Annotated in this window: 54 protein-coding genes and 2 pseudogenes (1 of these 56 only partly in view); 43 read left to right on the forward strand and 13 right to left on the reverse strand. The window is 38.5% G+C overall.

Going from position 1 to position 57,671, the window contains the following annotated elements; genetic code table 11:
• The first annotated feature begins 424 nt into the window (after window positions 1–424).
• Window positions 425–964: a DUF1697 domain-containing protein gene (locus IW492_RS04330; protein ID WP_202065727.1), complete on the forward strand. Its 540-nt coding sequence runs from the start codon at window positions 425–427 to the stop codon at window positions 962–964.
• A 1,002-nt stretch (window positions 965–1,966) separates the two neighbouring features.
• On the opposite strand, the gene IW492_RS04335 is transcribed toward IW492_RS04330, so the two are convergent.
• Together IW492_RS04335 and IW492_RS04340 are read right to left on the reverse strand one after the other, a co-directional pair.
• A complete protein-coding gene (locus IW492_RS04335) occupies window positions 1,967–2,758 on the reverse strand; it encodes a YdcF family protein (protein ID WP_202065729.1) in 792 nt (263 codons plus the stop codon).
• Window positions 2,759–3,316: 558 nt separating this feature from the next.
• Window positions 3,317–3,613: a hypothetical protein gene (locus tag IW492_RS04340; RefSeq protein ID WP_202065731.1), complete on the reverse strand. Its 297-nt coding sequence runs from the start codon at window positions 3,611–3,613 to the stop codon at window positions 3,317–3,319.
• A gap of 128 nt (window positions 3,614–3,741) precedes the next feature.
• On the opposite strand from IW492_RS04340, the gene IW492_RS04345 reads away from it, so the two are divergent.
• The 4 genes from IW492_RS04345 (at window position 3,742) to IW492_RS04360 (ending at window position 9,035) form a co-directional block, all read left to right on the forward strand.
• Entirely contained in the window at window positions 3,742–4,182 is a 441-nt protein-coding gene (locus IW492_RS04345) for a universal stress protein (protein WP_202065734.1), read from the forward strand.
• Between the two features lie 519 nt (window positions 4,183–4,701).
• Entirely contained in the window at window positions 4,702–5,544 is an 843-nt protein-coding gene (gene licT / locus IW492_RS04350) for a BglG family transcription antiterminator LicT (RefSeq protein ID WP_202066198.1), read from the forward strand.
• Between the two features lie 134 nt (window positions 5,545–5,678).
• Window positions 5,679–7,565 (forward strand): beta-glucoside-specific PTS transporter subunit IIABC, encoded by a 1,887-nt coding sequence (locus IW492_RS04355; protein ID WP_202065736.1) that lies wholly within the window; start codon window positions 5,679–5,681, stop codon window positions 7,563–7,565.
• A 21-nt stretch (window positions 7,566–7,586) separates the two neighbouring features.
• Entirely contained in the window at window positions 7,587–9,035 is a 1,449-nt protein-coding gene (locus IW492_RS04360; protein ID WP_202065737.1) for a glycoside hydrolase family 1 protein, read from the forward strand.
• Window positions 9,036–9,195: 160 nt separating this feature from the next.
• On the opposite strand, the gene IW492_RS04365 is transcribed toward IW492_RS04360, so the two are convergent.
• Window positions 9,196–9,513: a hypothetical protein gene (locus IW492_RS04365; protein WP_236671782.1), complete on the reverse strand. Its 318-nt coding sequence runs from the start codon at window positions 9,511–9,513 to the stop codon at window positions 9,196–9,198.
• Window positions 9,514–9,956: 443 nt separating this feature from the next.
• Here IW492_RS04365 and IW492_RS04370 point away from each other — a divergent pair, with 443 nt between their 5' ends.
• The 7 genes from IW492_RS04370 (at window position 9,957) to fucO (ending at window position 17,626) form a co-directional block, all read left to right on the forward strand.
• Window positions 9,957–10,430: a PTS sugar transporter subunit IIA gene (locus IW492_RS04370; RefSeq protein ID WP_202065741.1), complete on the forward strand. Its 474-nt coding sequence runs from the start codon at window positions 9,957–9,959 to the stop codon at window positions 10,428–10,430.
• Window positions 10,431–10,442: 12 nt separating this feature from the next.
• The gene (gene rhaD / locus IW492_RS04375; RefSeq protein WP_202065743.1) at window positions 10,443–11,282 is read left to right on the forward strand and encodes a rhamnulose-1-phosphate aldolase; all 840 of its coding nucleotides are present in this window, start codon (window positions 10,443–10,445) and stop codon (window positions 11,280–11,282) included.
• Window positions 11,283–11,369: 87 nt separating this feature from the next.
• Window positions 11,370–11,663, forward strand: a complete 294-nt coding sequence (locus IW492_RS04380) for a PTS sugar transporter subunit IIB (RefSeq protein WP_202065745.1) — start codon at window positions 11,370–11,372, stop codon at window positions 11,661–11,663.
• Window positions 11,664–11,678: 15 nt separating this feature from the next.
• Window positions 11,679–13,100 (forward strand): PTS galactitol transporter subunit IIC, encoded by a 1,422-nt coding sequence (locus tag IW492_RS04385; protein ID WP_202065747.1) that lies wholly within the window; start codon window positions 11,679–11,681, stop codon window positions 13,098–13,100.
• Entirely contained in the window at window positions 13,100–14,146 is a 1,047-nt protein-coding gene (locus IW492_RS04390; RefSeq protein WP_202065749.1) for a 2-hydroxyacid dehydrogenase, read from the forward strand. Before IW492_RS04385 ends, IW492_RS04390 begins: the two co-directional genes overlap by 1 nt.
• Before the next feature lie 207 nt (window positions 14,147–14,353).
• Complete coding sequence (locus tag IW492_RS04395) at window positions 14,354–16,462, forward strand: BglG family transcription antiterminator (protein WP_202065751.1); 2,109 nt, start codon at window positions 14,354–14,356, stop codon at window positions 16,460–16,462.
• Window positions 16,463–16,474: 12 nt separating this feature from the next.
• The gene (gene fucO / locus IW492_RS04400; protein WP_202065753.1) at window positions 16,475–17,626 is read left to right on the forward strand and encodes a lactaldehyde reductase; all 1,152 of its coding nucleotides are present in this window, start codon (window positions 16,475–16,477) and stop codon (window positions 17,624–17,626) included.
• Between the two features lie 1,344 nt (window positions 17,627–18,970).
• Here the strand turns inward: fucO and IW492_RS04405 are convergent.
• Both IW492_RS04405 and IW492_RS04410 read right to left on the reverse strand, forming a co-directional pair.
• The gene (locus IW492_RS04405) at window positions 18,971–19,678 is read right to left on the reverse strand and encodes a histidine phosphatase family protein (protein WP_202065760.1); all 708 of its coding nucleotides are present in this window, start codon (window positions 19,676–19,678) and stop codon (window positions 18,971–18,973) included.
• Window positions 19,679–19,699: 21 nt separating this feature from the next.
• Window positions 19,700–20,329 (reverse strand): MBL fold metallo-hydrolase, encoded by a 630-nt coding sequence (locus IW492_RS04410; RefSeq protein ID WP_202065762.1) that lies wholly within the window; start codon window positions 20,327–20,329, stop codon window positions 19,700–19,702.
• 386 nt (window positions 20,330–20,715) lie between these two features.
• On the opposite strand from IW492_RS04410, the gene guaC reads away from it, so the two are divergent.
• The 3 genes from guaC (at window position 20,716) to IW492_RS04425 (ending at window position 23,319) form a co-directional block, all read left to right on the forward strand.
• Window positions 20,716–21,693 carry a GMP reductase gene (gene guaC / locus IW492_RS04415; protein WP_202065764.1) on the forward strand — a complete coding sequence of 326 codons (978 nt, stop codon included), beginning with the start codon at window positions 20,716–20,718 and terminating at the stop codon, window positions 21,691–21,693.
• A 310-nt stretch (window positions 21,694–22,003) separates the two neighbouring features.
• Window positions 22,004–22,333 (forward strand): PadR family transcriptional regulator, encoded by a 330-nt coding sequence (locus IW492_RS04420; RefSeq protein ID WP_202065766.1) that lies wholly within the window; start codon window positions 22,004–22,006, stop codon window positions 22,331–22,333.
• On the forward strand, window positions 22,333–23,319 hold the full coding sequence (locus IW492_RS04425) for a permease prefix domain 1-containing protein (protein WP_202065767.1): 987 nt from the start codon (window positions 22,333–22,335) through the stop codon (window positions 23,317–23,319). Before IW492_RS04420 ends, IW492_RS04425 begins: the two co-directional genes overlap by 1 nt.
• 58 nt (window positions 23,320–23,377) lie before the next feature.
• Here the strand turns inward: IW492_RS04425 and IW492_RS04430 are convergent, their stop codons facing one another.
• Window positions 23,378–23,914 (reverse strand): ECF transporter S component, encoded by a 537-nt coding sequence (locus tag IW492_RS04430; protein ID WP_202065776.1) that lies wholly within the window; start codon window positions 23,912–23,914, stop codon window positions 23,378–23,380.
• Window positions 23,915–23,927: 13 nt separating this feature from the next.
• On the reverse strand, window positions 23,928–24,749 hold the full coding sequence (gene thiD, locus IW492_RS04435) for a bifunctional hydroxymethylpyrimidine kinase/phosphomethylpyrimidine kinase (protein WP_202065778.1): 822 nt from the start codon (window positions 24,747–24,749) through the stop codon (window positions 23,928–23,930).
• A gap of 119 nt (window positions 24,750–24,868) precedes the next feature.
• On the opposite strand from thiD, the gene IW492_RS04440 reads away from it, so the two are divergent.
• The 5 genes from IW492_RS04440 to IW492_RS04460 all read left to right on the forward strand — a co-directional run bounded on the left by IW492_RS04440 (window position 24,869) and on the right by IW492_RS04460 (window position 30,799).
• Window positions 24,869–26,314, forward strand: coding sequence for an aminotransferase-like domain-containing protein (locus tag IW492_RS04440; protein ID WP_202065780.1), 1,446 nt, complete (start codon window positions 24,869–24,871; stop codon window positions 26,312–26,314).
• A gap of 199 nt (window positions 26,315–26,513) precedes the next feature.
• On the forward strand, window positions 26,514–27,239 hold the full coding sequence (locus IW492_RS04445) for a nitroreductase family protein (protein WP_202065787.1): 726 nt from the start codon (window positions 26,514–26,516) through the stop codon (window positions 27,237–27,239).
• Window positions 27,240–27,527: 288 nt separating this feature from the next.
• The gene (locus IW492_RS04450) at window positions 27,528–29,252 is read left to right on the forward strand and encodes a phospho-sugar mutase (protein ID WP_202065789.1); all 1,725 of its coding nucleotides are present in this window, start codon (window positions 27,528–27,530) and stop codon (window positions 29,250–29,252) included.
• A gap of 146 nt (window positions 29,253–29,398) precedes the next feature.
• On the forward strand, window positions 29,399–30,178 hold the full coding sequence (gene proC / locus IW492_RS04455; RefSeq protein WP_202065791.1) for a pyrroline-5-carboxylate reductase: 780 nt from the start codon (window positions 29,399–29,401) through the stop codon (window positions 30,176–30,178).
• 333 nt (window positions 30,179–30,511) lie between these two features.
• Complete coding sequence (locus tag IW492_RS04460; protein WP_202065793.1) at window positions 30,512–30,799, forward strand: ArsR/SmtB family transcription factor; 288 nt, start codon at window positions 30,512–30,514, stop codon at window positions 30,797–30,799.
• A gap of 158 nt (window positions 30,800–30,957) precedes the next feature.
• Here IW492_RS04460 and IW492_RS04465 read toward each other — a convergent pair whose 3' ends face one another.
• Window positions 30,958–31,281, reverse strand: coding sequence for a helix-turn-helix domain-containing protein (locus IW492_RS04465; RefSeq protein WP_202065796.1), 324 nt, complete (start codon window positions 31,279–31,281; stop codon window positions 30,958–30,960).
• Window positions 31,282–31,424: 143 nt separating this feature from the next.
• Between IW492_RS04465 and IW492_RS04470 the strand changes: the two genes are divergently transcribed.
• The 6 genes and pseudogenes from IW492_RS04470 to thrB all read left to right on the forward strand — a co-directional run bounded on the left by IW492_RS04470 (window position 31,425) and on the right by thrB (window position 37,385).
• Window positions 31,425–31,679 carry a type II toxin-antitoxin system RelB/DinJ family antitoxin gene (locus tag IW492_RS04470; protein WP_202065798.1) on the forward strand — a complete coding sequence of 85 codons (255 nt, stop codon included), beginning with the start codon at window positions 31,425–31,427 and terminating at the stop codon, window positions 31,677–31,679.
• Window positions 31,669–31,881, forward strand: a complete 213-nt coding sequence (locus IW492_RS04475; protein WP_202065800.1) for a type II toxin-antitoxin system RelE/ParE family toxin — start codon at window positions 31,669–31,671, stop codon at window positions 31,879–31,881. Before IW492_RS04470 ends, IW492_RS04475 begins: the two co-directional genes overlap by 11 nt.
• Window positions 31,882–32,124: 243 nt before the next feature.
• Window positions 32,125–33,412, forward strand: a pseudogene (locus IW492_RS04480) (tyrosine-type recombinase/integrase).
• 760 nt (window positions 33,413–34,172) lie between these two features.
• On the forward strand, window positions 34,173–35,462 hold the full coding sequence (locus tag IW492_RS04485) for a homoserine dehydrogenase (RefSeq protein ID WP_202065802.1): 1,290 nt from the start codon (window positions 34,173–34,175) through the stop codon (window positions 35,460–35,462).
• A 4-nt stretch (window positions 35,463–35,466) separates the two neighbouring features.
• On the forward strand, window positions 35,467–36,525 hold the full coding sequence (gene thrC / locus IW492_RS04490) for a threonine synthase (protein ID WP_202065804.1): 1,059 nt from the start codon (window positions 35,467–35,469) through the stop codon (window positions 36,523–36,525).
• Entirely contained in the window at window positions 36,522–37,385 is an 864-nt protein-coding gene (gene thrB, locus IW492_RS04495; RefSeq protein WP_202065806.1) for a homoserine kinase, read from the forward strand. The genes thrC and thrB overlap by 4 nt, the downstream gene beginning before the upstream one ends.
• A 409-nt stretch (window positions 37,386–37,794) precedes the next feature.
• Here thrB and IW492_RS04500 read toward each other — a convergent pair whose 3' ends face one another.
• Window positions 37,795–38,640 carry a pyruvate, water dikinase regulatory protein gene (locus tag IW492_RS04500; RefSeq protein WP_202065808.1) on the reverse strand — a complete coding sequence of 282 codons (846 nt, stop codon included), beginning with the start codon at window positions 38,638–38,640 and terminating at the stop codon, window positions 37,795–37,797.
• 93 nt (window positions 38,641–38,733) lie between these two features.
• Here IW492_RS04500 and IW492_RS04505 point away from each other — a divergent pair, with 93 nt between their 5' ends.
• The 13 genes and pseudogenes from IW492_RS04505 (at window position 38,734) to IW492_RS04565 (ending at window position 52,221) form a co-directional block, all read left to right on the forward strand.
• A complete protein-coding gene (locus IW492_RS04505) occupies window positions 38,734–39,162 on the forward strand; it encodes a Fur family transcriptional regulator (protein WP_202065810.1) in 429 nt (142 codons plus the stop codon).
• Window positions 39,163–39,343: 181 nt separating this feature from the next.
• Window positions 39,344–39,520, forward strand: coding sequence for a 30S ribosomal protein S21 (rpsU, locus tag IW492_RS04510; RefSeq protein ID WP_002356740.1), 177 nt, complete (start codon window positions 39,344–39,346; stop codon window positions 39,518–39,520).
• Window positions 39,521–39,545: 25 nt separating this feature from the next.
• Window positions 39,546–39,996, forward strand: a pseudogene (locus IW492_RS04515) (GatB/YqeY domain-containing protein).
• A gap of 408 nt (window positions 39,997–40,404) precedes the next feature.
• Window positions 40,405–41,316, forward strand: a complete 912-nt coding sequence (locus IW492_RS04520; RefSeq protein WP_202066200.1) for a PhoH family protein — start codon at window positions 40,405–40,407, stop codon at window positions 41,314–41,316.
• 29 nt (window positions 41,317–41,345) lie between these two features.
• Window positions 41,346–43,544: an HD family phosphohydrolase gene (locus IW492_RS04525; RefSeq protein ID WP_202065812.1), complete on the forward strand. Its 2,199-nt coding sequence runs from the start codon at window positions 41,346–41,348 to the stop codon at window positions 43,542–43,544.
• Window positions 43,544–44,023 carry an rRNA maturation RNase YbeY gene (gene ybeY, locus IW492_RS04530; protein WP_202065814.1) on the forward strand — a complete coding sequence of 160 codons (480 nt, stop codon included), beginning with the start codon at window positions 43,544–43,546 and terminating at the stop codon, window positions 44,021–44,023. The genes IW492_RS04525 and ybeY overlap by 1 nt, the downstream gene beginning before the upstream one ends.
• The gene (locus IW492_RS04535; protein WP_202066202.1) at window positions 44,007–44,408 is read left to right on the forward strand and encodes a diacylglycerol kinase family protein; all 402 of its coding nucleotides are present in this window, start codon (window positions 44,007–44,009) and stop codon (window positions 44,406–44,408) included. Before ybeY ends, IW492_RS04535 begins: the two co-directional genes overlap by 17 nt.
• 115 nt (window positions 44,409–44,523) lie before the next feature.
• The gene (gene era, locus IW492_RS04540; RefSeq protein ID WP_202065816.1) at window positions 44,524–45,426 is read left to right on the forward strand and encodes a GTPase Era; all 903 of its coding nucleotides are present in this window, start codon (window positions 44,524–44,526) and stop codon (window positions 45,424–45,426) included.
• A 192-nt stretch (window positions 45,427–45,618) separates the two neighbouring features.
• Complete coding sequence (recO, locus tag IW492_RS04545) at window positions 45,619–46,398, forward strand: DNA repair protein RecO (RefSeq protein ID WP_202065817.1); 780 nt, start codon at window positions 45,619–45,621, stop codon at window positions 46,396–46,398.
• A gap of 1,088 nt (window positions 46,399–47,486) precedes the next feature.
• Window positions 47,487–48,395, forward strand: coding sequence for a glycine--tRNA ligase subunit alpha (glyQ, locus tag IW492_RS04550; RefSeq protein ID WP_202065818.1), 909 nt, complete (start codon window positions 47,487–47,489; stop codon window positions 48,393–48,395).
• Between the two features lie 2 nt (window positions 48,396–48,397).
• Entirely contained in the window at window positions 48,398–50,482 is a 2,085-nt protein-coding gene (glyS, locus tag IW492_RS04555) for a glycine--tRNA ligase subunit beta (RefSeq protein ID WP_202065819.1), read from the forward strand.
• Between the two features lie 88 nt (window positions 50,483–50,570).
• Entirely contained in the window at window positions 50,571–50,753 is a 183-nt protein-coding gene (locus IW492_RS04560) for a hypothetical protein (RefSeq protein WP_202065820.1), read from the forward strand.
• A gap of 496 nt (window positions 50,754–51,249) precedes the next feature.
• Entirely contained in the window at window positions 51,250–52,221 is a 972-nt protein-coding gene (locus IW492_RS04565; RefSeq protein ID WP_202065821.1) for a serine hydrolase domain-containing protein, read from the forward strand.
• Between the two features lie 232 nt (window positions 52,222–52,453).
• On the opposite strand, the gene yidC is transcribed toward IW492_RS04565, so the two are convergent.
• Genes yidC through IW492_RS04580 form a run of 3 tightly spaced genes read right to left on the reverse strand, consistent with a single transcriptional unit; the run spans window position 52,454 to window position 53,880 of the window.
• The gene (yidC, locus tag IW492_RS04570; protein WP_202065822.1) at window positions 52,454–53,386 is read right to left on the reverse strand and encodes a membrane protein insertase YidC; all 933 of its coding nucleotides are present in this window, start codon (window positions 53,384–53,386) and stop codon (window positions 52,454–52,456) included.
• A complete protein-coding gene (locus IW492_RS04575; RefSeq protein ID WP_202065824.1) occupies window positions 53,383–53,547 on the reverse strand; it encodes a hypothetical protein in 165 nt (54 codons plus the stop codon). The genes yidC and IW492_RS04575 overlap by 4 nt, the downstream gene beginning before the upstream one ends.
• A gap of 57 nt (window positions 53,548–53,604) precedes the next feature.
• On the reverse strand, window positions 53,605–53,880 hold the full coding sequence (locus IW492_RS04580; RefSeq protein ID WP_202065826.1) for an acylphosphatase: 276 nt from the start codon (window positions 53,878–53,880) through the stop codon (window positions 53,605–53,607).
• A 110-nt stretch (window positions 53,881–53,990) separates the two neighbouring features.
• Here IW492_RS04580 and IW492_RS04585 point away from each other — a divergent pair, with 110 nt between their 5' ends.
• The 3 genes from IW492_RS04585 to IW492_RS04595 all read left to right on the forward strand — a co-directional run bounded on the left by IW492_RS04585 (window position 53,991) and on the right by IW492_RS04595 (window position 56,541).
• Window positions 53,991–54,770 (forward strand): TrmH family RNA methyltransferase, encoded by a 780-nt coding sequence (locus IW492_RS04585; protein ID WP_202065828.1) that lies wholly within the window; start codon window positions 53,991–53,993, stop codon window positions 54,768–54,770.
• Window positions 54,771–55,592: 822 nt separating this feature from the next.
• A complete protein-coding gene (locus IW492_RS04590) occupies window positions 55,593–56,009 on the forward strand; it encodes a DUF4430 domain-containing protein (protein ID WP_202065837.1) in 417 nt (138 codons plus the stop codon).
• A complete protein-coding gene (locus IW492_RS04595) occupies window positions 55,996–56,541 on the forward strand; it encodes an ECF transporter S component (RefSeq protein ID WP_202065851.1) in 546 nt (181 codons plus the stop codon). The genes IW492_RS04590 and IW492_RS04595 overlap by 14 nt, the downstream gene beginning before the upstream one ends.
• Window positions 56,542–56,744: 203 nt before the next feature.
• On the opposite strand, the gene IW492_RS18305 is transcribed toward IW492_RS04595, so the two are convergent.
• Entirely contained in the window at window positions 56,745–56,870 is a 126-nt protein-coding gene (locus IW492_RS18305) for a hypothetical protein (RefSeq protein WP_269160912.1), read from the reverse strand.
• Window positions 56,871–57,165: 295 nt separating this feature from the next.
• Between IW492_RS18305 and rpsB the strand changes: the two genes are divergently transcribed.
• Window positions 57,166–57,671, forward strand: the 5' portion of a protein-coding gene (gene rpsB / locus IW492_RS04600; RefSeq protein WP_202065854.1) for a 30S ribosomal protein S2. Its footprint extends 286 nt past the window's final position; 506 of the gene's 792 nt are visible here — the first part of the coding sequence; the start codon lies at window positions 57,166–57,168; the stop codon falls past the right edge of the window.

Genomic DNA, 57,671 nt, shown 5'->3' on the forward strand with positions numbered 1-57,671 from the left:
GGAGGAAATAGCAGAAGAACAGGATTTGGTAAGGATGTTTATGTTGCTGGAAGCGATTGAATATTTTCTGAGTTTTTAGCCTGTTTACTGGTATAATAAAACAGTGTAAAAAACATGTAGATACTAAAAAATCGTTAAACTAAATTGACTAAATTTTCATGCAGTTATACTAGAGCGTGTCTGAAAAGGTAGTGGAAGTTGAATGTTTCAGTGATTTCTGTTGAAATCAAGGAAGAAAACACAGCATATGTGGTTCATAAGCAAGTATTTATGACGAGGAGTTCGATAAAAATCATCAAACTATTCACCGCTGGAGTTTTCAGACACATAAGCTGCTAAAAGATTATTTCATAAGCAGATAGCACTATCGTTATTTTGCTAATTGGATTGCCAGACCAGAATAGATGAAGGGGATGTGTAGCTTTTGAAGAAATATATTGCACTTTTACGTGGGATAAATGTGGGAGGAAAAAATAGAATATCGATGCCTGTTTTAAGAACTGTATTTGAAGAGCTTGGTTTTTCAGATGTTGTTACCTATATTAACAGTGGAAATGTTGTTTTTTCCAGTGTTATTCAAGATGAAGTTGAGCTGATAAAAAAATGTGAAGAAGTAATTCTTGAAAGATTTAAGTTAACTATACCTGTTGCTGTTATATCAGCAGATGATCTGGCTGAAGCAATGGAAAATGCGCCGGAGTGGTGGAATACAGACAAAGAATCAGTGCATTATACTATTTTTGTTCTTTCGCCAATTCGTGTCGAAGAGATTTATGCAGGTGCAGGCGAAGTGAACCCAGAATTTGAGCAGGTGGGGCATCATGGCAATGTCATTTTCTGGTCGGCTCCCTTGAAAACTTATTCCAAAGCGAAGTGGTCAAAAATTGCCAGATCTTCTGTAAACAGTCATGTCACTATCAGAAATGCCAATACAGTGAATAAATTACTGTTGATGACACAATAAAAGTATTTAGTTAAAATAAGGATCAATTTAGAAAAATTACTGTTCCCCTTTATTTCATAAAGTACAACATATTCTTAAAATATGCAGAGTCCGGGCTGTTACTTTCCTGGACTTTTTTAATTAGAATGTAAAAACGATGAAAGGAATAGTAGAGTAGTAAATCTCCATTACTAATTAAAATAAGAAGGTTAGTAATTTTATTGCATTATATTTGTACTTATGGAAAATTAAATATAATAAAATGAACATATTGGTTTTATGAAAACTTTGGAATGTATTATAGGCTTTGGATTATTATAGCAGCACTTGTTCCTGTGACTGTTCATGCATATGGAGTTGACTACAGATCATTGGAAGATAAGATCCGTTTTACGGAGCTGGGGAGCTTCTGCCTATTCTCTTGTTCAAAAATATGACTGAATTGGAAACTATCTATTTAGACTTGAGAAATCGCAGCAGTCGGGATGAAGTAGATACTGATTTGAGGTCAATACATGATATTTCTGTATTAAATGGACTGGAAAATTTATCCTATATATTAAAGAAACCGCAGCGCAGAAACTCTCTATTCAAAAGAAGGATGAGTCAGTATCAACTAGTGAATACAAAGGAGAGTTTACTTATCGGGTAATGACGGTTATATCAATGGTCAGGAAAAGATAAGTTGATAATAATAATTTTTATGTGATGTGATATGTTCATATTAAGAAAAGGAACATAGCTTTAACAGCCTGAAAAACTGATAACGATTTATAAAGAACAAGGGTTCTTTATCGATTTTTAGATGGATTTGTCCGGCAAACTCAAATAAGAAAATGTGATAGCTTTATCCCAAAAATAAAGAAAACCTTCCGATGAGAATGAGTGGCAAACATAACACAGTTTATACGATAGATAAGAAACAGAAATTGTGAAAATTTGGACAGCTTCATTTCAAAATAACAGGTTTAAATAAGTGACTACGTTTCGATCTAAATAGAATGTTGTTATATTATTTTCCTTTTATTGAGAAGCAAATTTAGGATTTGCCTTTCGGATTAATTCTGGATAGTGTGTGCTTACTTCGTCGAACGCATGCATAACATTAACAGGAATATCAATATGAGTCAAAAAGTTTCGCCCCTTTGGACCATATCCATGCTCATCATCCCGTATCCTCGGAATTTCTCCCAATAATAAAGAAATATAGCGTTTGATTTCCCACATTCCTTTGATATCTTCCCGATATGCTAAACCATTATTTCTCAGAATGATTTCAGCATGGTAAGCCGGGTAGTTAATAACTGTCACATCTTTTGAAACATGTTTTTTTAAAGTTAAATCCATTCGCAGCTGCATGGCAACATCCTGTATAATCAGAATGCTTTTTGCAGGTATTTGTTCCCTGTGTATTAAATCCAACAGATAAGTCACATTATTTCCGCAATTGGTAGATTTTGTTTCAAGATAATCAGGAGCTAATCTGTATTCTGCAGATAAGATAGCAGAAAATAATTCAGCTTCAGATTCAATACCTGTTGAAATACCAGGAAAAGCATTCTCTGCTTTTGTGAATAAGGTTTCTGAAGTATGTCCATAGCCGCCAACAATAATATATTGTTGTGCAATCTGATTTTGAATAGCATCAGCCATAACCTCGACACCAGCCAGAATACTTCCGCCAAAAAGAACCATTACATCTACTTTTTTAATGCCGTAAGTATCGTTTAATGCTTCTTTCGTCAAATGCTCAATATCCTGTTTTCCACAAAATGTTCCTAAACAATTGATAGACTGATCGATCGAATGTGTCATTGGACTATCTCCGTTTTCAATAAAATTGTAAGAGGCTTCATGCAAAATTGTAACAAGGATTCAGCAAGGGAGTCAATGAGTAAATTATGAGTCTATGGAGAGAAAGCAATTACTATGAAGATATGCTAATGGATTCCCTTGTATTTCTGCATGCCCCTTCTTTGAGGGAGCTGAAAGTAAAGAAGATTCTCGGACAAGAGATAAAGTGCTGGGCGGAGAAGGGATCACTATTTGGGAAACTTGATGGAAGCTATGGGGATAAAGAGCTAAGTCGCTTGGAATCCTATATTTTGCAAATATACTAAAGGCTGCTATTATGCATTTATGGTTTCCTATTCTATAATTTCCTCAAAATTATTTAGGAGACTTAAGGCGGCTCTTTTATGAGTGGTCTTTTTTTAATATGGTGCTATTTCTTGGGTATTAGCTATTTCTGGAACTATTCTTTAACATATGGAAGAAAAATAGCCGGCAGGGAAGTTTAATACATTGAGCAAGTAATAAGGATTGTTGATTAAGAATAGAAACTAAGACACAACCCGGATTTATTGAATGGTATCAATTCAAGTATTTTTCCAAGCGTTCAATCATATCTTTTTGAGCAATGAATGAACGCAGGTAAGGGAGAGAAACCTCATTAGGAAGAATAAACCAAGAAGAATGATAGCCATTAGTGGTTGTTGGAAACCCTTTATCTTCTTCATTATCACCATCATATCTAATGGCGAATGCGTCTTTTCCGTTCCATTTTACTTTAGCAACAGAGTATCCTTTATTCGTTTGGGTCCCGTCTTCAATCAATGCAATAAGCTCTAGTTTTTCTTTTGGGCTGACTACTTTGTTCGGTGAAACCATGATAAACCCTCCATTCATTTTCTTATATCTATTATACTCAAAAAGAATAATTATTTCGAGAAGAAGCATGCTGCTTTATTCGCCCAATTGAATGATTCATAGTATACTAAAAGCAGGAGGGGATTATGATGGCTGACAAGTATACGAATATCTTGGTTGCAGTTGATGATTCTGAGCAAGCAAACAAAGCATTTAAAGAAGCCGTTGCAATTGCTAAACGAAATGACGCAGTTCTTTGTATTTTAAGTACATTTGCTATTCCTACTTATGATTCATTAGGTCTCTCTATACAAAGTATAATTGATATGGCAGAAAAAGAAACAGAGCAGCTTGTCCAGGAAAAAACAGAGCAGGCAAAGAATTCAGGCCTGAAGAATGTCATTTATCGAGTAATACAAGGGCATCCCAAACATATCATTGTAAAAATGATAAAAAGTGAGGGGTATGATTTAGTTGTTATGGGCTCTTCTGGAAAGGGAGCTGTTGAGCGAACGCTGCTTGGCTCCAACACGTCATTTGTAGTTAATCATGCTCCTTGTGATGTATTGGTCGTAAAGGATAAAAGCTAAGCGGATTGATTGAGTATTTTTAAAGAGTGTGGTATAAAATAGGTGTAAGGGATTTAAAACTCCCACCATAAGCTGGTCCAATGAATACAGAAATGTTGCAAGCGGAAGAAAACTTATGGGGTGCGTACGATGTAGGCTGCGTACAACTTGCAAAGCTATTGCGGAAGCGATAAAAGGAGCGTGGGGGATGAACAGATTCCTTACAAGGTACAAGGGGCTAACAATAGGTGAAGGCTGAATGAGTAGACATAGGAACCTCAGTTTCAGCAGTGCGAAAGCAAACACCATTGTTAGTCCTATTTATTTGGCTCTAGCTCAAAGAGTGCGGTTAACCATTAAATTTAGGTAAATTCAAAAAATATTCCTGCTTGTCATTTTAAGTAATCCGTGGTATTCTGATATCGATAAAGGATTGTTACTGTTAGGCAGGCAAAACCAGAATGAACTTATTTACTGTATGCAGTAAGATAGTGGGTGAATTCTAGGTTTTTTTATTTTTGGAAAAGGACTTTCATTATGATTATTATTGATAAAATTTTGAATAACAATGTAGTGATGGCGCTTAACAGTTCGGGAGAAGAAACAGTTTATATGGGCAGAGGCCTTGCTTTCAGCAAAAAAGTTGGAGATGAAATTTTTCCGGAATTTATTGAAAAAGAATTTATTCTGAAAGACACAGCACTTTCCAGTCAGCTTGAACAGCTGTTTTCCGATATTCCCTCTGAAGAGGTCGAAGTAGTAAAAAAGATTGTTGATTTGGCTGAAGAAGAACTGCAAATGGAACTATCTTCAAATATCTACCTGACTTTAACAGATCATATTCACTATGCAATCGCGAGGGCCAAAGAGGAGATTGTTCTTTCCAATCCTCTAAAATACGAGACCCGTAAATTTTATCCCAGAGAATTTAATATTGCCCGCCAGGGAATTAAGATGGTTAACGAGCAGTTTGATGTGTCGTTTTCAGATGACGAGGCGGGATTTATTGCTTTTCATATTGTCAATAGCGAACAGGGAAACAATACAATGGAAGTTACGATGACGGCAACAGAAATTGTTAGTAACGTTTTAACGATTATTCAACGGTATTTTGGTACCCTGTTTGATGAAGATGCTCTGAACTATCAGCGTATGGTTACGCACTTGCAGTTTTTCAGTCAGCGTTATTTAAAAGATGAACTGAATGGTGATGACGACGAATTTTTGTATGAGCTGATTCAGTCAAAGTATCCTAAAGCATTTCAAGCAGTGCAGCGGATCAATCAGTTTTTAGAAACCGAGTACAACAAGCCGATTGGAAAATCGGAACAAACCTATCTGACCATCCATATTCAGAGATTGGTTGGAGAAAAAAATGAATAATCCTCAATCATCGGATTGTTACTGGTAATGCAGGCTAAACCCGGATTGAAAAAATATGCTAGTACAGAATTTCTTGTGCTGCCGTTTTTTCAATTTGGGTTTTTCTTATTATAAAAAAAGAAAGAGGGATAGTAATGAGTAAAAATCAGGAAATTGCAGCTCGTATTCTGACACTGGTTGGCGGAGAGAAAAATGTAATTAGTGTAGTTCACTGTGCAACACGTTTGCGTTTTAAGCTGAAAAATGAGACTGATGCAAAAACAGACATATTAAAAAACGATCCGGAGGTTATTCAAGTTGTTCAAAGCGGTGGTCAGTATCAAGTGGTTATCGGCAGCCATGTAAGTGATGTGTACAAAGAATTAATGGCTCAAAGCAGCTTGGGAAATGAAGGAACAAAGAATTCTGATACCAAAGGCGATGGAAATATTTTTAACCATTTAATTGATGTTATTTCATCCATTTTCACACCATTCCTTGGTGCGATGGCTGGGGCAGGGGTATTGAAAGGGTTTCTGACCCTTGCAGCAACAATGGGCTGGATGGCTGCTGACTCAGGTGACTATCTGGTTCTATACGCAGTAGCAGATGGATTGTTCACTTATCTGCCGATCCTCTTGGCATTTACAGCTGCCAAGAAATTTAACACAAACCAGTTCCTAGCTGTCTGTCTAGCAATGGCACTTGTCCATCCAAGCATTAATGCTTTGGCTGGAACGGAATTAAGCTTTTTCGGTATTCCGGTTATTTTAGGTGCAAGTGGTTATACATCCTCAGTTATTCCTATTATTCTAGCAGTATTTGTTATGCAGTATGTAGAACACTTCTTTAAAAAAGTTATTCCTAATGCATTGCAGATTATCTGTGTTCCATTAGCAGTCTTTTTAGTAATGACACCATTAACTTTCATCGCTATTGGACCTATTGGAAGTATTGCAGGTGATCTGCTTGGCGGAGCGTACAATTCTATTTATAATTTAAGTCCGATTCTGGCTGGTGCTGTAATGGGTGGCTTCTGGCAAGTGTTTGTTATGTTCGGTATGCACTGGGGCTTCGTTCCGATTATGATGCTGAACCTGTCTGAAGCAGGCGGCGGTATGGATACACTAATGCCGATGCTTTTACCGGCAGTTATGGCGCAGGGTGGTGCAGCACTGGCTGTTTTCCTGAAATCTAAGAATGTAAAGCTGAAAGGATTGTCTCTTTCTTCTGCAGTGACATCTATTTTTGGTATTACTGAACCCGCTGTTTATGGTGTTACACTGCCATTGAAAAAACCTTTTATTGCAGCATGTATTGGTGGTGCAGCTGGCGGAGCCTTTGTTGCATTCAGCGGAACAAAGAACTATGCATTTGGATTGGTGAGTCTGTTCAGTTTACCGGGCTTCATTACTCCGGGAACCTCTGATACTTCAGGTATTGTTTCAGCAGTAATTGGTACTGGAATTGCAGTAGTCATAGCGTTTATTTTAACCTTGGTTTTAGGATTTAAAGATGAACCAAATGAAGGAAAAGTTTTATCAGATGGATCGGATAAAATAATTTCCAATGATATAGAAAAAGGACAAAAAATTATTTTGACAAGTCCTGTCAGTGGGGATATTATTCCGCTTTCTGAAGTGAAGGATAATGTGTTTTCTTCAGGAGCCATGGGTAAAGGTCTGGCCATTCGTCCGAATGATGGTGCAGTTTATGCACCTGTTGACGGAGAGATTACCACTATTTTCCCAACAGGTCATGCAATCGGTATTACTTCTAAAGACGGAATTGAAATTCTGATTCATATCGGTATGAATACTGTTGAGTTAAATGGAGAAGGCTTTGAAGCGTTTGTGAAAAATGGCGATAAAATTTCCAAAGGAGATCTTTTAGTGAAATTTGATGTTGCGTTAATTACAGATAAAGGATACTCTGTTGAGACTCCAGTAGTAATTACCAATAGCAATAACTTTTTAGATGTACTGGATTTATCTCAAGAGAATGTTTTACATGGGGAAGATTTTCTTGTAATAGTAAAATAATAATTTGGAGGATAAATGAATATGAAAAAATTTACAGGTTTTCCCGAAGGATTTTTGTGGGGCGGTGCAACAGCTGCCAATCAGCTGGAAGGCGGTTATCGTGAAGATGGTAAAGGACTTTCTGTTGCAGATGCAATGCCTGGCGGTAAAGCTCGTTTTGCAGTACTTGGAAGTGAAGACTTTGACTGGTCGATAGATGAGGATAAGTATGTTTACCCGAACCATCGTGGGATTGATCATTACTACCGTTATAAAGAAGATATCAAACTGTTTGCTGAAATGGGCTTCAAGTGTTACCGTTTTTCAATTGCATGGGCACGTATCTTTCCACAAGGCGATGAACGCGAGCCTAATGAAGCGGGTCTTGTTTTCTACGAATCAATGATTGACGAATGTTTGAAATATGGTATTGAACCTGTAATTACCATTTCTCATTATGAAATGCCGTTGAACTTGGCTGTTGCTTATGGCGGCTGGAAAAATCGTCAACTGATTGATTTCTTTGAACACTATGCGAAAACAGTTTTAACTCGTTTCCATAAAAAAGTAAAATACTGGATGACTTTTAATGAAATAAATTCAGCGTTTCATTTTCCGGTTCTCAGTCAGGGACTGGTGAAAAAGACTGGTGCAGGAGATAAACAGAATTTATTCCAGGCATGGCATAACCAGTTTGTTGCAAGCAGTAAGGCGGTTAAAATCGGACATGAGCTTGACCCTGAACTTCAAATCGGCTGTATGATTATTTACGCGACAACGTACAGCCTGGATGCAAATCCAATCAATCAGATGGCTACACTGGAACAGAATCAGGAATTTAATTTCTTCTGTACAGATGTACAGGTTCGCGGAGAATATCCTGCGTATACCGGCCGTATCTTTAAAAAATATGGAGTAGATGCTGAGAAAATGGATATTACAGAAGCAGATTTGGATTTGCTGAAAAAATATCCAGTTGACTATATTGGCTTCAGCTATTATATGTCAGCAGCGGTGACCATCACCGAAAAGAGTGAGGAAGTAGCTGGAAATCTGCTTGGCGGAGTGAAGAATCCATTTCTTGAAGCAAGTGACTGGGGCTGGCAAATTGATCCGGAAGGGTTGCGCATTGCCTTGAATGAATTGTATGATCGTTATCAAAAACCGTTGTTTATTGTTGAAAATGGACTGGGTGCTATTGATAAGGTTGATGAAAACTTCTATGTGGAAGACGACTATCGTATCGATTACCTGCGTCAGCACATTCAGGCGATGGAAAAAGCGATTGAAGATGGTGTTGATTTAATGGGTTATACACCTTGGGGCTGTATTGATCTGGTCAGTGCTTCCACTGGAGAAATGAGTAAACGCTACGGCTTTATCTATGTTGATCTGGATGATAATGGAGAAGGCACGATGAATCGCTGCAAGAAAAAATCCTTTAATTGGTATAAACAGGTCATTGAGACAAATGGGGAAAATTTAGATTAATAATACTTTAAGCAGCCGTCTCAGCGAGAGTTGAGGCGGTGTTTTTGTATGGAGAAATGTGGGTTGCCTTTTGAATGTTGGTCTGAATAAAAGAACTAAAATATATCTAAACAGCATCAAATCTCCATGAAAATGAGTGTAAAAAAATAAAATCTGGTAGTTACCAAATTTTAGTGACTTTACCGAATATATTCTTATTTTTAACCCAGCCGTTGATAAAGCCGTGATTGTTGGCAATCTGATATTCAACCTGACTGTTCCTGGTTCTGATTGCAGCAATCAAATGTGTATAGTAATTTCCTTTGACTTTGCAGAAGACGATATCATTTACCCGTAATACAGTTTCTTCCGTTACCGGTATCAGGGTGACTGGCTGATTCGATTTAAGAATTGGCAACATCGAATTTCCTGCTTCTTTATATTTTTCAACAGTTTTTCCTTGTTGAAGCAATGAAGCAAAATAACTTGCTTTTGACACTAAAAATCCCTCCTTTTCCATTAAGTATAGCAAAAGAGCTAAGCGGAAACAATATGAGAAAATATTTGACGTTCCCCATTTTTCATTAAGAACCCTATTATATCAGTAGTTACAGAAGCTGGTTTCTAAACAAAGGAAACACGCCTCGAAATACTGTAGTTCAATAATTTTTTGTATTAGTTTCAAAAATTTGAAGTAAATTCAAGGAGAAAATCAAGTGTCACATTGAAACTTTGGCAGAATACTCCCAGCGGAAGAAAGGTATCTGCTGATTGAGGGGGTACTATTTTCATAGCTGCTAAAATAATATTTCCCAGAGAAAAAAGTTCGGATGGTCCAAAAGATAATCAGTTAAAAAATAAAAATTGTGATGAAAGCGGTCACAAATGCAGCATACTATTTTATATAATGTGGCTATAACTAAAGGAAGGAGGGGCAAAGGTATGACAATCGATCATTATTTTAGTGAAGAATTGGCAGATATTATTGAAGAAAGCAACAATCAGGAGGAATTTTTTTCGTATATTTTCCAAAAACTGAAGCATAAAGGATATGTGGAGGATAGTTTTTATGAGGCAGTCACGGAACGGGAAAAGGATTATCCGACAGGCTTAAAGACACCTTTTTTGAGTGTGGCTATTCCGCATACAGATCCAACGCACATAAAAAAACCGTTCGTATTTATAACCAAGCTTTATCAGCCTATTTCTTTTGGACAGATGGGATCTGTTGATGAGAAAGTAGAAGCTCATTATGTGTTTGTCCTTGGATTTGAAAAAGGTGAAGAACAGCTGGTTCTTTTACAAAATTTAATGGCGATGTTTTCTGATGAGAGAACAATGACCCGATTATCTGAGAATATATCGGAACATGAAATGTATTCAATTGTAAACCAATACTACATTAATAAAGAATAGGAGATTTTATCTATGACAAAGATTCACAATATTTATGAAGCGCCCTTTATCAAAGAAATGTGTGAAGCAACAAGGAACCTTTGGAATAATGGTTGGGCGGAAAGAAACGGAGGAAATATCAGTTACCGTTTGGATGAATCAGAGGTTGGCTTCTACTTGGATACAGATCGGATTTTGAGTGAAGTGGAACTCGGCTTTGAAATTCCGGAGCTTGCAAATATGATATTTCTGGTTTCCGGCTCAGGGAAATATTTTAAAAATGTGTGGCAAAATCCTGCAGATAATCTGGTTATTTTGAAAATTGATGCAGCAGGAAAGAAGTACCAGGTTTTATGGGGACTGGAAACAGGCGGAGTACCAACCAGTGAGCTTGCATCTCACTTGAAATGTCATGCAGTCAGACTGAAACAGGATGCAGAGCATCGGGTAATCCTTCATACTCACTCCATAGCCATTTCAGCGATGACCTTTGTTCATGAACTGGACGAAGATAAGTTTACGAAGACTTTATGGGAAATGATTACAGAATGTCTGGTCGTATTTCCGGACGGTGTTGCTGTTTTGCCATGGATGGTGGCGGGAACAGTAGAGCTGGGGGAAGCCTCCGCTGAAAAAATGCATTATTCACGAATCGTTGTTTGGCCGCATCATGGAATCATGGGTGCAGGTCAAACAATGGATGACGCATTTGGATTGGTGGAAACTGCTGAAAAAGCTGCAGATATTTACATGCGTGCTGTACAGGTGCCAACTGGAATCATCCAGAAAATCACTGATCAGCAGCTGTGGGATTTAGCTGATCGTTTTGGTGTGGCTCCCAAAGAAGGAATTTTAGCACCAAGAGAACAATAATAGATGGGTTGGTCAATTCCCATCTCTTACTGCAGAGTTATTGAGTGAGTATAAACAACAATTATTTTAAAAGACAGGAGAATAGTGATGAAAAGAATTAATGTAATCTCAGTATGCGGCTCCGGGACTGTAACAAGTTCTATGGTAGCTGGAAAAGTAAAGGATTTTTTGGAGGATAACGGGTATAAAGCAAAGACTGTTGAGGTGAATCCAGGCGGAGTGGAAAATGAGCTGGCTTCCGGACAATGGGACATAATTGTTCATACGAGTCCATTAAAGGGGACTTATAGTATCCCGACGATTAATTCAGTAGGACTATTGACAGGAATGGAAGAAGAGGAATTTTATGAAGAGCTGCTTGAAACGGTAAAATCACTGTAAAAGGGGGAGGAAATTGTGTTAGAAATTCTATCAAGTATTATGGATGCATTTGGAGCGGCAATTGTCGTTCCAGTCATTATTTTCTTTATTGCGCTGATTATGAAAGTTAAGCCTAAAAAGGCATTTACTGCAGCACTGAATGCAGGGATTGGACTTACTGGTTTTAACATGATAATCGGAGCCTATTCACCGATAGTCACTCCAGTTGTTCAGAGAATGGTTGAAGAAACAGGCGTAAATCTGCGTATTTTAGATACAGGATGGCAGGCAACGAGCGTGGTTGCGTATTCTACCCAAGTAGGAATGATCTTTTTGGGTCTGGGGCTTGTGCTGCAGCTGGTTCTCTTTGTTTTGAAATACACTAATATCTTCATGCCTTCAGATCTCTGGAATAATTTTTCATTTATGTTGTGGGGATCTATGCTCTATATTGCAACGGGTAATTTATGGCTGTCAATTGGCTTGATGGTTCTCTCGAACTTGTACAGTCTGGTATTCTCTGAAATGGTTGCTAAAAGATGGTCAACCTATTATGGCTATCCAAAATGTACAATGACTGCGCCTCATCATATATGCTCTGTTCCACTGGCTATAGGAATGGATTGGATTTTGACAAAATTGGGTGCCAATAAAGTACAGTGGAATCCGGAAAAAATTCAGGATAAGCTGGGCTTCCTCGGTGAGCCTACCTCACTTGGATTTATGTTGGGGCTGATTTTGGGCTTTGCAGGTAATTTCATGCGTTTGAACACGATGGAAGGCTGGGGAGAGATTGTGACAGTGGGAATAGCGACGGCAGCGATTATGGCCATTTTCCCGAAAATTGCAGGAATTTTTGCTTCTGCCTTTACGACGATTACGGATGCTTCAAAACGGACTGCAAAATCCGGTGGGAAAGACCGTGTTTGGTACTTGGCAATTAATGATGCGGCTGGGTATGGTGAAACAGCTACTTTGCTCACCGGTATGCTTTTGATGCCGATTATTTTAGTCCTTGCGATCATTTTGCCGGGCAATGAAACCTTGCCGATGGTAGATTTGATAGCAATTCCCTATATGATAGAATTGATTATCTGTATTTCAAACGGAAATATTTTTAAATCTCTGATTTCAGGCACTATTTGGTGTGTCGGCGGCTTGTACATGATTACAGCAGTAGCTCCTACTTTCACAAAGGTTGCTTTGGATGTTGGGGTGAATTTACCGGAGGGTGCGCTGCTTATCTGTAGTTTTGCAGTGATGACCAATCATATTATGGGCGGTTTATTCCTGATATTTATGACACAGAATCCTCTTTGGATTGGGCTTTCTGTAATTGTTTACATTGTAATGTATCTTTTTGTGCGGACGAAAAGAGAAGTCATTCATGATTATCTTGAAAGACAGGCTGAATTAGAAGAAAATGTACAAATGGCATTGGAGCAGGAGGCGGTATAATGGTAAAAGTAGTCGTAGTCGGTGATCGGCTGGTCAGCAGTGAAACATTAAAAGAAGCTGCACTGCAGTTGACTATTGGAGCAGAAATTGAAGTTATGGAATTTAACTGGCACGCTGATTTGACAAAAGATCAGTTTCAGGAAAAAATTCTTCAGATAGAAAAAGGCGGACCGGAAGCTGTGCAAGTACCGGAAGGGATTGTTGAGGCGATGGCGGATGCAGACTATCTGCTTGTCCATATTGCGCCGGTTTCAAAAGAGATGCTGGCGAATGCATCGCAGCTAAAAATGATTGGAACCTGTCGAGGCGGCTTGGAGCATGTAGCTGTGGATAGTGTAAAAGAAAAAAATATCCCGCTGATTCATGTCATTAGGAATGCTGAGCCGGTAGCAGATTTTACAGTTGGACTGATTTATGCTGAAACACGAAATATCGCCAGAGGTCATCGGGATGCAATGACAGGAAAGTGGACAAAGGCTTTTCCAAATGATCCATACAAAACAACGATTGATCAGTTGAAAGTCGGCTTGATCGGTTTAGGCTATATTGGAAAACTGGTTGTAAAAAGATTAAATGCGTTAGGTGTAGAAGTCATGGCATATGATCCGTTTGTTGATCCGGAAAGAATAAAAAAAGAAGGTCTGTCTGTAGAATTTAAAGAGCTGGAAGAGGTTTTTTCGGAAGCTGACGTTCTGTCGCTGCATATGCGAGTGACACCTGAAACAACGAATATGGTCAGCGATCATTTGATTTCACTGATGAAGCCCAGTGCCTATTTAATAAATACAGCCAGAGCCGCCGTACTGGACAAAAACGCATTAATAACAGCCCTGAAAGAAAAAAGAATTGCAGGTGCTGCGCTTGACGTAATTTGGAAAGAACCCATTGAGATGGACGATCCTTTATTACAGCTGAATAATGTGACTCTCACCCCACATATTGCAGGCGACACCATTGATGCGATTCCAAAATCTCCTTATTTGTTAAGAGATGTCATTAATGCGTATTTAAAAAACGGCATAAGTGATATGCTGATTAAATTATAACTAAGAATCATCAAAAAGAAAAGATTTCTTCAGTTGTATTCAGACTATAAAATATATAAAGTTTCTATTCAAAGAAATAAATATACAACTTTTTCCAAAGTGTTGAGAATTTGGTTAGCTGAACGCTGACTCGGTATGTTTTCAGAAGCTGGGTCAGCAGTTCTAAAAATTGAACGTGAATGCTGATAATGAAAAGGAGATGTTCTTATGGATTCAATGATGAAGCGAATAATTGAAATGATTTTGAATACACCCGGTGTCGCTTCACAGTATCTGAAGGATGAACTGCACGTCAACAAAAGTCAGCTGGATTATCGAATCAAAAAGATTAATGACTGTCTGGAAGAAATGGGCTTTCAAAAAGTAGAAAAAAGAAACCATCGCTACTTTCTTTCTGTCAGTGCTGCACAGCGCCGACAGCTTTTAACCTCAGGTTCATCATTGATCCATCTTCAAGGGCATGAACGCCAAATCTATATTATTCTATTGGTTATTCTGTATAAAAACTTAACTTTGGGGATGCTGGCAGAAAAATTAAGTGTCAGCCGTAATACCATTCTGTCAGATATTAAAACAGTCGAACCTTTCTTGGCAGCCCGACAATTGGGGATTCGTTCAAAGAGGGCAAAAGGCTATTTTCTGACCGGTGAAGAAATTGCTGTTCGTAAATTATGGCTGTATTTGGTGAAAGAAGAAATTGAAAAGGACTTTGAGCTGAAGTTTTTTTATGAGCTCCTCTCGATTGACAGAGAAAAACTTCACAGAATTGATCAAAGAATCAGTTTAATGGAAAAAGAACTTCAGCTGTACTTTTCAGAAGTAAAGATTTCCTATTTGAGAATGATTGTTTATTTATCTCTTGTTCGTTTTTCGAATAAGGAAGAAGTAGCAGCCCGAGATATTGCCGGCTATGGCGATTTGTTAAACCAGGAAATTTTTCATGTGGTTGAACAACATTTCAGCAGTCTATACTCAGAAAGCTCAGTACAGCCGTATGACCAGGAACTTAGGTTTATCATCATGCATGTTCTAAGTATTAATATCGTCAAGCGAACTTCTTTTAAACAAAGCCCTGAACTGTTAAAGGCGATAAAACACAGTATTAATTATTTTGAAAAATCCAGTATTACATTTTTTGAAAACAAGCAGGAGTTGTGCGACGTGCTTTATCAGCATATCATTCCTGCCAGCTATCGTATTCGCTTTGGAGTGCCGGATGAAGGAGATCTATCCCAGTCTATCAGACAAGAGTACAGAGAATTTTATTTTATTGTGAAGAAGGCAGTATGCCCTGTTGAACGGATATTGGGGATTGAGTTTGTGGAGGAGGAATTGTCGTATATTCTGATTATTTTTCTCAGTTTTTTAAAAGGAGAAAAGATAACCGAAGAAAAGCAAAAAACTGCAGTAGTTGTTTGTATGCACGGTGTTTCTGTTTCCCGACTGCTTTTGGAAAATTTAAAGGAGCTGCTGCCCGATATTCTTTTCAAGCGCTATATGTCTTTGCGTGAATTTTATGAATTGAATCCCCAAGTGGATATTGTTTTTTCAACAGTTGGTGTGGACACGGATATTCCTACATTTTTTATTAAACATTTCCTGACTGACCATGAAAAAAGAACTCTTAAAAGAAAAGTAGAAGGGACTATATTTAGCCGTTATTCCTATAGTGAAGGAATAGATTCTTTGAACCTTGATGGGCTGCTGCAGGTTATTGAAAAGTATGCAGATATTCGTGCAAAAGGACAATTAAAGCAGGAGCTTGAACAATTTTTGTTGCCGGATAATGACAATGAGGAAATCACAGGAAGTCTGGTTTTTAAAGACGACTATTCTTTACTGGAACTGCTGCCAAGACAAAATATTCAAATTTATGACAAAGCGTTGAATTTTAACGAAGCCATTCGTTTAAGCGCAAAACCGCTGCTGCAGAATGGTTCAATTGAAACCGGCTATGTTGAAAAAATTCTTGAAGGCTATAATCCTGAGTATCCCTATTTTGTGATTGCGCCTGAAGTAGCCATTCCGCATGATGGACCTGAAAATGGAGTAAACAAGTTGGGGATGTCATTTCTTCGGGTCAGAGAACCCATCCCTTTTTCAAAAGAACTTTCAGTACGAATCATTGTGATGATTGCACCAAAAGATAAGAAAACACATTTGAATGCAGTGACGACATTATATAATCTTGTGAATAATGAAGCATTCCGTTCAGCACTTTTGACTGCTCCTTATGAACAGGATATTTACGATTTGTTCTTTAATGAACTGACTGAAAATAATAAAGGACAGACAAAACAGAAAATATATGAATAGAGGAGGAATTTTATGGTTAATCGAATGATTTTAAACGAAACATCCTATTTTGGTAAAGGAGCAATTGAGGAAGTTCCGGCAGAATTTAAAAAACGGAATTTTAAGAAAGCAATCGTGATTACCGACAAGGAGCTGATTCAATTTGGTGTAGCGACAAAAGTTACAGATTTACTGGACAAGGCGGGAATAAACTATACCGTTCATGATGGCATCGTTCCGAATCCGACGATCCAGAATGTGAAGGACGGGGTGATGGCTGTTAAAGAAGCGGGAGCTGACTGTATTATCGCTATCGGCGGCGGGTCGCCGATTGATACAGCCAAAGCCATTGGAATTATCGTGACAAATCCTGAGTTTGCAGATGTCCGAAGTCTGGAAGGTGTTGCAGATACGAAGCAGCCCTGTCTGCCGATTCTGGCGGTGCCGACCACTTCAGGCACTGCAGCAGAGGTAACGATCAACTATGTTATTACTGATGAAGAAAATCAGCGCAAGTTTGTCTGCGTAGATCCGCACGACATTCCTATTGCGGCATTTGTGGACAGTGATATGATGATGGGGATGCCGAAGAGTCTGGCTGCGGCAACCGGCATGGATGCCATGACCCATGCAATTGAAGGCTTTATTACCAAGGGCGCATGGGAAATGACGGATATGCTGCACCTGAAAGCAATTGAGATTATTGGTCGATCATTGAGAGCTTCCGTAAATGGTGATGAAACCGGAAGAGAAGCATTGGCACTGGGGCAATATATTGCGGGAATGGGCTTTTCCAATGTCGGATTGGGACTGGTTCATGGAATGGCGCATCCGTTGAGCGCTTGGTATAATATTCCGCACGGCGTTGCCTGTGCTTCATTACTGCCGACCGTCATGAAGTACAACAAAGCATTTACCGGCGAAAAATACCGTGAAATCGCTGAGGCTTTAAAAATTGAGGGCGCAGAAACGATGATGATTGAAGAGGCAAGGGATGCCGCCTGTGAAGCAATTGATCGTTTAAGCCGGGATGTAGGCATTCCGGCGACCATCTCAGAGCTGGGTGTGAAGGCCGAAGACCTGCAGAAGATTGCCGAGGATGCATTTAAGGATGTCTGCACACCAGGCAATCCAAGAGATACCTCAGTAGGAGAAATCATTGGACTGTATCAGAGTTTAATGTAGAGACTTGAAGCGATAAGTAGTACGAAGTGCTAGGTGAAGGTTATAAATTTTTTCAAAGGGATAATCTGACTGATATTGAAAAATATCTTCCCTTTGAATTTTCTATTTTGAAGGTTACATACAAATGTCTTTGTGTTACAAAAGAATTAGAAATAATAAAATGGAAAAAGACCCGTGAAGGTTTGCCTCTTCTCTGAATAGTTAGCTTCTGACTAAACGATCAAGAGGATATTCAACCATATTTCGTTTTTTTTTCTACATTTCGGGTAAATAAAAGATCCCTGTTAGACGTTGCCAACAATTAACAAGGACCAAATAAAATTTTTTTTCTACCTCCATTCTAGGGCGTGTCTGAAAAGTTAGTGGCATTCGAATTTTTCAGTGATTATTGTTGAAATCAAAGAAGAAAACACAGCTTATGTGGTTCATAAGCGAGTATTTATGACGAGGAGTTCGATAAAAATCATCAAACTATTCGCTGCTTGAGTTTTCAGACACACCCTAGTACGGGTAATGTTTTTTACACTTTTTACTGTGCACAGTTTCGTTAAAAAGAACTGACTGTAAAGTCAGTTCCAAATTTTTTATGATCGATGTGAGACTCTGGCATATGCCATCTTACTTTTTCGGGTTAGGGAAATAGCGGTAATTGCTGCGATAGAAATCAGGGAGCCTGCTGTCAATATTTTTTTCATGTATATCATCCTTTCTTTCTAGTAAGAGCTGCCTTTTTAGGCTGGTAACATATATCTATGATTAACCCTACAAAGGATAGGGAAATGTGGACGGCAGGATTCGAACCTACACCTCTGGAAATTGAGCACAAACATCTGTTAAGCCTCAGGAGAGTAAAAACACCACGTTCATCCACAGAATAATTATTTTAGTTGTAAGTAATTTTTATTTGATGTGTATGGAGAGACAAGGCTCTCCATAACAATTAAAAATTGGGGTTTTGCTTCTGACTCTCTTTATAAATTCTGAAGATAAAACCCAAAAAAGAAAATCCAATTCCTTGAAACAGCCCCTTTCTTATTAACTGAATTCATCATACTCATTTAAAGTGAAATGGAGCATAAAAAAATTGGAAGAATCTGCTTTGAATCGTGAAAGTTCTGTGAACTCTTTTAAAAAAGAGTTAAAAGGGTTATTTTTTTCTTTGAATGAAGCAGAAGCTATAGAAGTAATAGAAGAAGAATGATTCTATTTTGTGAGATAGTTGGAATGAGAAATAAAATCTTAATACTTTCTTTGGTATTTGCTTAAAGGATACTAATTTAAACAAGCCAAAAAAGAACAGGAAGATTCAGAAAACAAAATCTTGTCTGTTCTATTTGAGCTTTATTATAGTAAATTCTTTTCTTCAAGTTCTTTTTTACCGTCTGCAATATAGTGGAGATCATTAACATCTTCAATAGTAAACGAACCATCCTTATAAGTCAGTGTTGTCACACTGCCGTTTTCCAATCCGATTTGCATAGGCAGGTCGTTATCAATTAGAGACAGCAGGAACGAAATAGTCAGACCATGGGAAACAACCATGATGTTGCCGCCACCATCTTTTTCTCTGTAATGTGCCATATCTTCGAAACCTGACCAGACACGTTCTTTGATCTTTTCATAGGGCTCTGCCCAATTGGAGGTGTCGGCTTTAATGATTGCATCCGCCAAGTTCTTATAACTGATGGTTTCTGACATCATTTCATCATAATTTTTAAATGCTAAAATTCTGGGAACAACCCCCCATAGTTCGCCATCATATCCACCATCTAACGAACCAAAGCACCACTCTCTGATGCGTTTGTCTGTACGATAGGGAATACTTTCCCCCTGCAGATGCTCCTGTAAAATAATTCTTGCCGTCTGCATGGCTCTTCCGCTGTCGCTGGAATAGGCTTCTTTAAAAGGAATTGTTTTTAAGCCGGCACCCAGCTGTTGGATGACCAGTTCTCCTTCAGCAGTCAAAGGTGTATCTGACCAGCCCTGTGTTCGACCGATCGTGTTAAACATTGTTTTTCCATGACGGATAATATAAAGCTTTGTTTCTGTCATTTTTTTCACCTCAGTTAGTTTTTATGATTGGAAAAATGGATTGGTTTTCTTTTCATGTTCAACAGTTGTTGCATCTCCATGACCTGAGTAAACTGGAAATTCACCTGGTAGAGTGAAAAGGTAAGTGGTAATACTGTGAATAAGCTGATCAAAATTACCTGTTGCCAAATCTGTTCTGCCAATGCTTCCTCTAAACAGCGCATCACCACAGACAACAAAATCATCAAAAATAAAGCTGACACTTCCAATAGAATGTCCTGGGGTGGGGACAACAGTAAAGCGCATGCCGCTGATTTCGTATTCTTTCATTTCAAATTCATATTCAGCTGACTGAACGATAATATCCGGAATATCATTATGCCGACCCAATCCGGACAAGTTCATGACAGGATCAGAAAGCCAGCTTTGTTCCAATGGGCTAACATAGACTGGAATGTTGTAATGCTTCCGAAGCTCCTCAACAGCACCGATATGATCATAATGTGTATGGGTCAGTAGGATAGCTGCAGGCTTCTTTCCGGTTTTATCCACTGCTTGAATTAATTTCTGAGCCTCTGCTCCGGGATCGATAATCAGCAAGCCCTCTTCATTGTAAATAAGGTAGCAGTTTTCCTGGATAGGGCCGGTTTTAATTCGCTCAATTTTTAGCATCGTATCAGTACCTTTCTTTATTGTTCTTTTATAAGTATACAACAATTCATGGGAGGAAAACAAAGGTCTGGGATTGTTTTGTCGATAATTTAATCTGATTCAAACAAGCCTTCTTAATTAAAAAGAAAAACGTGGTTGATGAAGACCTGTCTTTTTGGTATTTGTTTATCTAAAAATGAGCTGTTTTTTAGGGACTTAGAGAACTGCTGATAAAAGTAAAATCAAACTTCTTGTAAAAGTCTTTGGATGCGCTAAGAATTCCTTTGACATTCGTCTGAAAATGGTGTAAATTATCATGGGTAGAAAAACCGAACGTTTTTTATTTGATAAAGCTTTTTATTACGTGTTTTTGTCCCGAAACTATTAAATTGCTAGGAGATAGTAGAATGAAAGTTTTTGATTACGAAGATGTTCAACTGATTCCCAACAAATGTATTGTCAACAGTCGTTCTGAATGTGATACAAGTGTAAAGTTAGGTGCGCACACTTTTAAAATGCCTGTCGTTCCTGCGAATATGCAGACGATTATTGATGATAAAATTGCAGAATTTTTAGCTGAAAACGGCTATTTTTATATTATGCACCGCTTTGATGAAGAAGCACGGATTCCGTTTGTTCAGCGAATGAAGAAAAGAGGACTCATTACTTCTATCAGTGTTGGAGTAAAGGAAGAAGAATATGTGTTTGTTGAAGAATTAGCCAAGCAAAATCTGATCCCAGATTATGTAACAATTGATATTGCTCATGGGCATTCCAATGCAGTGATTCGCATGATTCAGCATTTGAAACAGACGCTGCCGACAACATTTGTCATTGCTGGGAATGTAGGAACTCCAGAAGCTGTTAGGGAACTGGAGAATGCGGGAGCGGATGCAACAAAAGTGGGTATCGGACCTGGTAAAGTCTGTATTACGAAAATAAAGACAGGGTTCGGAACCGGCGGCTGGCAGTTGGCAGCATTACGCTGGTGCGGTAAAGCTGCACGTAAACCAATCATTGCAGACGGCGGAATTAGAACGCCTGGTGATGTAGCTAAATCTGTTCGATTTGGAGCGACAATGGTCATGATTGGTTCTTTATTTGCCGGACATGAAGAATCTCCGGGAGAAACAAAAGTAGAAAATGGTGTGGTATACAAGGAATACTTTGGCAGTGCCTCTGAATTTCAAAAAGGGGAAAAGAAAAACGTTGAAGGGAAGAAAATCTGGATTCGTTACAAAGGAAGACTTTCTGACACACTGGTTGAAATGCAGCAGGACCTTCAGTCTTCCATTTCTTATGCCGGCGGGAGAGATTTAGAATCCATCCGCAAAGTTGATTATGTGATTGTGAAAAACTCAATCTTTAATGGAGATACTATTTAGGTTCTGTCTGAAAACTCTAGCGGTAAGTATTTTCGATATTTTTATGGAACTTGTCGTCATAAATTTTCAGATACGCCCTAGTAAAATACAGGAGAGACGACAGTGATGAGTTAGTTATCCATTCCTCTGAAAAAGCCTATCGACTTCTTTAATTAGTTGTTGACAGGCTTTTTATTTATACAGTGATTTTTATCCAAACAAAATAAATAATCTTTTCAACACATTTTACTTTACCTATCGTAGTAATCATGTTAATATAATTACAACGACAGACGTAGTACGTTAGATGAAGTAATTTGGAGGTGATTCAATGATCGGAAGCGATGCAATTAGAGGATATAATGACACATTCATTTTAACGATTCTTTCTGAAGGTGATTCTTATGGATATGAGATTTCCAAACAGATCAGAGAAACCTCTCAGAAAAATTATTCTATAAAAGAAACGACATTGTATTCAGCCTTTACCCGTTTGGAAAAAAACGGATATATTGAATCATACCCGGGACAGGTGACTCATGGGAAAAAGAGGACATATTACAAGATTACAGAATCAGGAGCAGAGTACCTGTTGGAAAAAATTAAGGAATGGCAGTTGACGAAAAAAGTCGTTGAATGCTTTATTAAGGAGGAAGACTGATGAAAACAATTCAAGACTACATAGAAAGCCTATTTCTGGGAATTCAGGAAACTGGGCAGATCAGGAAATTAAAAGAAGATCTTTTGGCCAGTGCCGAGGACAGATATGATGATCTGAAATCACAGGGGAAATCTGAAAATGAAGCAATCGGCGCTGTAATTACTGAATTTGGCAACATTGATGAACTACTGGAAGAAATGAATATGAAGCAGGAATATACTGACGAAACTGGTCAAGAGATTGATGAAATTTCAGTTGAAGAAGCTAACGGATTTTTACAGGTACAAAAGAAAGGTGCTTTGTTTATCGCTCTGGGTGTAATGTCTATTCTGATTGGGTTATCAGCATTTTTCGCAGCAATGGCAATATGGGATAATGGAAGTTTTGAAGAGGCAATAAGCATTGTGGGGCTCTTTCTTGGAGTTGCTGTGGGTGTTCCATTGTTTATCGTTGCCGGCATCAGCATGACCAATAACAAGAAAAATCTGGATGATCGGCTTATTCCGCTTCAGGTGAAAAAAATGGTTGAGAAGATAAAAGGGGACTTTCAGCGTTCTTATGTATTCAGTATTTCGGCTGGAGTGGTTCTTTGTATCTTGGCTGTTATTCCTTTAGGTGCGATGCCTATTTTGGGTGATATGGAAGAATTTCCGCTTCTGGGTATGTCTATTACGTTTCTTCTTGTTTCAGCAGGCGTCTTCCTCTTCATCTATGCAGGAGTTATCATGGGGAGCTTTACTCAGCTGTTAAAGCATAAATACTTTATTTCTGATGAAGATAAATTGGGTCCTCGCGCGAAGGAGGAAAAAAATAGAAAAAAGCCGCAATTCTGGCTGGTTATTGAAAAAATCTATTGGCCGCTTGTTGTTGTCAGCTATCTTTTTCAAAGTTTTATCGCCGGAAACTGGGGGACTTCTTGGATTATTTTTCCAATCGCAGGGATCATTTTTGGAATTCTGGAAAGTATTTTTACCAGTGAAAAATAACTTATTATAAATCCGGTAATAATAAAAGAAGCGTTTGGCTGCCAAACGCTTCTTTTATTTACCTGAAAATAGTAGTCATTGCTTTTTTCAAAGGGAAATACACGAGTGACACAAAAATGATTGTAATTGTCACATTCAAAACTGTTGCAAGCAGCATGGATAAAGCGCTGGAAAATGCTAGTTGAAAGCTGCTGCCTGCAAATAGGGCCAATGCTGTATTTTTCAGCTGTGTCATAATAATTTTCGCAATCCCTGTCACGATTGCGACAGTTACTAATTTTTTAATATTATCAATATTATTATGAAAAGCCATCATTGCGATAGCCGCTGCTCCGCCAACAATAAAGCTTTCTATGATGAAATAAGGTGCTTCCGCAGCAAAGCCATTCATCAGATCAAAAATTGCAAAGCCCAGACCACCTGCCAAGGCTCCTCTAGTATAGCCTAACAACAAAACGGCGAGCAGCAGGACAGCATTTCCCAGATGAACAAAAGCTCCTGTAGGCAGCGGAATTTTTATCATTGTTCCTAAAATAGTTAAGGCGGTAAATAGTGCTATGAGTACAAGCGACAGTGTCGTATTCTTTTTTGCCATATTCCAGACTCCTTTACTTTGTCATTCGGTTTTCAGCTTGGTTATAAGCACCATGCCAAACATGTCCCAGAAATGGATTAATTTTTTGTCCATTTTCAATAGCTGCTGCAACAAATTCTTTTGCTGTCTGAACCGCCTGTGCCACTGTATACCCTTTTGCCAGTCCGGCAGTAACAGCTGCAGCAAACGTACATCCGGCTCCATGATTGTAATCTGTAGCCAGCTTTTTGTTTTCCAGTAAAGTAAAGGTTTGTCCATCATAAAACAGATCAACTGCATTCTCGGTAGGAAGTCGATGACCGCCTTTTATCACAACAGATTGAGGACCCAATAAAAGAATCTTTTTAGCTGCTTCTTTCATCTGATCAATGGAAGTCAGGGCACCCATTTCGGATAGAATGCCTGCTTCAACCAAATTTGGAGTGGTGATAGTCGCTTTAGGAAGAAGATGTTTAACCATTGCCGCAACATTTTCCGGCTGCAGCAGTTCACTTGTTCCTTTACAGGCCATCACAGGATCAATCACAACATTCTTCATATCAAATTTATCGATATACTGTCTGGTAATTTCGATTGCACCAACCGTTCCGAGCATACCGGTTTTCATACCGTCTAACGCCCCGCCGGCAAAAATTGTTTTTAATTGTTTTTCCACTAGTTCCGGCTCTATAGGGGTCACAAGATGACTCCAGCCTTCATCAGGATTCATGGTAACGATACTCGTCAGAGCAGAAAAACCAAATGTACCAAATTCCTGAAATGTTTTTAAATCGGCTTGAATCCCAGCTCCGCCGCTAGAATCAGACCCCGCCACAGTTAATACTTTCTTTATCATTGCTGTACCTCCCTGATTGAATGTTGTTACAATAGTTATATTCTAGCGCAGCGTTCTATTGACAAAAACAGCCAATTGGATTATTTTTAACTCATCCAATTTTTGCGGAGGAAGTAAGTATGTGGGAATTAAATAAAGAAAAAGGTCTTCCTGTTTACAGAAAAATTATCGAACTGATCCTTTCGTATATTAGAGAAGGGGAACTGCTGCCCGGAGAAAAGCTGCCGGCTGAAAGACGATTGGCAGAAAAGCTTGGTGTCAATCGTTCAACGGTTGTCCATGCATTGGAAGAACTGGAGGATATGGGTTGGCTGATTCGAAAGCAGGGGAGCGGTTCGTTTGTTGCAGAAGGGAAATGGGGAATCGCCTCAACTGCACGGACAGACTGGCGAAGATATCTGGAGCAGAATGCATTTAATAAAACAGAACCGTTTATCGAAAAAATGAATCAGTTAATGAGTGAAAATAGTGATCAGATACTGGATGTTTATACAGGGGAGCTGCCCTTGGAGCTGATTCCCAGCTTTGACATCCCGCCGCTGACTTGGAAGCATTTTTTAGAGGAAGAAGAACAGGACGACTTCGGTTATTTACCTCTAAGGGAATCCATTTGCCGAATGGTTGAAAAGGAGTATGACTTTTCTCTTCAGAAGGAGTCGCTGCTCATAACTTCCGGGGCTCAGCAGGCCTTGTTTCTGATTTTGCAGGTTCTTTTAAGAGCGGGAGACAGTGTCGCTATTGAAGACCCGTCTTTCTTTTATGCTCTGCCGATTTTTCAGGCAGCAGGAATTCGACTCTACGGTGTACCAATGGACGATGAGGGAATAGAATTGATGAGTTTGGAGCAGTTAATTCGTCAGCACAGAGTGAAGATGGTCATGGTAAATCCCTCCTTTCAAAATCCGACGGGGAAAGTAATGGGCGTTAGGCGGCGACAGGAGCTGGTTAAGCTGTGTCAAAAATATCAAATCCCTATTGTAGAGGATGATGTATTTGGTCAATTAAGTGAAATTTCTGCAATACAGATTCCCCCCCTGAAAAAATTAGATCCTGAGAATGTTCTTTATATAGGGTCACTGTCTAAAATATTAGGCTCTACAACGAAAATCGGTTGGCTGAGTGCGCCGCCGTCAGTCAATCGACAAATTGCTGAAGCGAGAAAAATAATGGATTTTTCATTAAGTATTTTCCCGCAGCTGCTTGGTAATATTGCATTAAATGATCCATCATTTGATGAAAAGCTTTCTTTACTGAAAAATGAAGTTCATCAACGCGGAGAGGCAGTTTACACTGTTTTGAAAAAGCTGGAATGCTGGAAAGTGGAGAAACCGCAGGGAGGCTTTTACCTATGGGCGACTTTCCTGGGAAAAGAGCTTAAACAAAATGACTGGCAGCAGTTTCTCAGAGAAGGGCTGCTGGCGGCACCTGGTTTTCTGTTTAGCAGAGATCGAAACAGTGTACGTATCAACTTTTCGAGAGTTTCAGCAGAACAGCTTCCGCTATTCAGACAAAAGATAGAGAAAATATCAGAAAGTATTTTTAAAACCAGTGAGAGCAGAAAATGACGATTAGCTGTTTAGAATTTAAGCTTTTTTGAACAAATATTGCTGCTGCCAACGCTCAGTTAAAATAATACTAGTTGAGAAGATTTTACAAACATTGTCCATCGGCTCGTTTGTTGGAAAAAGCAGAATAAAAAAACTCAGTTTCTGAGCTGGAATTCACCGTAAATATGATAGAATAAACTGGAATGGAGGGAAAAGTATGAATGAAACAATGAAGGTATTAGTGAATAGAAAGACACATAGAGATTTTGATGAGCAGTATGTTATACCGGAGGAAGCGCTGAATTCCATTTTAAAAGCAGCCAGACAGGCACCCAGCTGGATGAATGGTCAGTTTTACAGCATCTTTGTCATTCGGGATGAACAGATAAGAAAACAACTTGTAGAATGGAATCCCGGGAACCCTCATATGTTGAAAAGTTCTGTTTTCCTCATTTTTGCCGGTGATCTATACCGGACACAATGTGTCAGCGAAGAATACGGAGTAGAAAATTTGACTTCTGAAAGTATTGATTCTACTCTGATTGCTGCAACAGATGCTGCATTGGCATTGGGAAGTGCTGTGACTGCTGTTGAAAGCATGGGGTTGGGCTCTGTTGTGGTTGGAAGTATTCGCAAACATGGGAAAGAAATCAGCGAACTGCTGGAAATGCCTGCGGGAATGTTTCCATTGTTTGGTTTGAGTATCGGTAAGCCGACTGTTGAAATGAAAGTGAAACCAAGGCTTCCGAAAGAGACGATAATTTTCCATGAAAAATTTACATCTTATCCGTATACCTTAATAGAAGAATACGATGAGACCATGGAAAAATTTGGAGAAGTCCGTGAAACAAAATTATGGAGTAAGAAATTTGCCGATTATTTTTCATCCAAACCAAATCGGTTGATTGATCAACTGTTGAAACTTAAAAGGGTATTTAAATAGAAATAAATCGGATATTGAGATTAACTGGGATCTGGCTGGAAGCTGTTGAAGAAACGAAAATTTCAGGGATTTTAAATGCAAAGACTTGCTCCTACGCTTCTTCGAATGCTCGTCGCAGGTCTGATGGTCATACAAGGCATGCTGAAATAATTATTTTCAGTACAACATTCAGTAACGCTATATATTTCCTTTGGCTGCTTACGGTTTTTTATTACATTACTTTCTTAAGCGAAGAAGGAATGCTATACTGTTAGAAGAAAAAAACAAAGTATGAGAGGGGTTTTATTCATGTCTTGGGAACAAGTATATGAGCAATGGCTAAATGAAGAAAATTTACCTGCAGAATTGAAAGAGGAGCTTAATTCACTTGCTGATGACAGTGAAAAATGCCAGGATGCATTTTATGCTCCTTTGGAATTTGGGACAGCAGGAATGCGGGGGATTTTGGGTGCCGGAATTAACCGAATGAATATCTTCACTATTCGTCAGGCAACTGAAGGTCTGGCGTTGTTTATGGACGGACAGGACGTTGAAACAAAAAAACGCGGGGTGGCAATTGCATATGATTCTCGTCATAAGTCACCTGAATTTGCAATGGAGGCTGCGAAAACATTAGCCCAACACGGAATTCCCGCCTATGTATTTGAAAGTCTGAGACCAACCCCTGAGCTTTCTTTTGCAGTGAGACATCTTAATGCTTTTGCCGGCATCATGATTACTGCTTCTCATAATCCTGCTGAATATAATGGGTATAAAGTTTATGGTGCTGATGGCGGACAAATGCCTCCAGCAGATGCAGATGCTTTAACTACTTATGTTCGTTCAGTAGAAAATCCATTAAAAGTTGAAGTTCTGTCTGAGGAAGAAGGTAAGAACCGTGGCTTGATCACAATTATCGGTGAAGAAGTCGATAAAGAATATCTGAGTAAATTGAAGTCTGTAACGATTAATCAGGAATTAATCAATGAAATGGGCGGAGAATTGAAGCTGATTTATACACCGCTGCATGGAACAGGGAAGATGCTTGGAGAAAAGGCACTGAAGCAAGCTGGCTTTACTCAGTTCTCGCTTGTTTCTGAACAGGCAGTTGCAGATCCTGACTTTACAACAGTTAAGTCTCCAAACCCGGAAGAACATTCAGCTTTTGAATATGCGATTCGTTTGGGGGAAAAAGAAAATGCGGATTTGCTGATTGCGACAGATCCTGATGCGGACCGTTTGGGTGCAGCTGTTCGTCTTCCTGACGGCTCTTATCAGGTTCTAACTGGAAACCAGATTGGTTCTGTTATGCTTCAATATATTCTTGAAGCACATAAACAAGCAGGAACATTACCTGAAAATGCAGTAGTTCTAAAATCCATTGTATCCAGTGAACTGGCAACTGCCATTGCTGAAAAATACAACACAAAAATGGTTGATGTACTGACTGGATTCAAATTTATTGCTGAAAAAATTGAAGAGTACGAAGAAGACCATTCACAGACATTTATGTTTGGGTTTGAGGAAAGCTATGGTTACCTTGTAAAATCATTTGTCCGTGATAAAGATGCCATTCAGGCGCTGGTACTTCTTGCAGAAGTTGCTGCGTATTACAAGAAGCAAGGAAAAACGTTATATGACGGTTTACAGGATATTTTTGCAGAGTATGGCTATTATAAGGAAAAAACAATTTCAGTTACACTGAGTGGAATTGAAGGAAGCCAAAAAATTAAAGAATTAATGGCGAAATTCCGACAAGAAGCACCAAGTGAGTTTGCAGAGGTTTCAGTGACTAAAACAGAAGATTTCAAAGAATTAGTCAGTCGAACTGCGGATGGGAAAGAGGAAAAAATCTTAACGCCGCCGTCTGATGTTCTGAAATATTATATGGAAGATGGCAGCTGGATTGCTATTCGACCTTCCGGTACTGAACCGAAGATTAAATTTTACGTGGCAACTATTGGCACAAGTCATGAGAACGCAGATGAAAAACTTACTGCATTTGAAAATGCAGTAAACAAAATTACTGAATAGCAAAACTCTAATGAGAAGAGGATGGTTAATAATTTGCGTTAAAATTATGCCATCCTTTATTATTTAAGAAAAAAGTTTTTTAGTATACTTTTCCAGCAGAGGTTTTCTTAATTTATACATATGCAGTAAGAAAGGGGAGCAACAAAATGAATATTGGTTTTATCGGCGCAGGACAAATGGGCGGTGCAATGATTGAGGGCTTGCTCAAAGTAAAAACTGTTTCCGCTAAACAGCTTTTTGTGAAGGGCGGTTCCAGCGGCACAGCAGAAAAACTTCAGAAAAAACTTAAATTTCAGCTGGTTCCTGACTACGAGCAGTTTAAAAACTGTAAACTGATTTTTATCGCAACTGGTGCAAAAATTGTTTTGCATGTATTGAAAGAGCTCGCTCCCTTTCTGTCTAAAGACACCGTGCTGATTTCGGTTGCCGCCGGACATACAATAGCAGAGGCTCAGGCAGTTTTAGGGAATGAAAGCTATGTTGTTCATGCTATTCCCAATACCCCAGTCAGCGTAAATGAAGGAATGATTGGTGCAGCTTATTCAGATAATTTGCCGAAAGAAGAAAAGGAAGCGGCTAAAAAGATTTTGGAAAGCCTTGGAAAAGTGGTGGAAGTTCCAGAAGATCTTCTTGGAACTGTCGGAACAGTGGCGGGATGCAGTCCTGCATTTGTAGATGTATTTATGGAAGCTTTGGGTGATGCAGCTGTAATGGAAGGCCTGCCAAGAGCGCTCAGCTATGAGATTGTCGCACAGATGATATTTGGGACGGCTCGACTGGCGATAGAATCCAGAAGACATCCGGCTGAATTAAAAGATGATGTAACTTCTCCGGGAGGAACCACCATTAAAGGAGTTGCCGCTTTAGAAAAAAATGGATTTCGTTATGCGGTCATTGATGCAGTAAGACAGGCAAATAATGCATAGATAACAATTTATATTGAAAAACGCAAAAACTTTGTTATCCTATCCTTCAGCTGTTAAGCTGAGAGCGGTTTGAACTATTCAAAGTAAAAAATCTTATAAGAGCAGTAAAAAACAGTTTCCGGTTTTACAAAATATGAAAACCGAATTAACGGCGGCACAGAAGCAGTTCCTTCGATAATAAACGAAATTGTTGAGAGACACTGTTTTATAAATAAAATGGATGTTGAACAATACCATCTGGTCACTAAAATAAATGAATTTTTTTAGTGAATTTCTTCTTACTGTCAGAAGATAAATGCTTTCGTCCCGACTTCACGGAAAGAGTTGAGAGTTATGGAGTTAACCGAAGAAATTCAACAAGTCAGTCAGCTGTATAAAGTATTAAGTGATCCTACACGATTACGTATTTTACTTGTTTTGAAAAAAGGTGAATTAAATGTAACGGCGATAGCTGCAGAACTTGACATGGAGCAGTCAGCAGTGTCTCATCAATTGAAGCTGCTGAGACAAAGCCGTGTTGTAAAATCAAGAAGAGATGGGAAAACCATTTATTACTCATTAGACGATCATCATGTTATTGATATTTTAACGCAGACCTTTGAACATATTAGTCATCACTAAGGGAATAATAGTTAGGGGGAATGTACGCCTAGAATCCTTGATTTAATAGCATTTGGAGTTAGTTGGAATTGTTTGAAATCAGTTAAAGCGACTTGAACTGTCTCCGAGATTGTCTCCAAAAAAATAACTCTGCCAAGATTTTTTTACTAGGCAGAGTTTTATAATTCTGAAAGCTTCAGTATTTGAGTGAAAAGCTCAATATACTGGGCTTTTTTTGGTGATTTTAGAAGTAAATGCAGTAGCACAGTTAAACTCTCATCTGTCTGTGAAAACGGTAGAAAAAAATCACTTAAAGAAACCTCAAGAGCAGATAATAACTTCACTAGCGTCTCCAGAGACACGTTTCTCTTATTATTTTCAATTAAGTTAATAAACGGAAGGCTTAAATTACAAACCTCAGCTAACTCCCGTTGTGTCATTTTTTTAGCTGCTCTTAGCTTCCTAACCTCGCTTCCAAGATTACTCAAAATATCTTGTTCCATCTAACAGTATCAGTAATAAGCGTCTCCTTGTATTCATTCTCTAGCTCCAAAAAAGCTGGTATACATTAAGTTATATTGGCTCACAACGCTTTACAACGTATATACGATGATGCTATAATAGTTGTAAGAAAGGGGTTGAGAATATGGCACAGTTAAACTTGCGATTAGACGACGAATTAAAAGAAGAATCTGCTAAGTTTTTTAACGATATCGGCATGGATCTCTCCACTGGAATCAAAATTTATTTAACTAAGGTTGTTAAGGAACAAGCTATTCCATTCACGTTATCTCTAGGTCAAGACGATTTATCTCAAGCACTAAAAGAAATTGAAAGTGGCAATTACAAGACCTTTAATAACAAACAAGAGCTGATGGAAGAACTAAACAATGAAGATTAGAACAGCTCCCACATTTGAACGCAACTACAAGGCTTTAAAGAAAAAACATTATGACATGGATAAATTCGAGGTAGTTCTTGACTTGCTATTTAGTCAAGACACTGAGCAACTGGTATGTATTTATAAAGACCATGCCTTAAAAGGAAATAAACAAGGTCTACGAGAATTGCATATTGAAAAGGATTGGTTACTAGTTTATTGAATCGATAATGGTTGTTTAGAATTGTGGCTACTTGCAACTGGCTCACACGACCAAGTTTTTAGGAATACTTAAAGTAGTACCTTTTGAGTTCTAAGGGGTACTCTTTTCGTTTCTCAGAACAAATCAACTTCAGTTATAGTAACATTATAGTTTCCGTTGTATAATAAGGCCTAGGCTATATTTAGTCTGCTGGTACAAGCAATTCTAGGTGTAACGTTATCTAAATCGGAGGATGATTTAGATATGGCAAAAACAAATTTCAAAGGGGTATATGTTAATACCCAAGGACAATTTTATTATGAGATTAGTTTGGGAATTGATAGAATTACGGGTAAACGAGTTAAAGCGAAGTCTCAAAGCTTTGAAAACGGCAGGAAGTTTGAAACAGCTAAAGAAGCTTATACTGAGGCAACTAGATTTATGAACCTTTATTTGCAAAATAATGGCTTCTCAAACCACAACATTACTTATGGACAGTTCATGAAGCAGGATTACATCCCTTTTTATGAATCAGATGTTCAAGAGAGTACCTTTGAATCCCGAAAACCTATGTTAGATGTGCTTGTAAGACGTTTTGGAAAGAAGAAACTTCGTGACTTGACCGTTCAGGATGCTCAAAACTTTAGAACATGGCTTCTTTCTAAAAAAGGCGCTAACTACTCACAAGCATACGCAAGCTTATCTTATGGAACATTCAAGAAAACATGAGAATTTGCTGTAAATTTACAGTATTTGAATGTAAACGTTGCAAGTAAAGTGAAAGCTATTCCAAAAGGTAGAGCTCATGTAGAATATTGGACAAAGAACGACTTTGAAAAAGTCATTACGACTATCTATATAGAGGATTTCTACGACCACCTTATCTTTGTGATGTTATGGGTCTATTTTAATACAGGTGTTCGAGTGAATGAAGGCTGTGCTCTATGGTGGAAAGACGTTAATTTTTCAAAAAGGGAACTGCGAGTTAGCCATATGTTGAAGCTTAAATCAAAAACGAATTGGCATCGCCAAAACTACACTAAAACTGAAGCTGGAAGTCGTATTATCACGCTAGATGATGACACAATTGAAATCTTAAAAGTCTGAAAAAAACGACAGCTTGATATAGGTATTACGACAGATTTCATCTTCAGCTATGATGGTGCTTCTATGATGAAATCAACCCTTTCAAGAAACATTAAGAAATACGCTAAAGAAGCTGGTGTGCCAGAGATTCAGGCTAAAGGGCTACGCCATTCTCATGCTAGTTACTTAATCAATGAGCTAAATGCTAATGTATTGGTCATTTCAAAACGGCTAGGGCACTCTTCACCAGATATTACCTTAAAACACTATGCTCATATGTGGGCAGGAGCCGATAAGGAGCTTGCACTTGATATGACGGGAAGAATTGCCATAAAAACAGCCCAGCAGAAATTTTTCTATTTCAATGGCAATCAAGCAATAAAAGGCATTGTCTCCAAAAATGTCTCCAGAAATAAAAACAACCCCTAAAAGTGCTGTTATACCAAGGGTTACAGATCTTTTATAACAGCATTGGAGTGGGAACGATTTGTTTTAATATAGAATAAACTGTGTAGTAAATCACTATGATTGATTTGTCAGAATAGAGGATGATGATATCTGTTTGGTGCTAGAAGCTGGACTTCTGCCTATACAGTTGTTTATTGTCTATTCAAGTTTGAATGTCTACCCATTCATCAGAGCGTTGTTTCGCATACAGCACAACTATTAAGACCTGCGACGAGTATTCAAAGAAGCGTAGGAGTAAGCTTTTAACATAGGAATGAATTATTGCTAATTCATTTGATTGTCCTACACATATACCATAATTCATCCTCTGGAAGGAAGTAAAAAAGGAGGGTTGAAATTGGTGTTCTTTGCCGAGTGGCTCTCGTTCTGACTGCATGTTTCATGGACTAGAAACATAACTTATTTTTAATTTGGTCGAAACGCTAATAGAACTGGCAGCCCAAGATAAATAAAATTCTGTCACAAACTTTTTAGTGTTCTCAAGTAATCAGTTTAAGCTGGTTTTTTCTTTTAATTTAGTGAGAAATTAGGAGAAAAGGCTAGTTTTTTATTTATCGGTTAGGTATACTAGATACATATTTTATGAGAAAAAAATGAAATATTTCTCATTTTAAATATCGTTAAAAGGACAGCAGGTTCTATTGAAAATCAGGTCTGTTTATAATTGGAAAGAAGAAGATGCCTGGTTTGCAGATTGAACAGCCTGTTTCATTTTTCACTATCCATATACACATTAATTAGTTGGGGGAAATAAAATTATGAAAGAAAAGTTGAAAATCGGTTTACTGGGACTGGGAACAGTAGGTTCCGGTGTTCCAACAATCCTTCAGGAGCATCGTGAGAAGATTTCTCAGGTGACAGGGATGGAAGTAGTTATCAGCAAAGCACTTGTTCGTGATGAAAAGGAAAAACAATATCAGTCTGAACGATTTGATATTGATCTGACTACGGATGTTGAGGAAATCATCAATGACACGGAAATCAGCATTGTTGTGGAACTGATTGGAAAAGTAGAACCGGCTAAAACTTTTATTACAAGAGCGCTTAAGAATGGCAAGCATGTCGTTACGGCAAATAAAGACTTGTTGGCTCAACATGGCAGTGAGCTTGTGGCGTTGGCACAGGAAAATCATTGTGATTTGTATTATGAAGCCAGTGTTGCCGGGGGGATACCCATTCTGCGAACAATAGCAAATAGTCTTGCAGCTGATGATATTCAGAAGGTTCTTGGGATTGTGAACGGGACAACCAACTATATGCTGACAAAGATGCTGTCGGAAAAGAAATCCTACGAGCAAGCGTTGAAAGAAGCACAGGATTTAGGTTTCGCTGAATCTGATCCGACAAATGATGTAGACGGGATTGATGCAGCATACAAAATGGTCATTCTCAGCCAATTTGCGTTTGGAATGAACATTGCACTGGATCAGGTTGACAAAAAAGGGATTAGAGGAATTACTTCCGATGATGTGTCAATAGCGTCTCATTTAGGGTATGAAATTAAGCTGATCGGTTCTTCTGAAAAAAGCAATGGCGGGATTGCTGTTGAAGTGGGCCCAATGCTGGTAGCTAAATCACATCCTTTGGCTTCTGTACGGAATGAATTTAATGCGGTATTTATTAACAGTGCCGGTGTAGGAGAATCTATGTATTACGGACCGGGAGCAGGAGCAAAACCAACTGCAACAAGTGTTGTCAGCGATATCATTACAATTGCAAAAAATATGAATCTGGGGACAACGGGTCATATGTTTAATGAATATCAGCATGAGACAAAATTAACAGACAATGACGGAATTTTTGGGAAATATTACTTCTCAATCGAAGTTCCTGACAAGTCGGGACAAATTTTGCTTCTAACCAAGCTGATGGCTGAAGCAAACGTAAGTCTGGATCAGATGCTTCAACAGAAATCTGATGGGACTCGCGCCAAGGTCGTGTTGATTACACATACGATTACGAAAGAACAGATGCTGAAAGTAACAGATCAAATAGAAGCTGTTTCAGATTTCGAGCTGTTGAATACGTTGAAAGTTTTGGAGGGATGATACAATGTACGAAGGATTACTAAAACAATATAAAGAGTACTTACCGATTACTGAGAAAACACCGATGATTTCTCTGGCAGAAGGCAATACGCCTTTAATTCCATTAAATAATTTATCAAAAGAGCTTGGAATTACTCTTTACGGAAAATATGAAGGATTAAATCCTACTGGTTCATTTAAGGACCGCGGTATGGTTATGGCTGTAGCAAAGGCTGTTGAAGACGGAGCGAAAGCTATTATCTGTGCATCAACAGGAAATACCAGTGCAGCAGCGGCAGCTTATGCGACACGTGCCGGAATCAAAGCCTATGTTATTATTCCTGATGGGAAGATTGCGATGGGAAAACTGGCTCAGGCGATCATTTACGGTGCCGATATTATTTCTATTCCGGGTAACTTTGACGAAGCGCTGAAGGCTGTTAGAGATATTGCACAAACAGAAGCAGTGGCATTAGTCAATTCAGTGAATCCTTATCGTCTTGAAGGGCAGAAAACAGCAGCGTTTGAAGTTTGCGAACAGTTGGGCAAATCTCCGGATGTACTTGCAATTCCTGTTGGGAATGCCGGTAATATTTCTGCTTACTGGAAAGGGTTTAAAGAATGGCATGATGTGAAAGGAACTCTTTTTCCAAGGATGCACGGCTTTGAAGCAGAAGGAGCTGCGGCAATCGTAAAAGGAGAAGTCATCGAACAGCCTGAAACAGTGGCAACAGCGATCCGTATCGGCAATCCAGCCAGCTGGAAACTGGCTGAAGCAGCGAGAGATGAATCAAAAGGATACATTGACAGTGTGACAGATGAAGAAATTTTAAATGCCTATCGCAAAGTAGCTGCACAGGACGGTGTATTTATCGAACCAGGTTCAGCAGCATCTTTGGCGGGAGTTATTCAGCATGTTCAATCCGGAAAAATAAAACAAGGTGAAACGGTTGTAGCTGTCTTTACCGGAAACGGCTTGAAAGATCCGGATACTGCACTGAATGCAGTAGATGTATCGATCTCAAAAATGAGTGATCTCGAAGAAATGCGTCTTCATTTACGTGATGGAGTGGCTAGTTTATGAAGATAAGAGTTCCGGCGACCAGTGCCAATTTAGGACCTGGTTTTGACTCCTGCGGCATTGCGCTGTCTCAGTTCTTGAGTGTTGAAATTGTGAAAGATACAGAAGAGTGGGAGATTGAGCACTCGCTTGGTGAGGAAATCCCCAGGGATAAAAAAAATTTGCTGATTCAAACAGCATTAAAGGTGAATCCTAAATTATCACCAAAGCGGTTGAAGATGACATCGGATATTCCATTAGCAAGAGGATTGGGCAGCAGCTCCAGTGTAATTGTTGCCGGCATTGAACTGGCGAATCGTTTAGGCGGCATGCATTTGTCGCAAAAAGATAAGGTCCAGATTGCGACAGAGATAGAAGGCCACCCTGATAATGTAGCTCCGGCTATATGTGGTGATTTTGTAGTAGCCAGCTATGTAGATGGGGAAGTGCGTTATGTTAAACATCATTTTCCGATGTGTGATGTGATTGCTTATGTTCCCGATCGTGAGCTGCTGACAAAAGAAAGCCGCGAGGTACTTCCTCAAACAATGTCTTATCAGGCAGCAGTCCAGGCCAGCTCCATTGCAAATGTGATGATTGCCGCTATTTTGAATGGTAATCTGCCGCTAGCCGGTGTCATGATGGAAAAGGATCGCTGGCATGAATCTCATAGAAAGCATCTAGTTCCTCATTTAACTGAAATACGCACTCTGGCTCATCAAGTAGGTGTTTATGGTGCCTTTCTAAGTGGAGCAGGACCGACAGTTCTAGTTCTATCTCCAGAAGATAAGACAGACCAGATGATTAAAGAACTTGAAAAATTAACAATGGAGGCTTCCATTCATCTGTTGTCGGTTGATCAGGAAGGTGTCCAGGTATTCTAGATTAGTAAAAAAGACTGGAATGACAAGTCGGTTTCGAAAAGGTACAGGTTTGATTTAACTTTTTGAGACGACTTCATTCTCAGTCTTTTTGTGTTCAAGTGGACGAATAATTTTTACTTTACGTCGAATAAACATGAATTCGCAAGCTCATTCAGCCTGAAGGATGAATGCGAGAAATTATAGTACAATAATAGTGGAAAGGGAAAAAACGCCACTAATTTGGAAAAGTTAGTTATGCCGAATGTCAAACTGGCTTGCTTTATTTCTTGAGAACCCTGAAATATAGCCAATGAGCATGTACATAAAAAGTTGATTTTTCATGGAATGAAGCACTCCTTTCCCAAAAAAGTGCTGGTAGAGATTCTCAAGGAATTCTCTACCAGCACGAAATATCATACAACCATAATTTTTATTCTTCTGCGGAATAGTAGCTGTGATCTTCCAAATGCAAAGCATTTAAAATCATTGCAGCAGTCTCTTCAATTGAAAGAGAGGCTACATTAATTGTTACGCAGTCAAGTTTTTTGTAAAGATCCGCAGCATAAGTTAGTTCTTTCCGGATTTTTTCAATATCTGAATAGGAAGTATCTGCGGGCAAACCATAAGCTCTCATTCGCTCTTTCCGGATGCCGTTCAAGATCTCTGGATCATTTGTAAGCCCTACAATTTTTTTCGGGTCCATTTCCCATAATTCTTTTGGCAGATGTGCTTCTGGGATTAACGGAAGATTAGCAACCTTCAAGTTTTTATTCGCTAAAAATAGACTTAATGGAGTTTTTGATGTTCTTGAAACACCCAGCAGTAAAACATCTGCTTCAAGAAACCCACGAGGATCTTTACCATCATCGTATTTAACCGCAAATTCCATTGCTTCAATCCGATTAAAATAATTTTCATTTAAGTGGTGCAGAGCACCTGCTTCACCGCTTCTGGAGATCCCCGTAAAGCGTTCAATCTCTTCAATAGGAGAGGTTAGAATGTCAAAATGATAAAGTGCATTTTTTTCAAAGAAATCTGTTGCTGTTTTTACAAGCTCCTTACTAATAATTGTGTACAGGATCATTGCATTTTCATTTTTAGCTTCTTCAAGTGCCTGTTCAAGCTTATCCTTTTCTTTGACAAAAGTTCTTCTGTACAAAGAAAAATCCACAGTTGGGAACTGAGCCATGATGGCAGCAGCTTGTTTTGAAGCAGTCTCACCTGCTGAATCAGAAATAACAAAAATAGTAACTGTTTTCTTTTCAGTATTTTCCATAAAAACAACCTTTCTTGATTTTTTTCTGAGATTATTATACCATACAACTTAGGAGATAGTTCGTAATAATTTCGATTTAGAAGGAGCAAAAGTATGAGCCAAGTTAAATCAAAGGTAGAACAGTCGCTTGAAACTATGAAGGAGCATGGTCTGAAATATACAAAAAAAAGAGAAGCCATTATTACATATCTGATAAAAAGGAATCGATACATATCTGCAAAGGAAGTCTATGAGTTCATGAATGGGGAGTATAAGGGCGTGAGCTACGACACGATTTATCGGAATCTGCATGATTTTGAAGAGATGGAGCTGCTTGAAACAACCGATCTAAATGGAGAAAAGAAATATCGGTTTCACTGCAGCCATGAACTTGAGCATCATCACCATTTTATCTGTGTGGTTTGCGGAAAAACAAAGGAAATTCATATGTGTCCGATGCAGTACTTTGAAGAGCAGCTGAATGGCTGCAGTATAGAAGGACATCGATTTGAAATTCTTGGAAGATGTGAAAACTGTCAATGATTTTCAGAAAAAACAGGTTAGAATTTTGAATAAATAAAATATTTTCGTCAATTTTTCATTACAGAGGTTGACGATAAAATGTGCATTAGCTATAATGTAAAAAGGACAGTATTCTATTTATGAATTTACTTTATAAATAAGAAAAACGGTTACTTTTTAAGCCCGGAGGGAGGGAATTACAATGTCAAAAACTGTCGTTCGTAAAAACGAATCTCTTGATGACGCTCTTCGTCGCTTCAAACGTTCCGTTTCAAAAGCGGGTACTCTGCAAGAGTCTCGTAAACGTGAATTCTACGAAAAACCAAGCGTAAAACGCAAGAAAAAATCAGAAGCTGCTAGAAAACGCAAAAAATTCTAGTTTCTGATGAAGTGGAGCTGGTTGCATGTCATTATTGACAACTTTGAATGACGATATTAAAACAGCAATGAAAGCGAAGGACAAAAATTCTTTAGCTGTTCTGCGCTTGTTGAAGACCGGCATTCAAAATGAGCAGATCAACGTAGGCCGTGATTTGAACGGAGACGAAGAATTAACTGTTTTATCTCGTGAGATGAAGCAGAGAAAAGATTCTTTTAATGGAGTTTGAAAAAGCGGGACGTGAAGATCTAGTCGAGAAAGCAAAAATTGAAATTGCAATTGTTGAGAAATATATGCCGGAACAGCTTTCTGAAGAGGATCTTCGGAAGATTGTGACAGCAGCCATTGAAAAAACCGAAGCGACTTCTCAAGCAGAGTTTGGGAAAGTGATGGGTGCAGTGATGCCGCAGATAAAAGGCAAAGCAGATGGTAACTCAGTAAATGCAATGGTCAAAGAGCTATTACAAAAGAATTAAGCAGAAAAGCAGTTGGGAGCTTTCGTTTCCAGCTGTTTTTTCTATTTTTATAAAAAATGCAGGACTTGCTCACTGTTTCTTTCAGCTGATATGATCGGAGTGTCAGATAGTAAATTGAGAGCATTCATTTGGTTTTTCTGCAGAGCTTAATAATTTAATCTTATTATTTTGCTGTTAAATGTTTAAAAGAACATTCTATTTATCATGGTTGTTGACCTAATGTCTTTTGACTATCTTAGAAGAGAATGACAGTTTTTTTAATCAACAATGACTGCTTCTTTTTTATGGAAGAAGAATATGGTATCATTACTAGGAATGTAAATAAAAGGAGCTGGACTTTTTTTGACAGAAAATGGAAATCGTGAAATTTCTATAGAAATTAAATTGACAGATACTGATGATGCGAGCATGCTGTTTGGCACACATGACAAACACTTAAAATTTTTAGAAGAGAATGGTGCCGTAATCATCAATACCAGGGGAGAAGTTATCCAAATTATAGGACAGGAAGAAAATGTTCAGATTGTAGGCTCTGTTTTTCGTTCACTTCAGACACTGATTAGTCGGGGAATCAAAATAGGCACTCCTGATGTAGTGACTGCGTTAAAAATGGCTAAGAATCAGCAGCTTGATGCATTCATAGCAATGTACGAAGAAGAAATCCTAAAAGATCATTACGGAAAATCAATCCGTCCCAAAAGCTCTGGACAGAAGAAATATATAGATGCCATCAAAAATCATGATGTTGTATTTGGAATAGGTCCGGCTGGAACCGGGAAAACATACTTAGCTGTGGTGATGGCTGTAGCTGCTTTAAAAAAAGGGCAGGTTCAGAAGATTATTTTAACTCGTCCGGCTGTCGAAGCAGGAGAAAATCTTGGCTTTCTTCCAGGTGATTTGAAGGAAAAAGTCGATCCGTATCTTCGACCTGTTTATGATGCGCTGTATCAAATTTTCGGTGTGGAACATACGAATCGCCTGATGGAGCGAAATGTGATTGAGATTGCACCGCTAGCCTATATGAGAGGGCGGACGTTAGATGATGCATTTGTCATATTGGATGAAGCACAGAATACGACTGTTGCTCAAATGAAAATGTTTTTGACACGTCTGGGCTTTCAATCAAAAATGATTGTTAATGGGGATACCAGCCAAATCGATTTGCCCCGAGGTGTTGTTAGCGGACTTGTTCATGCAGAGCGGACATTGAGAACGATTAATAAAATCTCGTTTGTTCATTTTGAGACAGGGGATGTAGTAAGACATCCAATCGTGGCAGAGATTATTCGCGCATATGATGAAGAGAAAAATAACTCTTAAAAATTTTTAAAGGAAGGAGCGATTTTCTTTTGAAGCAATGGCTGCTTAAAGTACGTGATAAGCTGGGTAAGACATTTATTCCCACCTTACTCGTTGTTTTTTCAATTTTGATATTTGGTGTTGTGTTTGGAAGTGTTTACGAGAAGAAGATAGCTATTAAAGAGGGACAACTTGCAGATACAACGATTCGTGCGAATAAGAATATTGAAAATACATATGAAACGGAACAAAAAAAGAAACTGGCTGCAGAAGCAGTCACTCCTGAATATATTTTTCAAGAGGATACAGCTGATATTCAGTATGAACGGATAGAAAAGCTTTTTGCATTGATTTATACGGCAAACGAAAAAATAGATAAAGCTTATGAAACAGAGAAATCAGAAGCTAAAAAGGATGAAACCATTCCTCAGCCGACGAATGAAGAACGTGTAGCTGCGTTAAAATCAGAATTTGAAAAGCTGAATCAGGATGAAGTGACACTGTACCAATCATTTCCAAGTGTTTTTTATCAAAATATTTTTAATCTGACCGGTGAACAAATCGATGTGGTAAAAACAGAAAGTTTGAAAATTATTGATGAGACAATGCAGAATCATGTTCGTGAAAATGAACTTTCTGAGATACGACAAAAAGCCATTAACAAAATTCAGTTTCTTGATGTATCCTCAATGATGCAGCAGGAGATTCGCTATGTGGTAAATGCAGGGATTGTTGCAAATGATTTTCCAAATGAAAAGAAAACTGATGAGTTAAGACAGGCAGCTCGTAATGCTGTACAGCCGGTAATGATCTATCAGGGTGAAATTATTGTTCGTGAAGGAACTCAAATTGATGCAAAAGCTATAGAAAAACTGAAACTGCTGGGAATGACAAACCAAAATCCTTCGGTTTTTCCGATCGTAGCACTTACCTTGACAATTTTATTCCAAGTGATTGTACTGATCTTTTTCTCAAAGCAGATAAGCAAGGAAGAAAGCAGGCGCTCCTTTATTCTTTTTTATGTGAGTGCCATGTCCATCAGTATTCTATTGATGAAGTTTTTCCAGCTTTTCCAAAGTGAACAGCTGCTTTATATTCCATTATTTTTCCCTGCTGCATTTGTTCCGCTGGTACTCAGCTTTTTTGTAAATCGCCGTGCGGGAATTTTGTCAGCAGTCTTTCAGGTGCTGTTTGCACTCTTTGTATTTTATGATTCTATAGGTACCAACACATTAACTATTATTTTGGTAACCTATCTATTTGCCGGGTCACTGGCAGCTGTAGTCAATCGAACACGTATTAGTCAACAAGGGTGGAGTGCTGCTGTCTGGGTCATTTTAATGCCGATCTTTATGAACTTTATTCTGGCTATTTATCAGGGGATGGGTTTGTTGGATGGAAAAACATGGACAATGCTGATTTCTGCTCTGGCAGGAAGTGTTCTTGCGTTCTTATTGACAATGGGTCTGCACCCATATATTGAATTGATTGTCACGGATGATAGTATGATTGTGTTGAATGAATTGAGTAATCCGAATCATCCTCTGTTAAAACGGCTGCTGGAAGAAGCTCCGGGAACTTATCATCACAGTATGATGGTAGCAAGTTTGAGTGCGAATGCAGTGGCTGAAATCAGCGGACGTTCCTTATTGACTCGTGTAGCCTGTTATTATCACGATATAGGAAAGCTGAAGCATGCGAATTTCTTTGTTGAGAATCTGCCTGCCGGGGCTGAAAATCCGCATAATTTCCTTCTGCCGGAAGACAGTAAGCAAATTATTTTTGGTCATGTGATTGATGGAGCCAAGATTTTGGAAGAGTATAACATGCCTGAAATGGTTATTGACATTTGTCGTCAGCATCATGGAACAACACTTATGAAGTTCTTTTATATGAAAGAAAAGGAGCGTAATCCAGAAACTTTGGAAGTCGATTTTCGATATCCGGGTCCTAAGCCTCAAACGAGAGAAGCAGGAATAGTTAATATTGCAGACACTTGTGAAGCGGCTGTTCGGGCAATGAGCAACCCGACAAATGAAAAAATTAGAGAGTTTGTTCATTCTGTTATTCAGGAACGAATTTCTGATGGTCAGCTTGATGAGTGCGGATTGACAATGCGGGAAATTCGTAAAGTGGAAAAATCGCTGATTAACGGTCTTTGCAGTACGTTCCATTCCAGAATCAAATATCCTAAAATGAAATCTGAAGCTGAAAAAATGAAAGATGAACAGGAAAAGAGAGAGGTTTAATGGATATTACTTTTATTGATAAAACAGAGAAGGTCTCCGCCGATCATGTGGAGGAGGTGGAAAATCTGCTGCAGTTTGCAGCAGATTTTCTGGAAATTTCTGAAGATACAGAATTATCTGTGACCTTTATGGATAATGAAGAGATTCGTGTAATCAACAGAGATTATCGTGGAAAAGATACAGCGACAGATGTAATCAGCTTTGCACTGGAAGAAGAAGGAGCTGGTGAGATGCCGATAATCTTTGATGAGGAAGAAAGCGCCCTATTCCCAAGAAATCTTGGAGATCTTATGATTTCGATTGAACGTGCAGAGGAGCAGGCGGCAGATTATGGACACTCCTTTGAAAGAGAACTTGGTTTTTTGGCAGTTCATGGATTTCTGCATTTAAACGGCTATGATCATATGAATGAAGCAGATGAGAAAGAGATGTTCGACTTACAGAAAGAGATACTGAATGCCTATGGACTTGAAAGATAAACAGACAGAAAAAAATAAACACTTTGTTGCGTCTCTAGAATTCGCACTTCAGGGAATTCGTACGGTTTTCAAAGAAGAACGAAATATGCGGACACATCTGCTTGCGGCGATTGCAGCAGTTATCTTCGGCTTCGTTTTTAAGTTATCTGCAGGAGAATGGCTTTGGCTGATTCTTAGTATTTTTCTGGTATTTGTTGTTGAAATTATCAATACTGCATTTGAAAATGTAGTAGATATGGTTACAGATTTTCATTTTCATCCTATTGGGAAAAAAATTAAAGATATGGCAGCAGGCGCTGTGCTGATTACTGCACTTTTCTCTATGTTCGTCGGACTGATTATCTTTTTACCGAAATTCTGGGGTTTGTTAAAGGATTTTCTTTAAACATTGATTGGTAATTATACAAATAGATTATATAGGTAACTAACTTTTTCTGCACTTGAAACATCATCATAGTAGGGACTATGAAATCAAAATAGAGAAGACAAGGGGAAAATACATGACAGAAACACATAAATCAGGATTTGTGGCTATTGTAGGCAGACCGAATGTGGGGAAATCGACATTGTTAAATCGAATTGTCGGTCAGAAAATTGCTATTATGAGCGATAAGGCTCAAACAACCAGAAATAAAATTCAGGGAGTTTATACAGTACCGGAAGCACAGCTGATATTTATTGATACCCCAGGGATTCACAAACCCAAGCATCGATTAGGAGATTTTATGGTGGAGACTGCCTACAGCGCTTTGAGGGAAGTGGATGCAGTGCTGTTCATGATCAGTGCCGATCAAAAACGCGGCAAAGGTGATGACTTTATTATTGAGCGTCTTAAAAATCAACAGGCACCGGTCTTTTTAATTATTAATAAAATTGATAAGGTTCATCCAGATGAGCTGTTGGGAATCATTGAAGACTACTCCAATCAAATGGAATTTGCAGAAGTTGTTCCTATTTCGGCAACAGAAGGAAACAATGTGGAGCGAATGATGGATACATTAATTGCAAAAATGCCGGAAGGACCGCAGTATTTCCCAGAGGATCAGGTAACAGATCACCCGGAATACTTTATTGTTTCAGAGCTTGTCAGAGAAAAAGTATTGCTTTTGACCAGAGATGAAATTCCTCACTCTGTCGCAGTTGTTGTGGATTCAATGAAGCGGGACGAAAATGATAAAGTCCATATTCAGGCCACTGTCATCGTAGAACGGGACAGTCAAAAAGGAATTATTATTGGAAAAGGCGGAAAAATGCTGAAGCAGATTGGTACAAAAGCCCGCAGAGATATTGAACATCTGCTAGATGATAAAGTGTATCTGGAACTGTGGGTTAAGGTTCAGAAAGACTGGCGTGATAAAAAAATCTATCTGCAGGACTTTGGTTATCGTAAGGATGACTACTAAACGATTATCGAAAATTTAAATGAAGTGTTTATCCCGCCGCTTATTCGGGGGTAGATACGAAGAGAGTTGGGAACTTTTGGTATGCTCCCTCTCTTTTTTCTTTTGATCGTATATTCCTTTGGCTGCTACTAATAAACTGTTCTTTTTTTAATGATTTTGCTAAAATGAAACGATGAGAGGAGGGATTGGTTTATGGCGTTAGGAGAAAGCAAAGGACTCATTCTTTTTACAAGAGACTATAAAGAAAAGGATAAACTTGTGAAAATTTTTACTGAATCTTTTGGAAAACAAATGTTCTTTATTAAGGGGGCACATCGCAAGAACAATCCTATCACTCCGGCTATTCTTCCATTTACTCAGGCAGTATACATAGGTGATTTCAGGTCAGAAGGCTTGTCATTCATTAACGGCAGTAAAGAGGTTAAACCATTTTTCAAGATTCAGCAGGATATTTTTCTCAATGCCTATGCTACCTATATTCTTAACCTGGCAGATACAGCCGTTGAAGATCGTGTCTATGATCCGGGATTGTTCTCATTTACGCTGCAGGCGCTTGAGCTTATTGATGAAGAAAAAGATCCTGAGATTATCACTAATATTTATGAATTGCAAATTCTTCATCGCTTTGGTATTTCCATTGACTGGCAGAGCTGTCGAGTCTGCGGTCAGACAAAGGGAAAATTTGATTATTCTTCCAAATATAGTGGTGTGCTATGTGAGCAGCACTGGCAGATGGATTCGCAGAGATATCGTGGGAACCCCAGAGCCATACATTTTATCCGGCTGTTTTCGGCAGTTTCCTATGAGAAGCTTAACAAAATCGAGTTGAATACTCAGACAAAAGCTGAAATCAGAAAAATTATTGATGAGCTGTACGATGAATATGTAGGGATACATTTGAAGAGTAAAAAATTTATTGACCAGATGAAAACCTGGGAAAATACATTGAAAAAGGAACGTGAAACAGATTGAGCTTTAGGGATGGAACTGATTTTTTCAACAAGCATAGTATATCGACCGAATTAAGTCTAAGCTAGGTTTCTAATCCAAGAAATATACAGCATATCCAGTAGTATTACATATGAGATTGCTGGATATGCGCCGATATAAATTAGCAGCAGCTCCAATTAAGGAGAAATGCTTCACATTCAAAGATTATCGTTCGCATACAGTTCTGCTAATACCTCTAGATAAGCTAGCTCCTATTCAAGGAATACTTATTGGGGCTGTCTTATACGATTAAAAGACATGCGACGAGTATTCGAAGAAGTGTAGGAACAAACTCCTAATAAATAAGGATATAAAATTTGATCCATTTATCCTCTATCAGAATATTGCATACCATTCTGATAACTGACTTTCTACTATGGAAAATTTTTGTATCTACGAGTCTCACTACACTATACTACACTACACTTCGTTTCGATCTCATCAATTTCTAAACAGCAGAGCCATTAAGAATTGAAGGACCTTGTTCGATTTTTCGATACAAACGCCTCTATTTGGAAAAGCATTGGCGATTTCACGGCTGTTCGTTCTTGTCATTGAAGCATACAGGTTAAAATTTTTTTACCATTGAACATCATGTATATGTATAGCCGATCTTTTATTGTAATTTATAATTTAGTCAGAGCAATAGGATGAGGTTTATTTTATTCAAACAGCTTGTCGGCTTTCTGTTTGAATACTGAATAGGAGCATATTGATTTTTAGAGTGAAATACCTTTCGAGAAAAATTTTTCCAAAATAAAAAATGATTTGACAACTGAAAACGAACCCCTTATTATAAAGAGTAATGAAATAAGTACGTTGAAAAAGAGAAGTAAAAAGGTTTTTGAGCAGACAGCGATTTCGGGAGAGTGTGAGCCGAAAGTCATTCCTTTTGAAAGGCACTTTTGAGTACAGGAAATGAAGCTGCTGGTTATTGAAATCAGAAGTAGGGTGGAACCGCGAATATTTTTCGTCCCTATGTCTCTCTGGAGGCATAGGGATTTTTTCATGGAATGATTCCTGAAAACAATAGAGAGAAGACGATTATATTATATTTAGGAGGAAAAAGAATGGATAACCAAAAATTAACGGTACAAGACATGATTCTCACGCTTCAGAAGTTTTGGTCATCAAATGGCTGTATGCTGATGCAGGCGTATGATACGGAAAAAGGGGCAGGAACGATGAGTCCCTATACTTTTTTGCGGGCGATCGGACCGGAACCGTGGAACGCAGCCTATGTAGAGCCGTCACGTCGACCGGCTGACGGGCGTTACGGCGAGAATCCAAACCGTTTGTACCAGCACCACCAGTTTCAGGTTGTGATGAAGCCGTCGCCGGAAAATATTCAGGAACTTTATCTGGAAAGTCTGCGTCTGTTGGGGATTGAACCGTTGGAACATGATATTCGTTTTGTAGAGGATAACTGGGAAAATCCGTCTATGGGCTGTGCCGGCTTGGGCTGGGAAGTTTGGCTGAACGGAATGGAAATCACGCAGTTTACTTATTTCCAGCAAGTAGGCGGCTTACCTTGCCAACCTGTAACTGCTGAGATTACGTATGGGTTAGAGCGTCTGGCTTCTTACATTCAGGAAGTTGAAAGTGTGTATGATCTGCAGTGGACTGAGGGTGTCAAATATGGAGAAATCTTTAAACAACCTGAATACGAACACTCTAAGTACTCATTTGAAATCAGCAATCAGGACATGCTTTTGGAAAACTTTGATAGATTTGAAAGAGAAGCGAAGCGCTGTATTGATGAAAATCTGGTGCACCCAGCTTATGACTATATTTTAAAATGCAGCCATACTTTCAATTTACTGGATGCCAGAGGAGCGGTGTCTGTAACCGAACGTGCCGGATACTTGGCTCGAATTCGAAATATGGCAAAATCTGTTGCAAAAATCTTTGTTGCTGAACGAAAGAAACTGGGTTATCCGTTACTGAATAAAGAACGATCAGAGAAGGGAGCTGAATAAGGATGGCAAATAATTTATTACTGGAAATCGGATTGGAAGAAATGCCGGCTCATGTAGTGACGCCTAGCCGTATACAGCTGGAAGAAAAAATAGTAAAGTTTTTAGATGAGCATAACCTTGGGTATGAATCTGTACAGACTTTTTCAACTCCGAGACGTTTGGCGGTTCATGTAACAGGTATTCCCGAAAAACAAGAGGATACACAGGAAGAAGTAAAAGGACCTGCCAGAAAGATTGCACAGGATGAGTCTGGGAACTGGTCAAAAGCGGCGGAAGGATTCGTTCGCGGTCAGGGCATGTCAACAGATGCAATTACATTTCGTGAAGTGAATGGAGTGGAATATGTCTATGTGACAAAGTATGTTCATGGCAAGGAATCTAAAGAAGTTTTGAAGGACCTTAAAAAGGTCATTTTGAGTCTGACTTTCCCGGTAACTATGCACTGGGCGGATTATGATTTTGAATATATTCGTCCTATTCACTGGGTAGTGGCATTGCTGGATGAGGAAATCATTCCGTTTTCCATTTTAGATGTTGAAACAGGAAGAGTTTCAAGAGGTCATCGTTTTCTTGGTGATGATACAGCTTTGTCTCATGCGGATGAGTATGAAGAAAAGCTTCTGGAACAGTTTGTTATTGCAGATCCTGTGAAAAGACAGGAAATGATTGTAGCACAAGCAGAAAAACTGACAGAAAAAAATCAGTGGGTTTTGACTATGGATGCTGATTTGCTGGAAGAAGTGAACAATTTGGTGGAATATCCTACAGCTTTCGTTGGGGATTTTGATGAAAAATATTTATCCGTTCCTGACGAAGTTCTGGTGACTTCCATGAAAGAGCATCAGCGCTATTTTGAGATTCGAAATGACCGCGGAATGCTGCTTCCGCATTTCATTGCTGTCAGAAACGGAAATAATGTCCACCTTGAAAATGTGATAAGAGGGAACGAAAAAGTTCTGGTTGCAAGATTGGAAGATGCGGAATTCTTTTATAATGAAGACAAAAGATTGTCTATTGACGGTTGCGTGAATAAACTGAAGCATGTGACGTTCCACGAAAAAATAGGATCAATTTATGAGAAAATGCAGCGTGTATCAGTAATTGCCGGCATCATTGGAAAAAATGTCGGACTTTCTGAAACTGAATTGGATGATTTAAACCGTGCTTCTCAAATTTATAAATTTGATTTGGTAACAAATATGGTCGGTGAGTTCCCTGAGCTTCAAGGAATTATGGGTGAAAAGTATGCCTTGCTGCAAGGAGAAAGAGCAGAAGTTGCTCATGCAATTCGTGAACATTATATGCCGACATCAAGTGAGGGAGAACTTCCAGAATCTTCTGTCGGTGCTGTTCTGGCCATTGCAGATAAACTGGATAGTGTTCTGACATTCTTCGCAGCAGGAATGATACCAAGCGGGTCAAACGATCCTTATGCGTTACGCAGACAAACCTATGGAATTGTCCGAATTGTTGAAAATAGAAACTGGCAATTTCCGTTGATTGAGCTGCAGAAAGAAATTGATGAGACGATTAATACTGATATGACGAGATTTGGTATTCAGCTGGCGAGCGGTCAGAATGAAGTGATTGATTTTGTCAAAGCTCGTTTACGTCAGCTGTTGTTAACCAAAGATATTCGGCATGATATTATTGATGCAGTTATTTCTTCGGAACAAAGAGATCTGATGAAGCTGTTCGCTTCTGCCATGATTATTAGAGAGCATCTGGCTGATTCGGATTTTCGTCCTTCAATGGAAGCTCTAACACGTGTTTTGAATCTAGTCAGAAAAGGTCAGGAGCTTCTTGTACAAGAAAGCATAACAGTGGATGAGCAGCTTTTTGAGAATGAATCAGAAAAAGCATTGCATAAAGCAGTAAATAAAGTAGAAGAAGACTTCGCGACAAATACAATGGTCGAAAACTATCTGGCATTGGTCAGCTTAAAACCCATGATTGAAAATTACTTTGATCATACTATGGTTATGGTTGAAGATGATTGTGTGAGAACAAACAGACTGGCAGAATTGAATCGTATTGCCAAAATGGTTCTGTCACTGGCAAGTTTGGATTTGCTGAATGTAAAATAACAAGTGAACACATACAGCCGGATTGTGAATTCATCCGGCTGTTTTCTATGTTTAAATTTATCAGCAACAGGTAAAGGAAGTGATTTATTTGGGGCTAAGAAAATATAACTTGGCCGCAGATAAAAAGTTTTTGGTTTGTTTGGCAGAACGATTATCGGATGTTGAACTTCCTGCAAAGGTTGACTGTATTGAATTCGAAGAAAATGGCTTAAAGAGGCTCAGACTAAATGAAATGAAAACAGTAAAGACAGCTGTCGGTACTTATCGTTGAGGAACGGGTGATCGGCTTCATTGAGCTGTTGGAAGAAATAGATTGGATTACTGGAAACAAATAGGGAGATATTTCCTATATCTGTATTGTAGAGGAGATGGAAGGTCGGTGTTTTGGAAAAGAGATGATGGATCAGGCCGAGTAATGGGAAAAAGAGCAGGGATATCAGAGAATCTCGTTAAAATGTTTCTTCAGTGACCCATCATGCTGTCAGCTTTTATGAGACTTTAGGATATAACGCGGAAGCTGTCAAAATGAGGAAAGAGTTTTAGATCAAATTATCCAACTGTGAGGTTGACTATTTTTTTGAGCTGAAAGGATGTATCGTCTGTAAAGGAGTATCAATAGGCATTAAATCAATGGTTTCTAAGAGGATAATTTTTATATAAAAAAATAATTTCCATTTTTTGAAACTTTTTTTAAATAGGGATTGAAAATGATTTTTAATGGCCTTATCCTTTAGTTGAAGGCGCCTTCGAACAAAGGAGGAAATCATATGAATCAGAAAAAAATAACGGAATTGGAACAGGTTATTAGACAGGGGTACCAAAATACGGCTGGAATAATAGTCTTGAAAAACGGACAAATACTTTATGAAAATTATTTTAATGATTGTACAGAAGAAAACCCGATTCATGTTTTTTCAGTGACGAAAAGTATTCTTTCCATTCTTATCGGGATTGCTTTGGATAGAGGAGAAATTGAGTGTGTTGACCAAAACATATTGGCATTTTTGCCGAATTATGTTGTAAAAAAGGATAAAACATCTATTCAAAGGGTTAAAATCAGAGAATTATTGACAATGACTGCTCCATTTAATTATCAGGAAGAACCCTATATTGACTACTTTATGAGCAGCAATTATTCAGAGTTTGCACTGGATTTGTTGGGTGAAAGTGAGTCAGGTGGAACATTCAGGTATACACCACTCGTAGGGCCGGATATTTTGTCAGGAATACTCGTAAATGCTGCTGGAAAGTCAGTCCTTGATTATGCAAAGGAATATTTGTTTTCACCACTGGGAATCACAGTTGAAAAGAATCTGATCTTTCAAAATAAAGAGGAACAAATGGCTTTTTATGCATCAAGAACGATCAGCGGCTGGGTCTCAGACGCAGCGGGTATTAATACTGCTGGCTGGGGCTTAACGTTGACTCTGCAGGATCTTGCGAAGATTGGACAGCTCTATTTAAATGAAGGAAAATGGGGAAATAAGCAAATTGTTTCTTCCCGCTGGGTTGAAGAGAGTACTCAGAAACACAGCTATTGGAAAGAAGCCGGCTTATCTTATGGCTATCTCTGGTGGGTATTGTCAGATTCAGTATTTGCAGCGATGGGAGATGGAGGGAATATCCTTTATGTGGATACAAAAGAAAAAACAGTGATCGCCCTGACGGGACTGTTTGAGCAGAAGACTGGAGACCGAATTGAACTGATAGAAAAATATGTGAAGCCGATGATCGAATAAGAAGCTAGTTTTATTCAGCAGCAAATTTCCAGAAGAAATCAATGACTGATCTAGAAATTAAAACGGGGCTGTGACATAAGTATGTCTGATATCCCTAAAACCGAATAAACGGTGTTCCAGAAGCTGTCTCTTCGGAAATAAGTCGAACTATACTGAAAATATGAGTAGCTATTTTCGTATATTCCGACTTATTTCTTGAGACAGAACACTTCTGTCTCAACCTCGTACCTGTTTATTTGCGCTGCTGTTTTCCAGCATTTCTTCCGCCTTTGGAAGGATATTGCGGCTGTTTTTTTGAAGATGAAACATTTTGAGACTCAGTTGGTGTTACATCTTTTATAGGTGTTACTACCTGTTTGGGTGGATTCTTTTTCAACTCTTCTGCCAATTGTGCTTTAATTTTTGGCTTCAAAAGAATGTTGGTTATGAATGTCTGAATACAACTGAAAATCCCGCCGATTACCCAGTAAAGAGCTACTCCTGCTGGTGACTGGAAAGACATGAAAACAATCATTAGCGGAGAGACAATCAGCATTGATTTCATTGTTTTCTTTTGTTCTTCAGGAATGCCAATTGTAGAAATATAGCCTTGAATTAAATAAGCGATACCTGCCATAATAACAAATACGATGCTCGGCTGCCCAAGGTTAATACCAAAGAAGTCTGCCTCGCTGATTCCTTCTGTATATCTTGCGGCAAAGAAAAGTGCAGAGAAGATCGGCATTTGAATCAGCAATGGAAGACAGCCGATACCACCCATCATGCTGACATTGTTTTGTTTATAAACCTGCTGCAGCTCCAATTGAGCAGCAGCTTGTTCTTCTCTTGTTGCTGCCTGCTTTAATTTTGCTTGTGCTGCATCAACTTGAGGTTTGATTACCTGCATTTTTTCAGTTTGGACCATACTTTTACGTGACTGGTATAAGCCAAGGGGAAGTATGATGATTCTCGCAATAACAGTAATAAAAATAATTGCCCAACCATAGTTCCAGTTAAAGTTTTGAACCAAATAAGTAATGAGACTGCTCATCGGCTGAACTAAAAAATTATAGACAAATCCTTCTCCGGTAGGTTGACCGTCACTTCCGGTTTTTACACATCCGGAAAGAAAAACAACTAGAGCTGCCAAGCCGGAACTGTATAACCACTTATTATATTTTTTCATAAAATTCTTCCTTCGTCTAAAATTTGCACAAATTTAACTATACTTGAAAAAAAAGTTTTTTTCAATAATAATTCTTGAGCATAAGTGAATTTTAGTGAAACATTTAACTGGTCATATTCTTTCTCGCTTAATCGAACGGGGTACTGCTTTTGTTGTCCCATTTTTATCATCCTTTTTACTCTTATTATGCACAGGTAATTAATCTTAGTATGAAGATACTAGTTAGTTACTTTAAATGAGGTATAGTCGTTAATCAGAGGATCATCCTGAATATCTACGTAAGTTACCCGCCCTGAAGGGGAAGGTGAGTCCTTGACCTGTTGAATAAATGTTTCCATTGCTTCTAAAGATCCCACTGCTTCAATTGAAACCGATCCATCGTCTTCATTCCTCACTGTTCCAGTAATTCCCAATTGATCTGCAGCTATCTTAGTCATAAATCGAAAACCTACACCTTGAACTCTTCCCTGGACATTCATTCGAACTTTTCTCATCACTGTCACATCCTGTTTTATTCATTTTCTTAATGATAACGATTTTTTGAATCTATATCAAGTTTCAATAAATATTAAAAAAAATGGTATAATACTTTCGAGGTGGAAGTATGAAAGAAATTATGTCAAATAAAAATGAATTGATAAAAAAGATCAGAAAACTTTATAAGAAAAAGGGCCGGGAAGAAGCCCGCCGATATGTGATTGAAGGATTTCACTTAGTTGAAGAAGCTGTTCGTTTTTCAGCACCTGTTGAATGGATTCTTTTTGATGAGAGAGGACGCAAAGAATGGGGAGAATGGCTAAGTCAGTACGATGATGAAAAACTGATTTTTGTTAGTCAGGATGTTATGAAAAATTTGTCTGAGCTGCCGACTCCCCAGGGAATTATCGGCGTTGTAGCAATTCCGGATGAGGTCGAAGTAAATGAGCTTCAAGGTCATTGGCTTGCACTGGATAATGTGCAGGACCCGGGAAATGTGGGCACGATGATTCGTACGGCCGATGCGGCAGGATACGCAGGGGTGATTATTGGTGAGGGGACAGCAGATATTTACAACAGTAAAGTTTTACGGGCTATGCAGGGCAGTCATTTCCATTTACCTGTTCTTAGAAAGAAAATTGAAATGGTGATTGACAGCTTTAAATCCAAAAATATTCCTGTTTTTGGTACCAAGCTAGATGAAAAAGCAGTCCATTACACCTCTGTTGCGCCGAAACAGAATTCTTGTCTGATTATGGGAAATGAAGGGCAGGGTGTGAGTCCTGAGTTATTAGATCAAACCGATCAAAATATTTATATACCGATTCGCGGGGAAGCGGAATCCTTAAATGTAGCAGTGGCAGCAGGAATTTTGATGTATCATTTGTCAAATGGATTATATCGGTAAAGAAATGAAACAGCGGAGATAGCCGAGTAAATAAAGTTTTGTTAAAAAAACAGCGGAGCAGCCAAAAAGAAGAGATGTAAAAAAATTACCGATTTCTCTATGCAGCAAAGTTTTTCTGCTAATAAAATGAGCAGTATCTATATGCTGCCATCTTCTGCTTAAACAAGGTTGTTTCTTAATATAATGAATTAAGACGCACTCAATAGAGGGAATGAGGTGAGAATCCTCAGTCAGCAGCTCCTTTCTACATGTAATAAGAAGACGAAATCAGACCCTCTGTTAATAAATGAAAAAACACTTGTGTCAGGGAAAAAGTGTTTGCCTGTTAAAAGCTGAAGCAAACCTATTGTGTACTTCAGCCTTTTTCATCTAATATAAACAAAGATGACCTTAGTTAGGAAGCGGTTGAGTACTATAGAGGAATCCAAATTGTCAACATGCTTCAAATCGATATAAGAATTTTCTGTAGTATATAAAATTTTTATATCAGGTATGATTTATCCCGCGGAAATAAAAATCAGCTACATTGAGTTGTCACTTTCCAAATTATTTTGGGTGTCCAAGTAAAGCTGGAGAATTTCTGTCAGATATTCTTTAGAATAGACTAGTAAGTATCAATTCTCTAAAGTAGCTTACTTGAAAGTCAGCTTTTGGGAACGAAATATGATAGTACGTATACGACAATATGAAGGTTGCGGCAAGCTGCCTTCTTTAAACAGATTTTACCCATTTCTATGTTTTGAAACTAGTTGCCGTCAGATTTCTAGACATAATTGGTAAAGAAATTAAAATAAAAAGAATATCGTATAGGAGAGGGGATAAATGAAACAGATTTTAGCAGGCAGTATAGTTATAGCTGGTCTGTTGATGATTAGTGGTTGTTCTGGTAATTCAGGTATGACAGCTGACAGCACAACAGAAGATACTCGACAGTTCAGTTCCGGCAAGGTTGAGGAGAATCAGATAACTGCGTTGATTTCATTGGTAAAAGACGGGGAAGAGGTTGCAGGGAGAGAGGTTTCTTTTAAGGAAGGCAGCGATTTGATGATGGTTCTAAAGGCCAATTATGAGGTGGCAGAAGACAGCGGAATGATTCAGGCAATTGACGGCATTGAACAAAATGCAGATGAGGGCTGCTACTGGACTTATACAATTAATGAGGAGATGGTTAATACAGGTGCAAATGAAACGATCTTGAAAGACGGGGATAAGGTAGTGTTTACCTATGCAAAATTCTAAAAAGAATTCGACTATTTTTTCTGTTAGAGAAATTGCTTATCTTGGTTTGATGGCAGCGGCGGCTACTGTTGGACGCATACTGCTTCAAGTTATACCCAATGTACAGCCGATGACTGCAATTTTTTTAATCCTTACACTACAACTAGGGGCAAGCAGAGGGGTAGTGGTGTGTTTACTATCAGTACTGGTGACCAATCTATATATGGGGATGGGTGTTTGGACGATCGCTCAATTAGCCAGCTATGTATGTATTATTTGCCTAGTTGGTATACTGCGGCAGTTTCACTGGTATCGGCAGCATTTGATCATTCAAATTGTTGTCAGTGTATTAGCAGGATTTATCTATGGTTTTATCATTTCTGTAATTAGTGTTCAAATATATGGAGTCACCAGTTTTTGGGTCTATTATCTTCAAGGACTAACGTTTGATATGCTGCATGCAGCTGGAAATGGCGGATTTTATTGGATTTTAGCACCATTATTTGGAAAGCTTTTTAAAAAATTAGAAAATAATGAAGATAGAGAGAACTAGCAGCAAGTACAATCACTCTAATGATAGGATTTATGTTTGAGTTAGTGAGAAACAAAAAGATCGGACGATCAAGAATTTTTGCAGTGTTAAAGGAAATTGGGAATCAGCAGCTGTTTTACAAGGCTGGTTATAGCTGATGTATCTTCTATAAAAACGGTAAAGATTTTCTGGCAGGCCATGTTCCTAGTTGAATACTGATAATTTCAACTTGCTTTTGCTGTAATCAGTTTTGTAACTGCTGTCTTCAACGTATAATTACCAGCTTCAATTCCTTTAGCTATGCTGTTCAATTCAAAAAAACAATAGCTTCTAATTGTTTTATTTAACATTCATCCTTTTAATGTAAGTTGACAAAATATTACTGTTTCTCAGCTATTTTTTAATACAAAATATATAAAGAGAAGGGACAGAAATAAATGACTCGAAATAAGTGGAAAAAGCTGATGAAATTTGTTTGCAAATTCAAAAATCGTATTGTATAATACTAGAGGTGCGTTTACGAGAGTAAATTCACAAAAAATCCACATCTCTATCCATCTGCGAAGCGGTGCTGATTTATTCAGTTCTTCAAAGAGCATAAAGATAGAGAGAGGGAGAAAAAAACCAAATTGGAGGAAACAAAACATGGCAGTAATTTCTATGAAACAATTGCTGGAAGCCGGCGTACACTTTGGACACCAAACTCGTCGCTGGAACCCAAAAATGAAGAAGTATATCTTCACAGAAAGAAATGGTATCTACATCATTGATTTGCAAAAGACAGTGAAATTGGTAGATGTAGCTTATGACTACATGAAAAACGTTGCAGAAGAAGGCGGCGTGGCTTTGTTTGTAGGTACTAAGAAACAAGCACAGGAAGCAATCAAAGATGAAGCAATCCGTGCTGGACAATTTTATGTAAATCACCGTTGGTTAGGTGGAACATTAACAAACTGGGATACTATTCAAAAACGTATCAAACGTTTGAAAGACATCAATAAAATGGAAGAAGATGGAACATTCGATGTTCTTCCTAAAAAAGAAGTTGTTGGTTTAAACAAACAACGTGAACGTCTTGAAAAATTCTTAGGCGGTATCGCTGATATGCCTAGAATTCCAGATGTAATGTACATTGTTGATCCTCGTAAAGA

Origin of the sequence: Enterococcus sp. BWB1-3 (assembly GCF_016745275.1) — a bacterium.
Taxonomy (GTDB): Bacteria; Bacillota; Bacilli; order Lactobacillales; family Enterococcaceae; genus Enterococcus_L.

Excerpts from the sequence above, each read along its gene's own strand:
- IW492_RS04335 (WP_202065729.1), bottom strand. The coding sequence starts at position 2,758 with ATGACACATTCGATCGATCAGTCTATCAATTGTTTAGGAACATTTTGT.
- IW492_RS04340 (WP_202065731.1), bottom strand. The coding sequence starts at position 3,613 with ATGGTTTCACCGAACAAAGTAGTCAGCCCAAAAGAAAAACTAGAGCTT.
- IW492_RS04345 (WP_202065734.1), top strand. The coding sequence starts at position 3,742 with ATGGCTGACAAGTATACGAATATCTTGGTTGCAGTTGATGATTCTGAG.
- IW492_RS04355 (WP_202065736.1), top strand. The coding sequence starts at position 5,679 with ATGAGTAAAAATCAGGAAATTGCAGCTCGTATTCTGACACTGGTTGGC.
- IW492_RS04360 (WP_202065737.1), top strand. The coding sequence starts at position 7,587 with ATGAAAAAATTTACAGGTTTTCCCGAAGGATTTTTGTGGGGCGGTGCA.
- IW492_RS04370 (WP_202065741.1), top strand. The coding sequence starts at position 9,957 with ATGACAATCGATCATTATTTTAGTGAAGAATTGGCAGATATTATTGAA.
- rhaD (WP_202065743.1), top strand. The coding sequence starts at position 10,443 with ATGACAAAGATTCACAATATTTATGAAGCGCCCTTTATCAAAGAAATG.
- IW492_RS04380 (WP_202065745.1), top strand. The coding sequence starts at position 11,370 with ATGAAAAGAATTAATGTAATCTCAGTATGCGGCTCCGGGACTGTAACA.
- IW492_RS04390 (WP_202065749.1), top strand. The coding sequence starts at position 13,100 with ATGGTAAAAGTAGTCGTAGTCGGTGATCGGCTGGTCAGCAGTGAAACA.
- IW492_RS04395 (WP_202065751.1), top strand. The coding sequence starts at position 14,354 with ATGGATTCAATGATGAAGCGAATAATTGAAATGATTTTGAATACACCC.
- fucO (WP_202065753.1), top strand. The coding sequence starts at position 16,475 with ATGGTTAATCGAATGATTTTAAACGAAACATCCTATTTTGGTAAAGGA.
- IW492_RS04405 (WP_202065760.1), bottom strand. The coding sequence starts at position 19,678 with ATGACAGAAACAAAGCTTTATATTATCCGTCATGGAAAAACAATGTTT.
- IW492_RS04410 (WP_202065762.1), bottom strand. The coding sequence starts at position 20,329 with ATGCTAAAAATTGAGCGAATTAAAACCGGCCCTATCCAGGAAAACTGC.
- guaC (WP_202065764.1), top strand. The coding sequence starts at position 20,716 with ATGAAAGTTTTTGATTACGAAGATGTTCAACTGATTCCCAACAAATGT.
- IW492_RS04420 (WP_202065766.1), top strand. The coding sequence starts at position 22,004 with ATGATCGGAAGCGATGCAATTAGAGGATATAATGACACATTCATTTTA.
- IW492_RS04425 (WP_202065767.1), top strand. The coding sequence starts at position 22,333 with ATGAAAACAATTCAAGACTACATAGAAAGCCTATTTCTGGGAATTCAG.
- IW492_RS04430 (WP_202065776.1), bottom strand. The coding sequence starts at position 23,914 with ATGGCAAAAAAGAATACGACACTGTCGCTTGTACTCATAGCACTATTT.
- thiD (WP_202065778.1), bottom strand. The coding sequence starts at position 24,749 with ATGATAAAGAAAGTATTAACTGTGGCGGGGTCTGATTCTAGCGGCGGA.
- IW492_RS04440 (WP_202065780.1), top strand. The coding sequence starts at position 24,869 with ATGTGGGAATTAAATAAAGAAAAAGGTCTTCCTGTTTACAGAAAAATT.
- IW492_RS04445 (WP_202065787.1), top strand. The coding sequence starts at position 26,514 with ATGAATGAAACAATGAAGGTATTAGTGAATAGAAAGACACATAGAGAT.
- IW492_RS04450 (WP_202065789.1), top strand. The coding sequence starts at position 27,528 with ATGTCTTGGGAACAAGTATATGAGCAATGGCTAAATGAAGAAAATTTA.
- proC (WP_202065791.1), top strand. The coding sequence starts at position 29,399 with ATGAATATTGGTTTTATCGGCGCAGGACAAATGGGCGGTGCAATGATT.
- IW492_RS04460 (WP_202065793.1), top strand. The coding sequence starts at position 30,512 with ATGGAGTTAACCGAAGAAATTCAACAAGTCAGTCAGCTGTATAAAGTA.
- IW492_RS04465 (WP_202065796.1), bottom strand. The coding sequence starts at position 31,281 with ATGGAACAAGATATTTTGAGTAATCTTGGAAGCGAGGTTAGGAAGCTA.
- IW492_RS04470 (WP_202065798.1), top strand. The coding sequence starts at position 31,425 with ATGGCACAGTTAAACTTGCGATTAGACGACGAATTAAAAGAAGAATCT.
- IW492_RS04475 (WP_202065800.1), top strand. The coding sequence starts at position 31,669 with ATGAAGATTAGAACAGCTCCCACATTTGAACGCAACTACAAGGCTTTA.
- IW492_RS04485 (WP_202065802.1), top strand. The coding sequence starts at position 34,173 with ATGAAAGAAAAGTTGAAAATCGGTTTACTGGGACTGGGAACAGTAGGT.
- thrC (WP_202065804.1), top strand. The coding sequence starts at position 35,467 with ATGTACGAAGGATTACTAAAACAATATAAAGAGTACTTACCGATTACT.
- thrB (WP_202065806.1), top strand. The coding sequence starts at position 36,522 with ATGAAGATAAGAGTTCCGGCGACCAGTGCCAATTTAGGACCTGGTTTT.
- IW492_RS04500 (WP_202065808.1), bottom strand. The coding sequence starts at position 38,640 with ATGGAAAATACTGAAAAGAAAACAGTTACTATTTTTGTTATTTCTGAT.
- IW492_RS04505 (WP_202065810.1), top strand. The coding sequence starts at position 38,734 with ATGAGCCAAGTTAAATCAAAGGTAGAACAGTCGCTTGAAACTATGAAG.
- rpsU (WP_002356740.1), top strand. The coding sequence starts at position 39,344 with ATGTCAAAAACTGTCGTTCGTAAAAACGAATCTCTTGATGACGCTCTT.
- IW492_RS04520 (WP_202066200.1), top strand. The coding sequence starts at position 40,405 with ATGCTGTTTGGCACACATGACAAACACTTAAAATTTTTAGAAGAGAAT.
- ybeY (WP_202065814.1), top strand. The coding sequence starts at position 43,544 with ATGGATATTACTTTTATTGATAAAACAGAGAAGGTCTCCGCCGATCAT.
- IW492_RS04535 (WP_202066202.1), top strand. The coding sequence starts at position 44,007 with ATGGACTTGAAAGATAAACAGACAGAAAAAAATAAACACTTTGTTGCG.
- era (WP_202065816.1), top strand. The coding sequence starts at position 44,524 with ATGACAGAAACACATAAATCAGGATTTGTGGCTATTGTAGGCAGACCG.
- recO (WP_202065817.1), top strand. The coding sequence starts at position 45,619 with ATGGCGTTAGGAGAAAGCAAAGGACTCATTCTTTTTACAAGAGACTAT.
- glyQ (WP_202065818.1), top strand. The coding sequence starts at position 47,487 with ATGGATAACCAAAAATTAACGGTACAAGACATGATTCTCACGCTTCAG.
- glyS (WP_202065819.1), top strand. The coding sequence starts at position 48,398 with ATGGCAAATAATTTATTACTGGAAATCGGATTGGAAGAAATGCCGGCT.
- IW492_RS04565 (WP_202065821.1), top strand. The coding sequence starts at position 51,250 with ATGAATCAGAAAAAAATAACGGAATTGGAACAGGTTATTAGACAGGGG.
- yidC (WP_202065822.1), bottom strand. The coding sequence starts at position 53,386 with ATGAAAAAATATAATAAGTGGTTATACAGTTCCGGCTTGGCAGCTCTA.
- IW492_RS04575 (WP_202065824.1), bottom strand. The coding sequence starts at position 53,547 with ATGGGACAACAAAAGCAGTACCCCGTTCGATTAAGCGAGAAAGAATAT.
- IW492_RS04580 (WP_202065826.1), bottom strand. The coding sequence starts at position 53,880 with ATGAGAAAAGTTCGAATGAATGTCCAGGGAAGAGTTCAAGGTGTAGGT.
- IW492_RS04585 (WP_202065828.1), top strand. The coding sequence starts at position 53,991 with ATGAAAGAAATTATGTCAAATAAAAATGAATTGATAAAAAAGATCAGA.
- IW492_RS04590 (WP_202065837.1), top strand. The coding sequence starts at position 55,593 with ATGAAACAGATTTTAGCAGGCAGTATAGTTATAGCTGGTCTGTTGATG.
- IW492_RS04595 (WP_202065851.1), top strand. The coding sequence starts at position 55,996 with ATGCAAAATTCTAAAAAGAATTCGACTATTTTTTCTGTTAGAGAAATT.
- IW492_RS18305 (WP_269160912.1), bottom strand. The coding sequence starts at position 56,870 with ATGTTAAATAAAACAATTAGAAGCTATTGTTTTTTTGAATTGAACAGC.